55 protein-coding genes and 1 tRNA gene (1 of these 56 running past the window's edge) are annotated in these 55,968 nt (G+C 70.2%); 33 read left to right on the forward strand and 23 right to left on the reverse strand.

The genetic code is table 11. From position 1 onward, the window contains the following. Positions 1-8, forward strand: the 3' end of a protein-coding gene (locus CJ226_RS14985) for an SDR family oxidoreductase (protein WP_102209688.1). Its footprint begins 757 nt before the window's first position; only the last 8 of its 765 coding nucleotides appear in the window; its start codon lies off the left edge, out of view; it ends in the stop codon at positions 6-8. 33 nt (positions 9-41) lie between these two features. On the opposite strand, the gene CJ226_RS14990 is transcribed toward CJ226_RS14985, so the two are convergent. From CJ226_RS14990 to CJ226_RS15000, 3 genes are all read right to left on the reverse strand, one after another. Continuing rightward, a complete protein-coding gene (locus tag CJ226_RS14990) occupies positions 42-995 on the reverse strand; it encodes an L-lactate dehydrogenase (protein WP_102209689.1) in 954 nt (317 codons plus the stop codon). A 64-nt stretch (positions 996-1,059) separates the two neighbouring features. Further along, the gene (locus CJ226_RS14995) at positions 1,060-1,947 is read right to left on the reverse strand and encodes a TIGR01777 family oxidoreductase (protein ID WP_102209690.1); all 888 of its coding nucleotides are present in this window, start codon (positions 1,945-1,947) and stop codon (positions 1,060-1,062) included. 28 nt (positions 1,948-1,975) lie between these two features. Then, positions 1,976-2,048, reverse strand: a tRNA-Val gene (locus CJ226_RS15000). Positions 2,049-2,201: 153 nt separating this feature from the next. Here CJ226_RS15000 and aceE point away from each other — a divergent pair. From aceE to CJ226_RS15030, 6 genes are all read left to right on the forward strand, one after another. After that, positions 2,202-4,928 (forward strand): pyruvate dehydrogenase (acetyl-transferring), homodimeric type, encoded by a 2,727-nt coding sequence (gene aceE, locus CJ226_RS15005; RefSeq protein WP_102209691.1) that lies wholly within the window; start codon positions 2,202-2,204, stop codon positions 4,926-4,928. Positions 4,929-4,959: 31 nt separating this feature from the next. Further along, the gene (locus CJ226_RS15010; RefSeq protein WP_025103615.1) at positions 4,960-6,156 is read left to right on the forward strand and encodes a CdaR family transcriptional regulator; all 1,197 of its coding nucleotides are present in this window, start codon (positions 4,960-4,962) and stop codon (positions 6,154-6,156) included. Positions 6,157-6,253: 97 nt separating this feature from the next. Further along, complete coding sequence (locus tag CJ226_RS15015) at positions 6,254-7,174, forward strand: ACP S-malonyltransferase (protein ID WP_102209692.1); 921 nt, start codon at positions 6,254-6,256, stop codon at positions 7,172-7,174. Beyond that, positions 7,171-8,172 carry a beta-ketoacyl-ACP synthase III gene (locus CJ226_RS15020; RefSeq protein WP_102209693.1) on the forward strand — a complete coding sequence of 334 codons (1,002 nt, stop codon included), beginning with the start codon at positions 7,171-7,173 and terminating at the stop codon, positions 8,170-8,172. Before CJ226_RS15015 ends, CJ226_RS15020 begins: the two co-directional genes overlap by 4 nt. Positions 8,173-8,241: 69 nt before the next feature. Next, the gene (locus CJ226_RS15025; protein ID WP_017202249.1) at positions 8,242-8,490 is read left to right on the forward strand and encodes an acyl carrier protein; all 249 of its coding nucleotides are present in this window, start codon (positions 8,242-8,244) and stop codon (positions 8,488-8,490) included. Positions 8,491-8,587: 97 nt separating this feature from the next. Next, complete coding sequence (locus CJ226_RS15030) at positions 8,588-9,826, forward strand: beta-ketoacyl synthase (RefSeq protein ID WP_025103618.1); 1,239 nt, start codon at positions 8,588-8,590, stop codon at positions 9,824-9,826. Positions 9,827-9,914: 88 nt separating this feature from the next. Here CJ226_RS15030 and CJ226_RS15035 read toward each other — a convergent pair whose 3' ends face one another. Then, positions 9,915-10,592 carry a YitT family protein gene (locus CJ226_RS15035; protein ID WP_102209694.1) on the reverse strand — a complete coding sequence of 226 codons (678 nt, stop codon included), beginning with the start codon at positions 10,590-10,592 and terminating at the stop codon, positions 9,915-9,917. Between the two features lie 95 nt (positions 10,593-10,687). On the opposite strand from CJ226_RS15035, the gene CJ226_RS15040 reads away from it, so the two are divergent. After that, a complete protein-coding gene (locus CJ226_RS15040) occupies positions 10,688-12,091 on the forward strand; it encodes a PLP-dependent aminotransferase family protein (protein ID WP_102209695.1) in 1,404 nt (467 codons plus the stop codon). A 139-nt stretch (positions 12,092-12,230) separates the two neighbouring features. On the opposite strand, the gene CJ226_RS15045 is transcribed toward CJ226_RS15040, so the two are convergent. Beyond that, complete coding sequence (locus CJ226_RS15045; RefSeq protein WP_025103621.1) at positions 12,231-12,734, reverse strand: DUF3145 domain-containing protein; 504 nt, start codon at positions 12,732-12,734, stop codon at positions 12,231-12,233. A 215-nt stretch (positions 12,735-12,949) separates the two neighbouring features. After that, positions 12,950-13,723, reverse strand: a complete 774-nt coding sequence (locus CJ226_RS15050; RefSeq protein ID WP_025103622.1) for a hypothetical protein — start codon at positions 13,721-13,723, stop codon at positions 12,950-12,952. Between the two features lie 176 nt (positions 13,724-13,899). Between CJ226_RS15050 and CJ226_RS15055 the strand changes: the two genes are divergently transcribed. Beyond that, complete coding sequence (locus CJ226_RS15055) at positions 13,900-15,903, forward strand: DUF262 domain-containing protein (RefSeq protein WP_102209696.1); 2,004 nt, start codon at positions 13,900-13,902, stop codon at positions 15,901-15,903. Beyond that, on the forward strand, positions 15,900-17,156 hold the full coding sequence (locus CJ226_RS15060; protein ID WP_219719968.1) for an alpha/beta fold hydrolase: 1,257 nt from the start codon (positions 15,900-15,902) through the stop codon (positions 17,154-17,156). The genes CJ226_RS15055 and CJ226_RS15060 overlap by 4 nt, the downstream gene beginning before the upstream one ends. Before the next feature lie 192 nt (positions 17,157-17,348). Here the strand turns inward: CJ226_RS15060 and CJ226_RS15065 are convergent, their stop codons facing one another. The 3 genes from CJ226_RS15065 to glgA form a co-directional block, all read right to left on the reverse strand. Then, positions 17,349-17,606 (reverse strand): type B 50S ribosomal protein L31, encoded by a 258-nt coding sequence (locus CJ226_RS15065; RefSeq protein WP_025103626.1) that lies wholly within the window; start codon positions 17,604-17,606, stop codon positions 17,349-17,351. 191 nt (positions 17,607-17,797) lie between these two features. Continuing rightward, positions 17,798-18,583, reverse strand: a complete 786-nt coding sequence (locus CJ226_RS15070; protein ID WP_025103627.1) for an ABC transporter ATP-binding protein — start codon at positions 18,581-18,583, stop codon at positions 17,798-17,800. A 17-nt stretch (positions 18,584-18,600) separates the two neighbouring features. Further along, positions 18,601-19,785: a glycogen synthase gene (glgA, locus tag CJ226_RS15075; protein ID WP_102209698.1), complete on the reverse strand. Its 1,185-nt coding sequence runs from the start codon at positions 19,783-19,785 to the stop codon at positions 18,601-18,603. A 69-nt stretch (positions 19,786-19,854) separates the two neighbouring features. Here glgA and CJ226_RS15080 point away from each other — a divergent pair, with 69 nt between their 5' ends. From CJ226_RS15080 to CJ226_RS15090, 3 genes are read left to right on the forward strand one after another with little or no spacing between them, the layout of a single operon-like run. Then, entirely contained in the window at positions 19,855-21,096 is a 1,242-nt protein-coding gene (locus CJ226_RS15080; protein ID WP_062634342.1) for a glucose-1-phosphate adenylyltransferase, read from the forward strand. Positions 21,097-21,144: 48 nt separating this feature from the next. Then, positions 21,145-21,780, forward strand: a complete 636-nt coding sequence (gene serB / locus CJ226_RS15085; RefSeq protein WP_102209699.1) for a phosphoserine phosphatase SerB — start codon at positions 21,145-21,147, stop codon at positions 21,778-21,780. A 38-nt stretch (positions 21,781-21,818) separates the two neighbouring features. Next, on the forward strand, positions 21,819-22,514 hold the full coding sequence (locus CJ226_RS15090; RefSeq protein ID WP_102209700.1) for an alpha/beta fold hydrolase: 696 nt from the start codon (positions 21,819-21,821) through the stop codon (positions 22,512-22,514). Between the two features lie 15 nt (positions 22,515-22,529). On the opposite strand, the gene CJ226_RS15095 is transcribed toward CJ226_RS15090, so the two are convergent. Next, the gene (locus CJ226_RS15095; RefSeq protein ID WP_025103632.1) at positions 22,530-23,240 is read right to left on the reverse strand and encodes a beta-ketoacyl-ACP reductase; all 711 of its coding nucleotides are present in this window, start codon (positions 23,238-23,240) and stop codon (positions 22,530-22,532) included. A 140-nt stretch (positions 23,241-23,380) separates the two neighbouring features. On the opposite strand from CJ226_RS15095, the gene CJ226_RS15100 reads away from it, so the two are divergent. From CJ226_RS15100 to CJ226_RS15115, 4 genes are read left to right on the forward strand one after another with little or no spacing between them, the layout of a single operon-like run. Then, on the forward strand, positions 23,381-23,884 hold the full coding sequence (locus tag CJ226_RS15100; protein WP_180964616.1) for a DUF4190 domain-containing protein: 504 nt from the start codon (positions 23,381-23,383) through the stop codon (positions 23,882-23,884). Between the two features lie 52 nt (positions 23,885-23,936). Next, positions 23,937-24,281, forward strand: coding sequence for a DUF3099 domain-containing protein (locus tag CJ226_RS15105; RefSeq protein ID WP_025103634.1), 345 nt, complete (start codon positions 23,937-23,939; stop codon positions 24,279-24,281). Next, positions 24,278-24,475 carry a hypothetical protein gene (locus CJ226_RS15110; protein ID WP_062634334.1) on the forward strand — a complete coding sequence of 66 codons (198 nt, stop codon included), beginning with the start codon at positions 24,278-24,280 and terminating at the stop codon, positions 24,473-24,475. Before CJ226_RS15105 ends, CJ226_RS15110 begins: the two co-directional genes overlap by 4 nt. After that, the gene (locus tag CJ226_RS15115; protein ID WP_062634332.1) at positions 24,472-25,281 is read left to right on the forward strand and encodes an SURF1 family protein; all 810 of its coding nucleotides are present in this window, start codon (positions 24,472-24,474) and stop codon (positions 25,279-25,281) included. Before CJ226_RS15110 ends, CJ226_RS15115 begins: the two co-directional genes overlap by 4 nt. A gap of 303 nt (positions 25,282-25,584) precedes the next feature. Here CJ226_RS15115 and CJ226_RS15120 read toward each other — a convergent pair whose 3' ends face one another. Further along, positions 25,585-27,183 (reverse strand): ABC-F family ATP-binding cassette domain-containing protein, encoded by a 1,599-nt coding sequence (locus CJ226_RS15120; RefSeq protein WP_025103638.1) that lies wholly within the window; start codon positions 27,181-27,183, stop codon positions 25,585-25,587. 166 nt (positions 27,184-27,349) lie between these two features. Between CJ226_RS15120 and CJ226_RS15125 the strand changes: the two genes are divergently transcribed. The 4 genes from CJ226_RS15125 to CJ226_RS15140 all read left to right on the forward strand — a co-directional run bounded on the left by CJ226_RS15125 (position 27,350) and on the right by CJ226_RS15140 (position 31,301). After that, complete coding sequence (locus tag CJ226_RS15125; RefSeq protein ID WP_102209702.1) at positions 27,350-27,967, forward strand: DedA family protein; 618 nt, start codon at positions 27,350-27,352, stop codon at positions 27,965-27,967. Positions 27,968-27,972: 5 nt separating this feature from the next. Next, positions 27,973-29,241, forward strand: a complete 1,269-nt coding sequence (locus CJ226_RS15130; RefSeq protein ID WP_102209703.1) for a sensor histidine kinase — start codon at positions 27,973-27,975, stop codon at positions 29,239-29,241. Beyond that, positions 29,238-29,909 carry a response regulator transcription factor gene (locus CJ226_RS15135; RefSeq protein ID WP_062634324.1) on the forward strand — a complete coding sequence of 224 codons (672 nt, stop codon included), beginning with the start codon at positions 29,238-29,240 and terminating at the stop codon, positions 29,907-29,909. Before CJ226_RS15130 ends, CJ226_RS15135 begins: the two co-directional genes overlap by 4 nt. A 96-nt stretch (positions 29,910-30,005) precedes the next feature. After that, positions 30,006-31,301, forward strand: a complete 1,296-nt coding sequence (locus CJ226_RS15140) for an acyltransferase (protein ID WP_102209704.1) — start codon at positions 30,006-30,008, stop codon at positions 31,299-31,301. 3 nt (positions 31,302-31,304) lie between these two features. On the opposite strand, the gene CJ226_RS15145 is transcribed toward CJ226_RS15140, so the two are convergent. Beyond that, positions 31,305-31,898: an energy-coupling factor transporter transmembrane component T gene (locus tag CJ226_RS15145; protein WP_102209751.1), complete on the reverse strand. Its 594-nt coding sequence runs from the start codon at positions 31,896-31,898 to the stop codon at positions 31,305-31,307. After that, entirely contained in the window at positions 31,895-32,608 is a 714-nt protein-coding gene (locus tag CJ226_RS15150; protein WP_102209705.1) for an energy-coupling factor ABC transporter ATP-binding protein, read from the reverse strand. Before CJ226_RS15150 ends, CJ226_RS15145 begins: the two co-directional genes overlap by 4 nt. A 50-nt stretch (positions 32,609-32,658) precedes the next feature. Here CJ226_RS15150 and CJ226_RS15155 point away from each other — a divergent pair, with 50 nt between their 5' ends. Continuing rightward, complete coding sequence (locus tag CJ226_RS15155) at positions 32,659-33,243, forward strand: TetR family transcriptional regulator (protein WP_102209706.1); 585 nt, start codon at positions 32,659-32,661, stop codon at positions 33,241-33,243. Here the strand turns inward: CJ226_RS15155 and CJ226_RS15160 are convergent. The 7 genes from CJ226_RS15160 to sufB all read right to left on the reverse strand — a co-directional run bounded on the left by CJ226_RS15160 (position 33,206) and on the right by sufB (position 39,881). Then, complete coding sequence (locus CJ226_RS15160) at positions 33,206-34,576, reverse strand: MFS transporter (protein WP_102209707.1); 1,371 nt, start codon at positions 34,574-34,576, stop codon at positions 33,206-33,208. The genes CJ226_RS15155 and CJ226_RS15160 overlap by 38 nt on opposite strands. Then, positions 34,573-35,727: a MalY/PatB family protein gene (locus CJ226_RS15165; protein WP_102209708.1), complete on the reverse strand. Its 1,155-nt coding sequence runs from the start codon at positions 35,725-35,727 to the stop codon at positions 34,573-34,575. The genes CJ226_RS15160 and CJ226_RS15165 overlap by 4 nt, the downstream gene beginning before the upstream one ends. Positions 35,728-35,820: 93 nt before the next feature. Continuing rightward, the gene (locus CJ226_RS15170; RefSeq protein WP_017202280.1) at positions 35,821-36,150 is read right to left on the reverse strand and encodes a metal-sulfur cluster assembly factor; all 330 of its coding nucleotides are present in this window, start codon (positions 36,148-36,150) and stop codon (positions 35,821-35,823) included. A gap of 9 nt (positions 36,151-36,159) precedes the next feature. Next, positions 36,160-36,930, reverse strand: a complete 771-nt coding sequence (gene sufC / locus CJ226_RS15175) for a Fe-S cluster assembly ATPase SufC (protein ID WP_025103648.1) — start codon at positions 36,928-36,930, stop codon at positions 36,160-36,162. A 3-nt stretch (positions 36,931-36,933) separates the two neighbouring features. Then, positions 36,934-37,260, reverse strand: coding sequence for a non-heme iron oxygenase ferredoxin subunit (locus tag CJ226_RS15180; protein ID WP_025103649.1), 327 nt, complete (start codon positions 37,258-37,260; stop codon positions 36,934-36,936). Further along, on the reverse strand, positions 37,257-38,462 hold the full coding sequence (gene sufD / locus CJ226_RS15185; RefSeq protein ID WP_062634313.1) for a Fe-S cluster assembly protein SufD: 1,206 nt from the start codon (positions 38,460-38,462) through the stop codon (positions 37,257-37,259). Before sufD ends, CJ226_RS15180 begins: the two co-directional genes overlap by 4 nt. Further along, positions 38,463-39,881 carry a Fe-S cluster assembly protein SufB gene (gene sufB, locus CJ226_RS15190; protein WP_025103651.1) on the reverse strand — a complete coding sequence of 473 codons (1,419 nt, stop codon included), beginning with the start codon at positions 39,879-39,881 and terminating at the stop codon, positions 38,463-38,465. A gap of 232 nt (positions 39,882-40,113) precedes the next feature. Between sufB and CJ226_RS15195 the strand changes: the two genes are divergently transcribed. Next, positions 40,114-41,235 (forward strand): heme A synthase, encoded by a 1,122-nt coding sequence (locus tag CJ226_RS15195; RefSeq protein ID WP_102209709.1) that lies wholly within the window; start codon positions 40,114-40,116, stop codon positions 41,233-41,235. 68 nt (positions 41,236-41,303) lie between these two features. Next, positions 41,304-41,780 (forward strand): hypothetical protein, encoded by a 477-nt coding sequence (locus CJ226_RS18495; protein ID WP_231868199.1) that lies wholly within the window; start codon positions 41,304-41,306, stop codon positions 41,778-41,780. Here the strand turns inward: CJ226_RS18495 and CJ226_RS15205 are convergent. Continuing rightward, entirely contained in the window at positions 41,726-42,631 is a 906-nt protein-coding gene (locus CJ226_RS15205; protein ID WP_102209710.1) for a heme o synthase, read from the reverse strand. The genes CJ226_RS18495 and CJ226_RS15205 overlap by 55 nt on opposite strands. Before the next feature lie 249 nt (positions 42,632-42,880). Here CJ226_RS15205 and tkt point away from each other — a divergent pair, with 249 nt between their 5' ends. From tkt to pgl, 6 genes are read left to right on the forward strand one after another with little or no spacing between them, the layout of a single operon-like run. Then, positions 42,881-44,977: a transketolase gene (tkt, locus tag CJ226_RS15210; protein WP_102209752.1), complete on the forward strand. Its 2,097-nt coding sequence runs from the start codon at positions 42,881-42,883 to the stop codon at positions 44,975-44,977. Beyond that, positions 44,974-46,086: a transaldolase gene (gene tal, locus CJ226_RS15215; protein ID WP_062634304.1), complete on the forward strand. Its 1,113-nt coding sequence runs from the start codon at positions 44,974-44,976 to the stop codon at positions 46,084-46,086. The genes tkt and tal overlap by 4 nt, the downstream gene beginning before the upstream one ends. Then, positions 46,083-47,690, forward strand: a complete 1,608-nt coding sequence (locus CJ226_RS15220) for a hypothetical protein (protein WP_025103657.1) — start codon at positions 46,083-46,085, stop codon at positions 47,688-47,690. The genes tal and CJ226_RS15220 overlap by 4 nt, the downstream gene beginning before the upstream one ends. Positions 47,691-47,710: 20 nt before the next feature. Then, positions 47,711-49,261 carry a glucose-6-phosphate dehydrogenase gene (zwf, locus tag CJ226_RS15225; protein WP_062634302.1) on the forward strand — a complete coding sequence of 517 codons (1,551 nt, stop codon included), beginning with the start codon at positions 47,711-47,713 and terminating at the stop codon, positions 49,259-49,261. After that, a complete protein-coding gene (locus CJ226_RS15230; protein WP_062634299.1) occupies positions 49,258-50,193 on the forward strand; it encodes a glucose-6-phosphate dehydrogenase assembly protein OpcA in 936 nt (311 codons plus the stop codon). Before zwf ends, CJ226_RS15230 begins: the two co-directional genes overlap by 4 nt. Before the next feature lie 5 nt (positions 50,194-50,198). Then, positions 50,199-50,978 carry a 6-phosphogluconolactonase gene (pgl, locus tag CJ226_RS15235; RefSeq protein ID WP_025103660.1) on the forward strand — a complete coding sequence of 260 codons (780 nt, stop codon included), beginning with the start codon at positions 50,199-50,201 and terminating at the stop codon, positions 50,976-50,978. Here the strand turns inward: pgl and CJ226_RS15240 are convergent. Then, a complete protein-coding gene (locus CJ226_RS15240) occupies positions 50,972-52,012 on the reverse strand; it encodes a DMT family transporter (protein ID WP_062634297.1) in 1,041 nt (346 codons plus the stop codon). The genes pgl and CJ226_RS15240 overlap by 7 nt on opposite strands. A gap of 61 nt (positions 52,013-52,073) precedes the next feature. Here CJ226_RS15240 and def point away from each other — a divergent pair, with 61 nt between their 5' ends. Further along, positions 52,074-52,640, forward strand: a complete 567-nt coding sequence (gene def / locus CJ226_RS15245; protein WP_082802854.1) for a peptide deformylase — start codon at positions 52,074-52,076, stop codon at positions 52,638-52,640. A 117-nt stretch (positions 52,641-52,757) separates the two neighbouring features. Then, on the forward strand, positions 52,758-53,273 hold the full coding sequence (locus tag CJ226_RS15250; RefSeq protein ID WP_062634293.1) for a septum formation family protein: 516 nt from the start codon (positions 52,758-52,760) through the stop codon (positions 53,271-53,273). A 64-nt stretch (positions 53,274-53,337) separates the two neighbouring features. Here the strand turns inward: CJ226_RS15250 and CJ226_RS15255 are convergent, their stop codons facing one another. Then, entirely contained in the window at positions 53,338-54,750 is a 1,413-nt protein-coding gene (locus CJ226_RS15255; RefSeq protein WP_102209712.1) for a CdaR family transcriptional regulator, read from the reverse strand. A 114-nt stretch (positions 54,751-54,864) separates the two neighbouring features. Here CJ226_RS15255 and CJ226_RS15260 point away from each other — a divergent pair, with 114 nt between their 5' ends. After that, complete coding sequence (locus CJ226_RS15260; protein WP_025103665.1) at positions 54,865-55,962, forward strand: alcohol dehydrogenase catalytic domain-containing protein; 1,098 nt, start codon at positions 54,865-54,867, stop codon at positions 55,960-55,962. Positions 55,963-55,968: the final 6 nt, after the last annotated feature.

Raw genomic sequence — 55,968 nt, forward strand, 5'->3', positions numbered from 1 at the left:
GCCGGTGAACCCCGGTGGGTCGGACCGTCGCCCCACCGCGGTCACTCCCGAAGGGACTCCGCGACCGCGGTGAGCGCCTCGGCGGACTGCCGCAGCAGCTCGAGCTCGCGATCCGAGAACGCCGTCGTGCGGATCGGCCGGGCCCCGGCGGCACTGACGATCGACGGCACGGACAGGGCGACGCCGTCGATCCCGTGGAAGTCGCGGAGAACCGTGCTCACGGGCATCACCGCATGCTCGTCCCGGAGGATCGCCTCCACGATGCGCGCGCTGGAGAGCCCGATCGCGTAGTTCGTGGCGCCCTTGCCCTGGATCACCTTGTAGGCGGCGTCGCGGACGTCGACGGCGATCTCGTCCAGCTCCTCCAGAGTGAAGCGGGGGTGCCCCGGGGTCTCCCAGTCGAGGATCGGGACCGTGCCGATCGTCGCCCGCGACCAGAGCGGGAACTCGGTGTCGCCGTGCTCCCCGATGATGTGGGCGTGCACGCTGGCCGTGGACACGCCCGCCCGCTCCCCCAGCTTCCAGCGCAGCCGAGACGTGTCGAGCACGGTGCCCGACGCGAAGATGCGCTCCGGCGGCAGTCCTGTCTCCTGCTGCGCGATGACGGTGAGCACATCGCACGGGTTCGTGACGATGACGTAGACCGCGTTCGGCGCGACGGAGAGCAGCTCCGGCATCATGCGCCGGATGATGCCGGCGTTCACCCCGGCGAGCTCGGTGCGCGTCTGCCCCGGGTTCTGCTTCGCCCCCGCCGTGATGACCACGACGTGGGAACCGGCCGCCACCGAGATGTCGCTGCCGCCGATGATGTCGCTGCTGCCGGTGAACTGCGTCCCGTGCGCGAGGTCCAGCACCTCCGCCTCGACTTTCTCGGTCGCGATGTCGTACAGCGCGACGTGGCGGGCCGAGCCGCGGATCAGAGCCGCATAGGCCACGCTCGATCCGACGCTTCCCGCGCCGACGACGGTGAGCTTCGAGTTCTCGATGATCTCCATGCGCCCATCCTGACAGCGCGGGCGCCGCGACGGCAGGGGTCTCGCCGGGAGAATCGCGTCGTCGTCAGACCGCCGCGGCCACCGCCTCCGCAGCGGTGCGATGGGTGAAGCGGAAGCCGGACTGCTGCAGAGCCTCGGGCCGCACGTCGGCGTCCGGGAGCAGCAAGGATTCGGCCGCATCGCCGAGGGCGAGGCGCAGGGCCCACCGGGGTGCGGGCAGCCAGAACGGCCGGTGCATCCGCTCCGCGAGCGCGCGTCCGATGTCGTTCGCCGACGCCCGGGTGGGCCCGGTGAGGTTGACGGGCCCCGCGAGCTTCTCATCGAGGACATGGCGGATGCCGCGCACCTCGTCGTCCAGGGAGATCCACGGCCAGACCTGCGTACCCGGCCCCAGCGGGCCGGCGACGCCGAGCTTCGTCAGCGTGATCATCGGCCGGAGCACACCCCGGCGGTGGATCACCGGTGCCGTCCGCAGCAGGGCGACCCGCGTGTGGTCCTCCGCTCGTCGCGCGGCCGTCTCCCAGCGCACGGTGAGGTCGGCGAGGAAGGTGCTCCCGGGGCCCGAGTGCTCGGTGAGCACCTCACCCGGCGCAGAACCGTAGTAGCCCACGGCGGAGGCGGAGAGGAAGGCGGGCGCGTCCGTGCGCAGAGCGCGCAGAGCGGTGGTGAGCGTGTTCGTCGCGTCGAGCCGCGATTCGACGAGCTGGCGGCGATATCCGCGCGTCCACGGGAGCCGGCCGACGCTCGCGCCTCCGAGGGCGACGACGGCCTCCGCTCCCGCGAGCGCATCCGGGTCGAGCGCGGTGTCCCCCGGCGACCATTCGATCTCGCCCTCCGCCTGCGGAGGACGTCGCACGAGGGTGCTCACCTCGATGCCGTCCGCCCGCAGGGAGACGGCGAGGGCGGAACCGATGAGGCCTGAGGCCCCGCTGATGACGATGCGTCGCGCCATTGCCGCTCCCCGCTGCAATCGATACGGGTGGGCCCTGCCGGGATCGAACCGACGACATCCACGGTGTAAACGTGGCGCTCTACCAGCTGAGCTAAAGGCCCTGGTGCGCTCAGTCTATCCGGGCGCGGATGCGCACCCGTGTCGTGGAAGAGGGATAGGCTGAGGTCGGCGCGCGTTGTGCACGGCCGACAAGGCTGCCCGTGTCGCTTCCCGTTTCCTTGGCATGACCTGCCAGCTTGACGAAAGGTTCCCCCGTGACCGTCCACGATCAGGATCCGTACTCTCAGGGCCCCCTCGACAGCGATCCGGAAGAGACCGGTGAGTGGCAGCAGTCGCTCGACGAGCTGGTGGACGCCAAGGGCCACGGCCGCGGGCGCGAGATCATGCTCAGCCTGCTCAAGCGCTCCAAGGAACTGCACCTGAACGTGCCGATGGTTCCGACCACCGACTACATCAACACCATCGCCCCGGAGAACGAGCCCGAGTTCCCCGGCGACGAGGAGATCGAGCGGCGTTACCGCGCCTGGATCCGCTGGAACGCCGCCATCACGGTGCACCGCGCCCAGCGCCCCGGCATCGGCGTCGGCGGTCACATCTCCACCTACGCGTCCTCCGCGGCGCTGTACGAGGTGGGGTTCAACCACTTCTTCAAGGGCGCGGACCACCCCGGTGGCGCCGACCAGATCTTCATCCAGGGCCACGCCTCCCCCGGCACCTACGCCCGCTCCTTCCTCGAGGGTCGCCTCACGGAGGACCAGCTCGACGGCTTCCGCCAGGAGAAGTCGCACGCGCCGAACGGCATCCCGTCGTACCCGCACCCGCGCCTGATGCCGGAGTACTGGCAGTTCCCGACCGTGTCGATGGGTCTCGGCCCGATCAACGCGATCTACCAGGCGATGTCGAACAAGTACCTCGAGAACCGCGGGATCAAGGACACCTCGCAGTCGCACGTCTGGGCCTTCCTCGGCGACGGCGAGATGGACGAGGTCGAGAGCCGCGGCCAGCTCCAGGTGGCGGCGAACGAGGGCCTCGACAACCTCACCTTCGTCGTGAACTGCAACCTGCAGCGTCTCGACGGCCCGGTGCGCGGCAACGGCAAGATCGTCCAGGAGCTGGAGTCGTTCTTCCGCGGCGCCGGCTGGAACGTCATCAAGGTGATCTGGGGCCGCGAGTGGGACGACCTGCTCGCCCGCGACACCGAGGGCGCACTGCTCAACCTCATGAACGTCACCCCCGACGGCGACTACCAGACGTACAAGGCCGAGTCCGGCGCGTACATCCGGGAGCACTTCTTCGGTCGCGACGAGCGCGCCGCCGCGCTGGTCAAGGACTACTCCGACGACGACATCTGGAACCTCAAGCGCGGTGGCCACGACTACCGCAAGGTCTACGCCGCTTTCAAGGCCGCGACCGAGCACAAGGGCAAGCCGACGGTCATCCTCGCGAAGACCGTCAAGGGCTACGGGCTGGGCCCGCAGTTCGAGGGCCGCAACGCGACCCACCAGATGAAGAAGATGACGCTGGACAACCTCAAGACGTTCCGCGACGCGATGCACATCCCGATCACGGACGCGCAGCTCGAGGAGAACCCGTACCTGCCCCCGTACTACAACCCGGGACCGCAGGACGAGACGATCCAGTACATGCTCGAGCGCCGCAAGGCCCTCGGCGGCTTCCTCCCGGAGCGCCGCTCGACGCACGTCGGCCTGTCCCTTCCCGAGGAGAACGCCTACGCGCTCCCGAAGAAGGGCTCCGGCACGCAGGAGATCGCCACGACCATGGCGTTCGTCCGTCTGCTGAAGGACCTGCTGCGCTCGAAGGAGTTCGGCCACCGCATCGTGCCGATCATCCCCGACGAGGCGCGCACGTTCGGCATGGACGCGTACTTCCCGACCGCGAAGATCTACAACCCCAACGGCCAGCACTACACGTCGGTCGACCGGGAGCTGCTGCTCGCCTACAAGGAGAGCCCGCAGGGACAGATCGTCCACGTCGGCATCAACGAGGCCGGTGCTCTCGCGGCGTTCACCGCCGCGGGCACGTCGTACGCGACGCACGGCGAGCCGCTGATCCCGATCTACATCTTCTACTCGATGTTCGGCTTCCAGCGCACCGGTGACGCCCAGTGGGCCGCCGGCGACCAGATGGCCCGCGGCTTCATCATCGGCGCCACCGCCGGCCGCACCACCCTCACGGGTGAGGGCCTCCAGCACGCCGACGGGCACTCGCACCTGCTCTCCTCCACCAACCCGGCGACGGTCTCCTACGACCCCGCGTACGGCTACGAGATCGCGCACATCATGCGTTCCGGTCTCGAGCGGATGTACAGCGGGCAGCACGAAGACCCGAACGTCATGTACTACCTCACGGTGTACAACGAGCCGATGGTCCAGCCCGCGGAGCCGGCCGACGTGGATGTGGACGGCATCGTCCGCGGCATCCACCGCGTCTCCGTCGGCGAGGGCGACGGCCCCCGCGCCCAGCTCTTCGCCTCCGGCGTCGGCCTGCCGTGGGCGCTCGAGGCCCAGGAGCTGCTGAAGAAGGACTGGGGTGTCGTCGCCGACGTGTGGTCGGTCACCTCGTGGACCGAGCTGCGCCGCGACGGCCTCGCCGCCGACGAGCACAACTTCCTCCACCCGGACCAGGAGCCGCGCACCGCGTACCTCACGCAGAAGCTCCAGGGCGCCGAGGGTCCCGTCGTCGCGGTCAGCGACTTCATGCACGCGGTGCAGGACCAGATCCGCCCGTGGGTCCCGAACCGCTTCGCCACGCTCGGCGCCGACGGCTTCGGCTTCTCGGACACCCGTGCCGCGGCCCGCCGCTTCTTCAAGATCGACGGACCGTCGATCGTCGTGCGCACGCTGCAGGCGCTGGCCGAGGAGGGCAAGGTCGACCGCGGCCTCTCCGCCCAGGCCATCGAGAAGTACCGCCTGCACGACGTGAACGCCGGCACGAGCGGCAACGCAGGCGGCGAAAGCTGAGCCCTCGGTGACAGCTGCCTCCGCCGCCGGCATGGACAAGGCCGCCACGCTCACCTGGCTGCGCCGGATCTCCGGCGACATCGCCACGGTGACGATCAAGCGGCTGGAGGACACCCTCCCCTGGTACGCCGACATGCCACCGGCCCGCCGCTCCGCGGTCGGGCTGGTGGCGCAGGCGGGCATCACCTCGTTCATCCAGTGGTACGACGACCCGACGTCCACCCCGTGGATCGCCGCGGACATCTTCGCCGCCGCTCCCCGTGAGCTGCTGCGGAGCGTGAGTCTGCAGCAGACCCTCCAGCTCATCCGCGTCACGGTCGAGGTGACCGAGGAACGGGTGGCGGGCAAGGGCGAGCACCTTCGCGAGGCCATCCTGCTCTACTCGCGGGACGTGGCGTTCGCCGCCGCCGACGTCTACGCGCGCGCCGCCGAGGCCCGCGGCCTCTGGGACGCGCGGCTCGAGGCGCTCGTCGTCGACTCGATCCTCACGGGCGAGGCCGACGAGGAGCTGCCCAGCCGGATCGCCGCGCTCGGGTGGCACGGCCACGGAGAGGTCGCGGTCCTCGTAGGCACCACGCCTCCGCAGTTCGACGTCGACCTCGTGCGTCGCACGGCGCGGAAGCTCGCGGTCGACGTCCTCATCGGCGTGCAGGGCTCGCGCCTCGTGCTCGTGCTCGGACGCGCGCGCGTCGAGGGCCAGGAGGGCGAGGACGAGGAGCTCGGGTTCCAGGAGATCGCGGCCCGTCTGGAGCCGTCGTTCGGCCCGGGGTTCGTCGTGCTGGGGCCGGCTGTCGCTGCCCTCGTCGACGCCAGCCAGAGCGCGCGTGCGGCGCTGGCCGGATTCGCGGTGGCTCGCGCCTGGCGGAGCGCACCGCGGCCCGTCGAAGCCGACGACCTGCTTCCGGAGCGCGCCCTCGCCGGCGACCCTCTCGCGAAGCAGACCCTGATCGAGCGCATCTACCGCCCGCTGCAGGCGCACTCGACCGACCTCGTCACGACGCTCTGGAGCTATCTCGACAACGGCCGTTCCCTCGAGGCGACGGCCCGCGAGCTCTTCGTGCATCCGAACACCGTCCGCTACCGCCTGAAGCGGGTGAGCGAGGTCATCGGGTGGGACGCGACCGGGCCGCGCGAGGCGCTCATCCTGCAGACGGCGCTCATCCTCGGCTCCATCGGGGCCGCGGAGCAGGTACGCCGCCGTCCGCCGCTGCGCCGCCCTCCGCGCTGACCCACCCGGCGCATTCTGTGCGCCACACACAAGGGTTCCGCGCAATCTTGTGATGGATCATCCACCGTTCTGCCGCGATCGTTGGCAGACTGGGTGGGTGATTGTCGTCGTCTGCCCTGGACAGGGCTCGCAGACCCCCGGATTCCTCGCCCCCTGGCTCGAGCTCGACGGAGTGGAGGAGCGTCTCGCCGCCTACTCCGAGGCCGCGCAGGTCGATCTCCGCACGCACGGCACCGAGTCGGACGCGGACACCATCCGCGACACCCGGGTCGCCCAGCCGCTGATCGTGGCCGCCTCCCTCGTCGCCGGTGACGCCCTCGTGGCCGCCGCCGGTCGCCGCGCGGACGGCATCGCCGGGCACTCCGTCGGGGAGATCGCGGCGCTCGTCGGCAGCGGCGTGCTGGATGCCGCGACGGGCATGCGCCTCGTCGGCATCCGCGGGCGGGCGATGGCCGATGCCGCCGCCCAGACCCCGACGGGGATGAGCGCGGTCCTCGGCGGCGATGAGGAGACGCTCCTCGCCCGCCTCGCCGAGCTCGGCCTCGCGCCGGCGAACTTCAACGGCGGCGGGCAGATCGTCGTCGCCGGCCCTCTCCCGGCCCTGGCAGCTCTCGCCGAGGAGCCGGTCAAGGGCACGCGCGTGGTGCCGCTCCAGGTCGCCGGAGCGTTCCACACCGACTACATGGCCTCCGCCGTCTCGGCGCTCCGCGACGCGGTCGCCGACGTGCAGCCGTCCGACCCCGAGATCACGCTCTGGACCAACCGCGACGGCTCGGTCGTGACCGACGGAGCGACGGCGCTCGACTACCTCGTCGATCAGGTCTCCTCCCCCGTCCGGTGGGACCTCTGCATGACCTCCTTCGCCGACGCCGGGGTGACCGGCGTCATCGAGCTCGCCCCCGCGGGCGCCCTCGTCGGTCTCGCCAAGCGCGGCCTGCGCGGCGTGCCGACGGTCGCCGTGAAGACCCCCGAAGACCTCGAAGCCGCCGTCGCGCTGCTGAACGGAGAAGCCGCATGACCGCCTCCCTCGCCCAGATCGCCGGGCCCGCCTACACCCGCATCTACGCGTTCGGCGCGGCTCGCGGCGAGAACGCGGTGCCCAACGAAGACCTCATCGGCCCGATCGACTCCAGCGACGAGTGGATCCGTCAGCGCACCGGCATCGTCACGCGCGCCCGGGCGGACAAGGGGACGGACGCGATCGACCTCGCGACCGCGGCGGCAGCCGAGGCCATCGAGAAGTCGGGTGTCCCCGCCGACCAGGTCGACCTCGTCATCGTCGCGACCATCAGCAACCCGAAGCAGACGCCGTCGGTCTCGGCCATCGTCGCCGACCGCGTCGGGGCCAACCCGGCCGCGGCCTACGACATCAACGCGGCCTGCGCCGGCTATGCGTATGCGGTCGCGCAGGCGGACGCGCTCATCAAGGCCGGAGCCGCCCGCCACGCCCTCGTGATCGGCACGGAGAAGCTCTCCGACGTCGTGGACCCGACCGACCGCAGCATCTCGTTCCTCCTCGGCGACGGCGCCGGCGCCGCCCTCATCGGCCCGAGCGACACGCCGGGCATCGCCCCCGCCGTGTGGGGCAGCGACGGGTCCAAGGCCGACGCCGTCGGCATGAACGGCACCCTCACCGACTTCCGCGACGGCGTGGTGCCGTGGCCGACGCTCCGCCAGGAGGGCCCGACGGTCTTCCGCTGGGCGGTCTGGGAGATGGCGAAGGTCGCCCGCGAGGCACTGGACAGGGCCGGGATCGAGGCCACCGATCTCGCCGCCTTCATCCCGCACCAGGCGAACATGCGCATCATCGATGAGTTCGCCAAGCAGCTCGGTCTGCCGGAGACGACCGTCATCGCCCGCGACATCGAGACCACCGGCAACACGTCGGCCGCCTCGATCCCCCTCGCCAGCCACCGCCTCATGGCCGAGCACCCGGAACTCTCCGGCGGCCTCGCCCTGCAGATCGGCTTCGGGGCCGGGCTCGTGTTCGCGGCCCAGGTCGTCGTCCTCCCCTGAAGACGCGCCGACCTTCCCTAGACTGTTCCACGGTTCCGAATACAACCCGTAAGAAAGAGGAAGACCACCATGGCTTTCACCAACGATGAGGTCCTCGCCGGCCTCGCAGAGCTGATCACCGACGAGACCGGCATCAACGCCAGCGAGGTCGCCCTGGAGAAGTCGTTCACGGACGACCTCGACATCGACTCGATCTCGATGATGACGATCGTCGTCAACGCCGAGGAGAAGTTCGGCGTCACCATCCCCGACGACGAGGTCAAGAACCTGAAGACCGTCGGCGACGCCGTCAACTTCATCGTCGCGGGCCAGGAGTAATCACGGCAGGATGCCACCCTCGCCCCGCGCGAGGCGTGGCATCCTCCGGCCCTGCCCATCCCCCGCACGAACTCGTTTCGACAAGGAACCACACCTCATGACCAAGCGCATCGTCGTCACCGGCATCGGCGCCACCTCCGCCATCGGCGGGACGGCCCCGGAGAACTGGGACAACCTTCTCGCCGGTGCCTCCGGCGCCCGCACGATCGAGCACGACTGGGTGCAGGAGTACGACCTGCCCGTCACGTTCGCCGCCTCCGCGAGCGTCCGCCCGGAAGAGGTGCTGCCCCGCCACGAGGCGAAGCGTCTCGACCCCTCTTCGCAATTCGCGCTCATCGCGGCGCGCGAGGCCTGGGAGGACGCGGGCTCGCCCGAGGTCGCTCCCGAGCGCCTCGGCGTCGACTTCGCGACCGGGATCGGCGGCCTCTGGACGCTGCTCGACGCCTGGGACACGCTGCGCGAGAAGGGCCCCCGCCGGGTCATGCCGTTGACCGTGCCGATGCTGATGCCGAACGCGGCCGCCGGCAACCTGTCGCTGCAGTTCGAGGCCCGCGCCTATGCGCAGACCGTCGTCAGCGCGTGCGCCTCCAGCACCGAGTCGATCATCCACGCCTTCCACCACCTGCAGGAGGGGCTGGCCGACGTCGTCATCGCCGGCGGCACCGAGTCGGCGATCCACCCGATCACGATGGCCGCGTTCGCGTCCGCGCAGGCGCTGTCGCGCCGCAACGACGACCCGGCCCACGCCTCTCGACCCGGCGCGATCGACCGCGACGGCTTCGTGATGGGCGAGGGCGCCGCGGCCCTCATCCTCGAGACCGAGGAGCACGCCAAGGCCCGCGGCGCGAAGATCTACGGTTACGTCCTCGGCGGCGGCGTGACGGCCGACGCGTACCACATCACCGGCAACGACCCGGAGGGCAAGGGGGCGGCGCGTGCCGTGATCCAGGCACTCGAGGAGGCCGGCATCACGCCCGACCAGGTGACGCACATCAACGCCCACGCGACCTCGACCCCGGTCGGCGACCCCAACGAGTACGTCGCGCTGAAGAACGTCTTCGGCGACCGGATCGACGAGATCCCGGTGTCGGCCACCAAGGCATCGACCGGACACCTCCTGGGCGGGACCGGCGCGCTGGAGGCGATCTTCTCCCTCCTCGCGCTGCGGGACCGCGTGGCCCCGCCGACGATCAACATGACCGAGCCGGACCCGGAGGTGCCGTTCCGTCTGTCCGGAGAGGCGGCTCCGCTCGGCGACGGCCCGCAGATCGCCATCAGCAACTCGTTCGGCTTCGGCGGACACAACGCCGTGCTCGTGCTGGGCGGCGTCGACTGACCGTTTCCGCGTTCACGATGAAGGCCCCCGGGATGTGATCCCGGGGGCCTTCGTCATGCGCGCGGGCTGCTCCAGCCCTTCGACAGGCTCAGGGACCCACGGGGGCGCTCGCCCGGACGGCGAGGCGCTGCGAACGCTCGCGGCGGCGGCGCTCGATCCGCGGGAGGAACCAGCCGATCAACGGGCCGACACCGAACGCGAACAGCACGGTGCCGACGCCCACGGGACCGCCGAGGAGGAAGCCGACGAGGAGCACGGAGCCTTCGAGGACCGTCCGCGCCAGCCAGATCGGCCACCGGGTCACCCGGACGAGCCCCGTCATGAGTCCGTCGCGCGGTCCGGGGCCGAAGTCGGCCGCGATGTAGAGTCCGGTGGCGAACGCCAGCAGCACGAGTCCGAAGACGAACATGGGCGCCCCCACCCACACGGACGGCGGAGCCGGCAGCACGAGGAGCGTGAGGTCGGCGAACGGGCCGATGAGCAGCGCGTTGAGCAGGGTGCCGAGACCCACCCGTTGACGGAGCGGGATCCACAGCAGCAGGACGACGATCGAGATGAGCACCGTCACGACCCCGTACCCGAGTCCCGTCCAGCGCGCGACACCCAGCGAGAGCACGTCCCAGGGTGCGACGCCGATGCCGCCTCGCACCATGAAGCCGAGGGCGACGCCGTAGAGGAAGAGCCCGCCCACGAGCTGCACCAGTCGCTCGACCAGGTCTCGACGGCTGGTCGCGGTGAACGGCAGGAAGACGGCACGGAAGAGCATCTCTCCATCGTGGCCCGTGCGAAGACGCGACGAGGCCGACCACTGAGCGAAAAGTGGTCTGCACATGGAAGGCCACTTTGCGGCAGGCTGGACGCATGGCCTCCCGTCTCGTCACCCAGCTCGGTACGCAAGACATCGACGACGCCTCGGCGTCGGGCCTGGCCGACCGCATCAGGGCCCTCATCCTCGATGGAAGGCTCACGGTCGGAGAGCGACTGCCGAGCGAGCGCGCCCTCGCGCTCGAGCTGCGGCGGTCACGCTCGACCATCACCCGCGCCTACGGCGTTCTCGAGGCCGGCGGCTACGTGTCCCGGCATCATGGCGGAAGCACCAGAGTGACCCTCCCGCACGGCCCGGCGGCCGCCGCCCCCGACGCGGACGACGAGGCGATCGACCTGTCGATCGCCTCGATGGACTCGACCCCCGGCCTGTACGACGCGACCGTGCGGTCCCTCCCCCGGCTGGCGGCGCTGCGGGGCACGAGCGGCTACTCGCTGCAGGGCCTTCCCGAGCTCCGAGAAGCCGTTGCCCGCCGATTCACCGAACGCGGCGCGGCGACCTCGGCCGACGAGATCATGATCACCTCGGGCGCCCTGAACGCCGTCAACCTCATCCTCACGGCGATCGGCCGCCGCGGCGAACGGGCCCTCGTGGAGCAGCCGACGTTCCCGCATGCGCTCGAGGCTCTGCACCGTCACGGCTACCGTCTGGTGCCGACGCCGGTCGACACCGACGGCTGGGACACGCGGCACCTCACCGACACCCTGCGGACAGCGCGCCCGCACGTCGCGTACCTCATCCCGGACTTCCACAACCCCACCGGAGCGACGCTGCCGCAGGAGGAGCGGTCCCGGATCGCGACGACGGCCCGCAACACCGGCACGCACCTGATCGTCGACGAGACGACGGCTGAGCTGGACATCGACCGGGGATGGGTTCCGACGCCGATGGCAGCCGAGGGCCCGAACGTGATCACCGTGGGATCGATGTCGAAGATCGCGTGGGGAGGCATGCGCATCGGCTGGATCCGCGCCGAGCGCTCGGTCATCGCCCGGCTGCTGGCCGTCCGCCCCTCGTTCGAGCTCGGCACGGCCCTCCTCGAGCAGTGCATCGCCGTGGAGCTGCTCGACGACGTCCCGGCACTGACCCAGCACGTCCGGCGACGTCTCCAGGCCGGGCGGGATGCCGTGACCGCGGGAATCGCCGGGATCCCGGGGATGCGGATGCCGGAGACGCCCGGCGGCCTCTCCGCCTGGATCGATCTCGGCGCTCCCCTGTCGACGACCCTCTCCCTCGCTGCCCGCGAACGGGGACTCATCCTGCCGCCCGGACCGCGCTTCACGACCGGCGGCGTGCTGGAGCGGCGACTCCGGATCCCGATCACGCTCCCGCCCGAGCGTGCGGCGGAGGCGATGACGCGCCTGGCGCAAGCCTGGGCGGACGTGCGCGGCGGTGGAGTGAACACCGTCGACGATCTCGCGCATGCGGCCGTGATCTGACCGGCGCAGACGAAGACCCCGCCCGGTCGCCCGGGGCGGGGTCTTCGTCGAGCGGAGCGGGGATTCGTCTTCTCAGCGTCCGGGATCACTCACCGGAATCCGATACTCACGCCTCCGCGCACCCGGTATCGACGGTCGGTCAGCCGACCTTGTGGAGCCAGACGACGCGCGCGTCGTCGCTGGCGTGACGGAAGGGCTCCAGCTCCTCGTCCCAGGCGGAGCCCAGGGCGATGTCGAGCTCGCGCTGCAGCTCGACGGCGTTGCCCGCGGCGATCTCCATCGCGTAGCGGATGCGGTCCTCGCCGATGACGATGTTGCCGGCGGCATCGGTCTGGGCGTAGTGGATGCCGAGGTCCGGCGTGTGCAGCCACCGACCGCCGTCACTGCGCGGCGTCGGGTCTTCGGTCACCTCGAATCGGAGGTGCTCCCAGCCCCGGATCGCAGTCGCGAGGGCAGCACCGGTACCGACGGGACCGTCCCAGTAGAACTCGGCGCGGCGTGCGCCGGTCAGCACGGGCTGCTCGGTCCAGTCGAAGTTCACCGCACGCCCGATAGCGCGACCCACCGCCCATTCCAGGTGCGGGCAGAGCGCGCGAGGCGCCGAGTGGATGAACACCACTCCGCGTGCGTAAGCCGTCGCCATGATCTCTCCGTTTCATCAGGTGCGTCTTCCCCTACGACCTGAACCACGAAGTGGCGAGAGTATGCGGTTGTGCGCCCATTCTCGCCGAGTTCCCGCGAAATCACAAGCGTGTGATTCGACGACGAAGGCCCCGGTCCGTGGACCGGGGCCTTCGGGCGCTTCGACGAGCTCAGCGACCCAGCGTGGGGACGCTCAGCGACCCAGTATGGGGACGCTCAGGCCTCGCTCATGGCCTGCTTGACCTGCTGGCCCTTCGCGGCATAGTAGGCCGCGCGAGCGGCGTCCTTGCGGGCCTGCTCGGCGTAGCCGAACTCGAGCACGTCCTGCGGGACCTCGACGTTCGGGACGTCGTCGGTGCCGTGGTACTTCTCGATGTAGGCGTCGAGCTCAGGACCGGAGGTCCACGAGGTGATGAGGCAGTAGCGTGGGTCGGTGCCGTTGTGCGTAGCCGCGTGCCACAGACGCTGGGTGTCGACGATGAGCTGCGCACCGGCCGGCAGGGCGATGCGGTACTCGATGCTGGGGTCCGTGCGGTTCTCCCGCAGGACGAAGTAGCTGTCCTTGTCGTCCGTCAGGTTGAAGAACCCGCGGACGACCCAGCCGGTGCCGTCCGGGTTCAGGCGGTTGTTGTCGTCCTGGTGGAGGTTGTAGAGGCAGTCGCCGTACGGGGTCGGCTGCAGCTCGATGACGCGGCAGCGGCCGACGTTCGCACCGGGCTCCTGCGCACGACGGGTGAGGTTCGGGGCCTTGGCGGTCTGCTCGTCGATCCAGACGCCGTCCTTGTCGGTGCGCGGCGGCTTGTGGTTCCAGAAGCCGTTGCACTCGATGTCGCCGAAGGCGCTGGCGAGGGGCGCGAACCGGGTGTCGCCCGAGGACTTCCAGTCGACGTACTCGATGTCGAGCCACTCCTTGGGGTCGGCCTCCTGGTCGTAGCTGTCGAGGACGACGAAGCCCTTCTCCTCCAGCGCTGCGGACTTGATGTATCCCATGATCGAGTCATGTTCCTTTCATCGGGGGCCAGCACGTTTTAACAGGCCCTGATAAGGCAAGGCTAACAGCGGGACCTGGCGCTCCCCCGGAGGGTCGCCGTGGATAAGCGAATAGACTGGGCGGGGCACCCGGCGCGTCCGTGGCGCCTGTCGCTACGGGAGGACGAGACACCAGCATGAGCACCGCGACCAACGTCGAGGCGACGGCAGTCAACACGATCGAATGGCTCGCGGCGGGACGCACGACCATCGTCGTCCCGGTCTACCAGCGGCAGTACCGCTGGGACATCGGCGGCTGCGAGCGGCTCCTCTCCGATGTCAGGGCGGTGGCCGCGGAAGACGACGCGCATCGCCATTTCATCGGTTCGATCCTCTCCGCCGAGGACGGCTCCGGTCCGGACGCCGACCTCATCCTCATCGACGGGCAGCAGCGTCTCACCACGCTCATGCTCCTCGTCGCCGCGCTGCATCACTCGGTGCGTGACCGCGATCCGGAGCTCGCCGCCGACCTCGCCCGCGTGCTGGTCCGCCCCGACGATCCCGAGCGCACGAAGCTCCGTCCGCACGACGCCTGGGCCGATCTCTACGAGTCGGTCGTGCTCGACCGCCGGGACGACGTCGACCGCGAATCGCGCTTCGACGACAACTACGCGTTCTTCCGCAGCCAGATCCATGCCGACGAGGTGCCGTTCATCTGGCAGGGGCTGCAGCGCCTGGAGCACGTCTCGATCACGCTCGGCGCCCAGGCCAACGCGCAGCAGATCTTCGAGAGCCTGAACTCCACCGGCGAGCCGCTGCGGGATCACGAGCTGATCCACAACTACATCCTCATGGGGCTGAACCACGCCGAGCAGATGGATGTGGAAGCGCGGTTCTGGCTGCCGATCGAGCAGCACACGGGCGAGGCGATCGGCGCGTTCTGGCGCCACTACCTTGTGCTCGTGACGGGGCGTGAGGTGGCGGCGAACGGCGAGCACGGCGTGTACAGCGCCTTCCGCCAGTCGTTCCCGCGCGTCGACGTCGCCCACCTCCAGGCCGACGCCGAGACGTGGCGGCATTATGCGGAGATCTACGGCATCCTCCTCGACCCGACGAAGGAGCAGGACCCGGAGATCGCGCGGCAGCTGCGGTACGTGAACACGTTCGGACGCTCCTCCTCCCCGCTGGTCATGAGCGCCTACAGCGATCACGCGCGTGGCCTCATCGACCGGAGTCAGCTCCTCGAGACGCTCGAGTGGCTGCAGGCGATGTTCCTTCGTCGCGCGCTCGTGAACCTTCCCGCCGAACGCCTGATCGCCCGTCTCTGCCGTGCCCGTCGCGACGGACACGACGCCCTCGCCCGCGCCATCGCGCGCATCACCCCGTCGGACGAGCGGGTCAGCGCCGTGCTCAAATACAGCGAGCTGCCGTATCCGGCCTACGTGCTCGGCCGGCTCGAGGGCGTCGACGACCTGGACGGCTTCGACGTCGAGCACGTCGTGCCCGTCGTGCCCGGCGACGCTTGGTCCGGCGACGGCGTGCGTCCCTGGAGCGAGTACTCCGAGGACGAGCAGAACAGCCACCGCGCCCTCGCACCCACCCTCGGCAACCTCACGCTCCTGGAACAGGGGCTGACGGAGCGGGTGTTCGGCGCTTCCTTCCCCGCCAAACGCGATGAGGCCTACGCCCGCAGCGCGGTGCCGGCCACCCGCGCCCTCGCCGCGGAGGAATCCTGGGGCACGGCGGCCATCACCGCACGAACGGTGGCGCTGACGGCCGACCTCGTCCGCGTGTGGGCACGGCCCGCGCTGCCCGAGATCGACGACGACGGCCTCACGCCGATCCTCGACGCCGTGCGCCGCCGCGGCTGGCCCGCGGGGTGGGAGCGCGAGTTCGACTACGTGGAGTACCGGGGCGAGCGGTGGGAGGTCTACGACGTCAAGCACCTCTTCAACCGCGTGTTCCGTCGCGCCTGGACCGACACGACCGAGGCCGCTCTGGCGTACTGCGCGACCCACGGCGGCCCGATCTACCGCGACAAGGCGTGGAAGGGGCAGTGGGACGACCTCGATGACGCGCACTTTCTCTACATGGGCTGGGACTCGAACTACATGATGACAGCCGTCCAGGGTGTCCTCGACGAGTCCGGCATCGCCGCCGAGGTCTTCGTGAAGTACTCCTACATCGGGAATGTGATGTGACCATGACCACTGTCATCCGCCGCCGCCTGCTCGACCTCGCCGTCGAGGAGCACACGCTCACGGTCCCCCTCGCCTGGGACGACCCGGCAGACACCCGCACGATCGACGTGTTCGCCCGCGTCGTCGCACGGGAGGGAGGCGAGGCGCTCCCCTACCTGGTCTTCCTGCAGGGCGGGCCGGGCCACGAGGCGCCGCGCCCCTTCCACTCCTCCGCGGCACCGGCGTGGCTGGATCAGGCCCTCGCGCACTATCGGCTCGTGCTCCTGGACCAGCGCGGCACCGGCCTCTCCTCCCCCGTCGGCGACGGCGACCTCGCGCAGGGCGCCGAAGCCGTCGCCGAGCATCTGACGCACCTGCGTGCCGATGCCATCGTGCGCGACTGCGAGGCACTGCGGGAGCATCTGGGGGCATCGACCTGGAGCGTCCTCGGGCAGTCCTTCGGCGGGTTCACGACGCTGGCCTACTTGTCCACCCACGCGGATTCCCTCGATGATGTCTTCATCACCGGCGGTCTCAGCACGGTCGAGCGCGATCCGGACGAGGTGTACGCGCTCTGCTACGACAAGATGCGCACGGCCTCCGAGCGGTATTACCGGCGCTTCCCGGAGCACCGCGACGTCATGCGACGCCTGATCGATCTCGCGGACGCCGGTGAGCTCGTCCTTCCCAACGGCGAGGTCGTGTCGCGTTCCCGCCTGCGCTCCGTCGGCTCCGCTCTCGGCACCGACGACGGCTGGCAGACGGTCTGGTCCTTGCTGGAGCGGGATCCCGCGTCCAACGCCTTCCGGCACGACCTCCAGCACGCCATGCCCTTCGGCGGCCGCAACCCGCTGTACTACGCCTTCCACGAGTCGAGCTATGCCAACGGACACACCACGCGGTGGTCCGCCGAGCGCGTCGAGCCGACCGATTTCCGCGACGATCCGACGCTCTTCACGGGCGAGCACATCCGCCGCGAGTGGGCCGACACCGTCCCGGCGCTGCAGCCCTGGCGGGAGGTGACGTCGATCCTGGCGGAGCACCCCTGGCCGCGGATCTACGACACGGCCGCCCTCGCCGCCTCCGGGGCGACGGGCGCGGCCGCCGTGTACGTGAACGACGTGTACGTGCCCCTGGAGTTCTCACTGGAGACCGCCCGTCTCCTCCCCGGTGTGACACCCTGGGTGACGAGCGAGCACGAGCACAACGGCCTGCGGACGGGGCCCGTGCTGGAGCGGCTGATCGACCTCGCCCACGGACGCCGCCTCCGCTGACCTCCGCCCCGCGACGGGTGCCACCGCCGCGCTCCGCGATCTATCCGGCGCACGGCCCCGGCGCCGACCCCCGGAGATCCGCCGGGCCGTATCGAGCGCGGACGCATCGTCATCGACGTCTGAGCGACTCGTCCACCCCGGACATGACGAAGGCCCCGCACTCGGAGGAGTACGGGGCCTTCGTGGGCGGTCTTACTTGGAGGAGCCGCCGAAGCCCTTGAAGCGCTGGTTGAACTTCTCGACGCGGCCGGCCGAGTCCATGATGCGCTGCTTGCCCGTGTAGAAGGGGTGCGAGGCCGAGGAGATCTCGACGTCGATCACCGGGTACTCCACGCCGTCCAGCTCGATCGTCTTGTCGCTCGTGACGGTGGAGCGGGTGAGGAAGGTCTCGCCCGAACCCAGGTCGCGGAACACGACAGCCTTGTACTCGGGGTGAATGTCAGTCTTCATGGGATTCCTTTGTTGCTGCCCTGGATTGTGCCAGGGACGAGGGAAGTCTGTGGTGCCGAACGCACCAAGGATCGATTCTACCAGTACTTCGACAAGCTCAGTAACCCATCGGAACCGAGGTCAGTAACCCATCGGAACCGAGGTCAGTAACCCATCGGAACCGAGCTCAGTAACCCACGAGAGGGCCGAGGTCAGGAGGCGGCGCGGGCGGAGTAGCGCCCGTCCTCGCTGCTGAGCGCGATCGGCATACCGAAGGTCTCGCCGAGGGCGTCCGCGGTGAGCGTCTCCGCGATCGGGCCCGCGGCGACCACGGCGCCGTCGCGGATCAGCAGCACGTGCGTGAACCCGACGGGGATCTCCTCGACGTGGTGGGTGACCATGAGCATCGCGGGCGTCGTCGGCGCCGACGCATAGCCGCCGAGCAGAGCCAGCAGCTCCTCGCGCGACCCGAGGTCGAGCGAGGCCGTCGGCTCGTCGAGCAGCAGGAGCTCCGGGTCCGTCATGACCGCCCGGGCGATCTGCACGCGCTTCTGCTCACCGTCGCTCAGCGTGCCGAAGGTGCGGTCGGCGAGGTGCGCGAGACGCCAGTCGCCCAGCACGCGCAGCGCACGCCGCTCATCGATGTCCTCGTAGCTCTCGTTCCAGCGCCCGAGCACGGAGTACGCCGCCGTGAGGACGGTGTTGAGCACCGTCTCGTCACGCGGGATGCGCTTGGCCATGGCCGACGACGCGAACCCGATCCGCGGACGGATCTCGAAGACGTCCGCGCGTCCGAGTGTCTCGCCGAGAACGGTGACCGTGCCCGAGGTGGGGTGCATCAGCGTGTCCGCGAGCTGCAGCAGGGTCGTCTTCCCCGCACCGTTCGGCCCGAGGATCACCCATCGCTGATCGTCAGAGACCTGCCAGGTCACGTGATCGATGATGTTGCGCCCCTCTCGGCGCACGACGACGTCGGTGAACTCCAGAGCGATCGGCATACCGAAAGCCTATCGGCTCAGGCGGACAGCTCTGCGTAGAGCGCGCGGGTCTCGTCGGCGATCGCGCCCCAGCTGAACTGCGTGCGGGCCCGCTCCCGACCGGCCTCCCCGTACTCCCGCGCCCGCGCCGGATCCGTGGCGACCTCGGTGAGGACTGCCGCGAGATCGGCGACGAAGCGGTCGGGGTCGGTCGGTGTGCCCGTGCCGTCCTGCACCTGCTCGATGGGGACCAGGCGGCCCGTCGCACCGTCGTCGACGACCTCGGGGATGCCGCCGGTCGCGGTTCCCACGACGGCCGCTCCGCAGGCCATGGCCTCGAGGTTCACGATCCCGAGCGGCTCGTAGACGGAGGGGCAGACGAAGGTGGTCGCCGCGGCCAGGATCGCCGACAGCTCGTCCCGGGGCAGCATCCGCTCGATCCACACCACGCCCTCTCGGGTCTGCTGCAGCAGCCGCACCCCCTCCTGGACCTCCGCCATGATCTCCGGCGTGTCCGGAGCACCGGCGCAGAGGATGAGCTGGACCTCGGGCGGCAGCAGCCGTGCCGCCTGCAGAAGGTAGGGCAGCCCCTTCTGCCGTGTGATGCGTCCGACGAAGACCACCGAGGGGCGGTCAGGATCCATACCGATCGAGGAGAGGAAGGCCGGATCCTGCACCGGACGCCAGCGCTCCACATCGATCCCGTTGTGGATCACCCGGACCCGCGCGGGGTCGACCTGCGGATAGCTGCGGAGGATGTCCGCGCGCATGCCGGCGCTCACGGCGATCACCGCGGCGGCGTTCTCGTAGGCGAGCTTCTCGATGCCGCTCGACACGGCGTAGCCGCCCCCGAGCTGCTCGGCCTTCCACGGCCGCAGCGGCTCGAGGCTGTGCGCCGTGAGCACGTGCGGGATCCCATGGAGCTGGGAGGCGAGGTGTCCGGCGAAGTTGGCGTACCAGGTATGGCTGTGCACGACGTCGGCGCCCGCGATGGCCGACACGATCTCCAGGTCCGTCCCGAGTGTCTGCAGCGCGGGGTTGGCAGCGGAGAGGCTCTCGGGAGCGCGGTAGGCGAAGGTGCCCTCCTCGTCGCGCGGCGCGCCGAACGCACGCACCGTCACATCGATGTCCCGACGCAGTGCGGAGACGAGTTCGGCGACGTGCACACCTGCGCCTCCGTAGATCTCCGGCGGATACTCCTTGGTGATCATCTCGACTCGCATGCCTAGACGCTATCGAGCGGGTTGTCCAGATGCTAGTTCCCCGCGCCGAACGGGATCTATGGTGGACCCATGTCCGCTCCAAAGAAGGTCTTCGGGATCATCCTCGCTGGCGGCGAGGGCAAGCGACTCATGCCGCTGACGGCCGACCGCGCAAAACCTGCCGTCCCGTTCGGCGGCCAGTACCGCCTGATCGACTTCGCCATCTCGAACCTCATCAACTCCGGGCTGAGACAGATCGTCGTCCTGACCCAGTACAAGTCGCACAGCCTCGACCGGCACATCTCGCAGACGTGGCGGATGTCGGCGCTGCTCGACTCGTACGTCGCCTCGGTCCCGGCCCAGCAGCGGCTCGGCAAGCGGTGGTTCTCCGGATCCGCCGACGCGATCCTGCAGAGCATGAATCTGATCAACGACGAGAAGCCCGACATCGTCGTCGTGATCGGCGCCGACCACGTCTATCGGATGGACTTCCGGCAGATGCTTGAGGCGCACATCGAGTCCGGCGCGAAGGCGACGGTTGCCGGCATCCGTCAGCCGCTCGCTCTGGCGTCTCAGTTCGGGGTCATCGACGCCGATCCGGAATCCGGACGGATCCGGCAGTTTCTGGAGAAGCCGACCGACGCCACGGGTCTCGCGGACTCCCCGCACGAGGTCCTGGCCTCGATGGGCAACTACATCTTCGACACCGACGCCCTCATCGCGGCCGTCGAGGCCGACGGGGAGCTGCCCACGTCGAGCCACGACATGGGCGGCGACATCGTCCCGTACTTCGTCGACCGCGGCGAAGCCGGCTACTACGACATGAAGCAGAACGAGGTCCCTGGATCGTCGCCGCGCGACCGCTCCTACTGGCGCGACGTGGGGACGATCGACTCGTTCTTCGACGCGCACCGGGACCTGATCTCGACGCTCCCAATCTTCAACCTCTACAACATGGAGTGGCCGATCCACTCGCAAGCGGTCAACTCCCCGCCGGCGAAGTTCGTCCGCGACTCGGTGGGGCGGATCGGCAACGCCATCGACTCGATCGTGTCGCTGGGCTCGGTGCTGTCCGGCACGCACCTCGAACGCAGCGTCGTGGGCCCGTGGACGCTCGCCGGCGGCGGCTCGACCATCACGGACTCCGTGGTGTTCGATCACGTCCACGTCGGTCAGGGTGCCCGCGTGCACCGCGCGATCCTCGACAAGAACGTCGTCCTCGCCGACGGCGCCACGGTCGGCGTCGACCGCGAACGGGATCTCGCCCGCGGGTTCACGGTCACGGAGTCGGGGATCACGGTCGTCGGCAAGGGTGTGTTCATCGAACGCTGACGCGTCATGCGGCACGGGCTCCGGTCCCCCGGTCGCTAGGCTCGGGGGGTGACCACCGCGCGATTCCTCGTCGTCCTCGATGCCGATTCCACGCTCATCCGGAACGAGGTGATCGAGCTCCTCGCCGAGGAGGCCGGCCGTCGCGCCGAGGTGCAGGCGGCCACGGAAGCCGCGATGCGCGGGGAGATCGACTTCGCGACCAGCCTCCGCTCCCGGGTGGCTGCCCTCGCGGGCGTTCCCGTCGAGGCGTTCGCCCGCGTTCGCGCCCGCGTCGAGCCGACTCCGGGCGTCCGCGACCTCACCGCCGCCGTGCACGCACGGGGCGGCGTCGTCGGCGTCGTCTCCGGCGGGTTCCACGAGATCCTCGACGACGTCGCGCCGGGACTCGGCGTGGACCAGTGGCGCGCGAACCGCCTCGAGGTCGCCGACGGCGCGCTCACGGGGCGGGTGGACGGTGACATCGTCGACGGCGCGGCCAAGGCCTTCTGGCTGCGCACCTGGGCCGAGGAACTCGGCGTGGCGCCGCACGCGACCATCGCGATCGGCGACGGCGCCAACGACCTCCCGATGATGGCGGTCGCCGGCCTGGGGCTCGCCTTCAACGCCAAGCCCGCCGTCCGCGAGTCCGCGAGCCTGGTCATCGGCCCGGTCGACCTCGGAACGGTCATCCCGCTCCTCCCCTGACCCTGGCCGATGTCCGGGGCCGGGTCTACGGTCGGGTCATGGACATCATCCTCATCCCCGGCCTCTGGCTCGACGCCTCCAGCTGGGACGACGTCGTGCCTGCCCTCGAGCGCGCCGGGCATCGCCCTCGTCCGCTGACCATGCCCGGGCTCGACGCGTCTGCGGAGACGGCGGCGGGTGTCGGGATCGACGACTGGGTCGCCGCCGCGGTCGCCGCCGTCGATGCGGCGGAGGGCCACGTGGTGGTCGTCGGGCACAGCGGCGGAGGCAACGTCGCCTGGGGCGTCGCCGACGCGCGACCGGACCGCGTGACCCGGGTCGTCTTCGTCGACACCGTGCCGCCGCCCCCTGGTTCGGGCATCAGCGAGTTCCCGGTGCAGGACGGCGTCGTCCCGTTCCCGGGCTGGGGATTCTTCCCCGACGAGGACGTGCACGATCTGGACGACGAGACTCGTGCGAGGACGGCCCCGCTCACGCACAGCGTCCCCGCGCGGGTGCCGACGGATGAGCTCGCTCTGCACGACCCGGCACGGTACCGCATCCCGGTCACCCTGCTGATGGGAGGGTTGGATCAAGACGCCTTCGACGCGGTGATCAGCCAGTGGGGTCCGTACGCCGAGGAGTATCGGGCGATCGGCGACGCCGAGGTCGTCCGGATCGGCTCCGGACACTGGCCGCAGTTCTCGACGCCCGAGCGTCTCGCGGAGCTCCTCGTGCGCGCGATCGATCGCTGACGAGGACTGCGGGGGTCAGTGCCCCATGCCGAGACCACCGTCGACCGGGATGACGGCGCCCGAGATGTAGCCGGCGTCGTCGCTCGCCAGCCAGGTCACGACGCCCGCGACCTCATCCGGCGTCGCGAAACGCCCGGCGGGGATGTTCGCCTTGTACTGCTTCTGCGTCTCCTCGGGGAGTTCCGCCGTCATGTCGGTCTCGATGAAGCCGGGGGCCACCACGTTGGCGGTGATGCCGCGTCCGCCGAGCTCGCGCGTGAGCGAGCGGGCGAAACCGACCAGCGCGCTCTTGGAGGCGGCGTAGTTCGTCTGCCCCGCGGAGCCGTAGAGGCCCACGACGCTGGAGATGAGGATGACACGTCCGAACCGCGCTCGCAGCATCGCCTTCGACGCACGCTTGACGACGCGGAAGGTACCGCCGAGGTTTGTGGCCACGACGCTGTCGAAGTCATCCTCGCTCATACGCATGAGCAGGGTGTCCTTGGTGATGCCCGCGTTGGCGACGACGATCTCCACCGGACCCAGCTGCTGCTCCACCTCGGTGAAGGCCGCGTCAAGAGCGGCGGCGTCCGTGACGTCGGCGCGCACCGTCAGGGTGCCCTCCGGACCCTCTCCGCTGCGAGCGGTCACCGCCACCCGGTAACCCTCCCGCACGAAGCGCTCGGCGATGGCGCGGCCGATGCCGCGGTTGCCTCCGGTGACGAGGACGACGCGCTCCGCGCTCATGGGACACTCCTGGGTCTGGGGTCGAGGGCCGGGGTTCCGGACCGTGATCGATCCTAGCGACGTTGCCGTGCCGCCTTCACGACGGTCGTTTGACAGACCGGGAGCCTCCTGGGACTCTGAGGGCGACGAAAGGCACCAGCGTGAGCGATCCCCGTATCTCCGGTTCGTCCGGCGAGCAGCCCCCGGCCTTCCCCCCGGCTCCCGGTTCCGCCCCGGCATACCCGGGGTTCCCCCCGGCACCGCCGGCGAACGCCGCCACGCAGCCGTCTTCGGCGCCTCCGCAGTACTCGGCGCCTCAGCAATACGCGGCCCCTCAGCAGTACGCGTCCCCGCAGCCGTATGGAGCCGCGCCTGCGCGGCCGTCCAGCGGACTCGCGATCACCTCCCTCGTCTGCGGCATCGCCGGTGTCGTGCTGTTCTGGGCGATCGTGCCGATGCTCGCCTCGATCGCGGCCGTGATCACCGGTCACATGGCGCTCGGACAGATCCGTCGCACTCCCGGTCTCGGCGGCCGCGGCATGGCGATCGCCGGGCTCATCCTCGGCTACGTCATGATCGGCGTGCTGATTTTCACCATCGTCTCGACGATCATCGGCCTCGTCGTCTTCGGCGCCTTCACCCTGCCGTTCGTCTTCGCGAGCTGACGTCTCGCCCGGGCACGCCGATGTCGCCACGGCGGCGTAGGCTGGAACCATCGTGAAGAACGCACGTCGAGTCCCGGCCGTCACCTCACTGCCGCAGTCCCCGCGGGATGAGGGAGACCATCGTGTGCGCCGGTATGCCCTGACGATGACGATCCGCATCGTCTGCTTCGGGCTGATGTTCTTCGTGCAGCCGTTCGGCTGGTGGACCTGGGTGTTCGCGCTGGCCGCCGCCGTGCTCCCGTACATCGCCGTCGTCTTCGCGAACGCCGGCAGCGACAGCACGGAGACCGCCGCCGAGTCGCCGATGCGCGAGATCGACGCGCCGCCCGCACCATCGCTCGCTCCGGAGACCGCCCCCGACGTCATCACCATCCGCGAAGGCCGCACCGACCGATGAGCGCGCTCATCTGCTCGCGCGCCGGCTGCCGGAGCGCGGCCACGAGGCAGGTCGTCTGGCGCAACCCGCGTATCCACGCCGCCGACCGCGAGAAGATCTGGTTGGCGTGCGATGAGCACGTCGGCTTCCTCCACGACTACCTGGCCGCGCGGGACTTCCCGGTGACGGTGCGAGACGGGGTGCCCTCCTCATGAGCAACCGCCTGACCCGCTGGGGCGTGTACGTCCTCATCGCCATCGGATTCGCGATCGCCTGCGTCTTCCTCTCCAACTGGCAGTTCGAGAGGAACGAATCCCGCGCCGAGCAGATCGCGCTGGTGGAGCAGAACTACGACGCCCCGGCCGTCCCCCTCGCCGACGTGGTCGCCGAGGACGAGCTCGACCCCGCGGACGAATGGCGCCCCGTCACGCTGCAGGGCGAGTACCTCGCCGACGAGCAGCTCCTGGTCCGCAACCGTCCCCACGGCGGAACGAGCGCGTTCGAGGTGCTGGTCCCCTTCCGCGACACGGACGGTCGTGTGCTCATCGTCGACCGCGGCTGGGTGGCACCGGGCGAGGGCGAGCTCCCGGACGCTGTCCCCTCTCCACCGTCTGGCGAGGTCACGGTGACCGTCCGCCTGCGCCCCGGCGAGCCGCTTCCCGGGTCCGGACGCGGGGCTCCGGAGGGCCAGGTGCCCACGATCCACCTCCCGTCCATCGCCGACCTCGTCGGCGACGAGGTGATCACCGGTACGTACGGACGCCTGGTCGAGGAGCAGCCCGCCGCCGAGACGGCGCTGGGCGGCTTCGAGTCCCCCACCGACGACCCGGGTCCGCACCTGTCCTATGCGATCCAGTGGATCCTGTTCGCCATCATGGGCTTCATCTTCATCGGGTACATCATCCGCACGGAGATCGTGAAGCACCGCGAAGAGGTCGAGGGGAAGCCGGCACCGGTGAAGGCACCGAAACGCCGCGACCGCGACGCGGACGCCGAGGACGAACTGCTCGACGCCCGGTGACGCACCCGCCGAGCGTCACGCGACCGCGAGAATGCGCCGGACGCTGCGCTGCCCGGCACCCTTTCGATCCCGGACGGCCCACCCTGCCGCTGCAGGATCGGAAACGGGCCCTTCGGACCGTCGGGAAGCACCATTTCGATCCCGCCTGCGGGACGCTTTCGGTCGTTCTGGATCTCTAGCGCTCTCGAGCAGAGCCCGTGACGATATGCCGCCATCCGCGGGCGACGACGTCGTACACGATCCGGGTGTGGTTCCGGTCGGACGCCCGGGTGCGCCGCCATCCTCCGACTATGCCACGACCCGCTACGCGAGCTCGATGAGGTCCTGGTACTCCTGGCTCCAGATGTCCTCGACGCCGTCGGGCAGGATGAGGACCCGCTCGGGGTTCAGCGACTGCACCGCGCCGGGGTCGTGCGACACGAGCACCACGGCACCCTCGTAGTGGGCCAGCGCCCCGAGGATCTCCTCGCGGGAGGCCGGATCGAGGTTGTTCGTGGGCTCATCGAGCAGGAGGAGGTTCGCGGACGACACGACGAGCGTCGCCAGCGACAGCCGGGTCTTCTCGCCACCGGACAGCACACCCGCCGGCTTGAGGACGTCGTCGCCGGTGAACAGGAAGGAGCCGAGCACCTTGCGAGCCTCCGTCTCCGTGATGTGCGGAGCGGCCGACACCATGTTCTCCAGGACCGAGCGGCTGACGTCGAGGTTCTCGTGCTCCTGCGCGTAGTACCCGACCTTGAGGCCGTGTCCGGGCTCGAGCTGCCCGGTGTCCGGCTTGTCGACACCTGCCAGCATGCGCAGCAGCGTCGTCTTTCCCGCACCGTTGAGACCGAGCACGACGACCTTGGAACCGCGGTCGATCGCGAGGTCGACGTCGGTGAAGATCTCCAGCGAGCCGTACGACTTCGACAGCCCGGAGGCCATGAGCGGGGTCTTGCCGCAGGGGGCGGGCTTCGGGAACCGCAGCTTCGCGACGCGGTCCTCCTGACGCACGTCCTCCAGCCCGGAGAGGAGCTTCTCGGCGCGCGCGAGCATCTGGTGTGCTGCCGCCGCCTTCGACGCCTTCGCTCCGAAGCGCGCCGCCTGCTGCTGCAGCGTCGTCGCCTTCTTCTCGGCGTTGGCCCGCTCCTTCTTGCGACGCTCCTCGTCCGCAGCGCGCTGCCGCAGATAGTTCTTCCAGTTCATGTTGTAGATGTCGATGACCTGGCGGTTGGCGTCGAGGTAGAACACCCGGTTGACGGTTTCGCCCACGAGCTCGACATCGTGGCTGATGACGATCAGCCCGCCCTTGTAGTTCTTGAGGAACTCGCGCAGCCACACCACGCTGTCGGCGTCGAGGTGGTTGGTCGGCTCATCGAGGATCATCGTCTGCGCGTCGGAGAAGAGGATGCGCGCGAGCTCGATGCGACGACGCTGGCCGCCGGAGAGGGTCGACAGCGGCTGGTCGAGGATGCGGTCCGGCAGCGAGAGGTTGTGCGCGATCGACGCGGCCTCGGCCTCGGCCGCGTACCCGCCCTGCGCCTCGAACTTCTCGGTGAGCGCGGCGTAGCGCTTCATCGCCTTGGCAGCGACCGCGGGGTCGTCGGAGCCCATGGCGAGCGAGGCCTCCGTCATGCCGAGGTTGAGCTGACCGAGGCCGCGGGCGTCGAGGATCCGGGTACGCGCGAGGTCTTCCGGGTTGCCCGAACGGGGGTCCTGCGGCAGGTAGCCGAGTTCGCCGGAACGGGTGACGGTGCCGCCGGAGGGCAGCACGTCGCCGGCGAGCACCTTGGTGAGCGTGGTCTTGCCCGCACCGTTGCGTCCGACGAGGCCGATCTTGTCGCCGTCGGACACACGGAACGAGACGTTCTCCATCAGCAGGCGCGCGCCAACGCGGATCTCGAGGTCGTGCACGGCAAGCACAGCGGACGTCCGTTCGTTCGGGAGGAGGTGGTGGCCGACCGGCCAGCCAACCAGTATATGCCGCCCTGCCTGTGGCGACGCCCGGCACGGATATCCCTCTCCAGGGTGACCGGGGCGATACCCCGGAGTGATGCCCCTCTCCCCACCCCCTGCTTACGGTGCCGGAGTGGACATCCTCAACGACCTCATCCTGCAGGCGATCGCCTCCCCCTGGCTCTACGCCGTGCTCTTCGCGGTGACTGTGATCGACGGGTTCTTCCCGCCGGTCCCGAGCGAGACGGTCCTCGTCGCCGCGGCGGCGGTGGCCGCGTCCACCGGCGACGGCAACATCGTGCTGCTCGGTGCCGTCGCCGCCCTGGGCGCCGCGATCGGCGACAACATCGCGTTCCTCATCGGGCGCCGACTGGGCACGACGAGGTTCGCCTGGATGCGGCGGCCCCGCGTCGCCGCCGCCTTCGCCTTCGCGCAGCGCGCCCTCGACCGCCGCAGTGCCACGCTGATCCTAGGCGCCCGCTACATCCCGATCGGACGCGTCGCGGTGAACATGTCCGCCGGAGCGCTCGGGTTCCCCTGGCGGCGGTTCCTCCCGCTGAGCCTCATCGCCGGTGTGAGCTGGAGCGTGTTCAGTCTCGCGATCGGGCTCCTCGCCGGCGCCTGGCTGCACGACCAGCCCGTGCTCAGCGCCGCGATCGGCATCGTCGTCGCGTTGCTCGTCGGTGTGATCATCGACCGGATCGCGGCGCTCCGCCGACGCCGTACGCCGGTCGTGCACCTGGCAGGATGAGACGCATGGCACGCCGCCGAGAGCGCACCCCGCGCCCGCCACGGATGAGCCGTCGCACCGGCGCCCTCGTGGCGCTGACTGCGGCGGTCGTCGTGCTGTACGCGCTCCTCGTCTCCCTTCAGACGGTGCTCTCCGGCACGCCGCTGCCCCTGTCCTTCCTGCTCGGCGCCGCCGTGTGCGGCGCTCCCCTCCTCGTCCCCTCCCGGCCGCGGACGGCGATCGTCGTCTTCGCCGCCGGCGCCTTCCTGCTGCCGCTCCTCGTCGAGCCGGCGCGCGCGATCCACTCCCCCTGGCCCTGGTCGGTACCGGCGCTCCTGGCCTTCGTCCTCCTCGTGGGCGTGATGTCCTTCGTGCAGGGAGCCCGCCTCGGAGGCCTCACTCTCGTGATCGGCGCACTGACCTCGCTGACGGCGCCGCTGCTGCGCCCGGACATGGTCGCGACGCCGGCGAGCTCCGGCAGCGCCACCGCCAATCTCATCGTGACGACCTCGGTCGCCGCCGCGATGCTGCTCATCGCCGTCCTCGTCGCCGGTCGCGTGCGTGTCGCGGCGGAGCTGACGAGGGAGAAGGAGCACAGCGCGCTGGAGGAATCCCGGCGTGCTCTCGTGGAGGAGCGCACCCGGATCGCCAGGGAGCTGCACGACGTCGTGGCGCACAGCATGTCGGTGATCCAGGTGCAGGCGTCGACCGCGCGCTACCGGATCGCGGACCTCGACGCCGAGGCCGCCGCCGAGTTCGACGACATCGCCGCCACCGCGCGTACGTCGCTCACCGAGATGCGGCGCATGCTGGGAGTGCTCCGCACCGAGGACCAGCACGCCGAGCTCGCACCGCAGCAGGGACTGGACGACGTCCCGGCCCTCGTCGACACGATCCGCAGGGCAGGGGTGGAGGTCGGCCTCGTGCTGGAGGGGATGGAAGTGGCCTCCGCGGCGGGACCCGGCGTGCAGATCGCCGCCTTCCGCATCGTGCAGGAGGCGCTGAGCAACGCCGTCCGCCACGCGCCCGGTGCCCGCGTCACCGTCCGGCTCCATGCCGACGCCGACGCCCTGCACATCCGTGTGCGCAACGCCGCACCGCCGCAGCCGACCGAGAGCCCCTCCGGCGGCTACGGCCTCCGGGGAATGCGCGAGCGCGCCGAGCTGCTCGGCGGAAGCCTCGCCGCCGGGCCGTCCGACGACGGCGGCTGGACCGTCGAGGCCACCCTGCCGCTGTCTGCGACGGCCGCACCGACCACCCCGACCGCCTCGGCGGAAGACAAGGAGAACCCGTGACGATCAGCGTGCTCATCGCCGACGACCAGGCGATGGTCCGCGCCGGTTTCGCCGCCCTGCTGGACGCGCACGAGGGGATCCGCGTGGTGGGCCAGGCGGCCGACGGCGCGGAGGCCGTGACGCTCGCCGCGCGGCTCGATCCCGACGTCATCCTCATGGACGTCCGCATGCCGGAGCTCGACGGCATCGAGGCCACCCGCCGCATCCTCGGTCCGTCGTATCCTGCCGCGCACGTGCCGCGGATCCTCATGCTCACCACCTTCGACATCGACGACTACGTCTACGACGCCCTCGCCGCCGGGGCCAGCGGGTTCCTGCTCAAAGACGCTCTTCCGGAGGAGCTCGTGCACGCCGTGCGCGTGGTGGCGGGCGGCGATGCCCTCCTCGCCCCCAGCGTGACCCGGCGCATGATCGAGCAGTTCGCCGGACGGCGGCCGGCCTCACGGCGGTCTGCGACCGCCCTGGCCGATCTCACCGACCGCGAGCGGGAGGTCCTCGTCCTCATCGGCAAGGGCCGGTCGAACACCGAGATCGCGGGCGACCTGTTCATCGCCGAGCAGACCGTGAAAACCCACGTCGGCAAGGTGCTCGCGAAGCTCGGTCTCCGCGACCGTGTGCACGCCGTCATCCTCGCGTACGACACCGGCCTGGTCGAGCCCTCCGCCTGAGTCACCCCTGCGTAGGGGGCAGAACGACACCACGGAGTGATGTCCCGCCCACCACCGCCTCCATAGCCTCCGAGGACACCGTTCCCAGGAGGACTCATGGTCATCGCCGCGGCTCCACGCCTCAGCACCCCCGCCCCCGCTTCATCCGGCCACGCGGGTCACCGCGACACCGGCATAGACGTCGTGCGCGCCCTCTGCGTGCTCGGCGTCGTCCTGCTGCACGCCGTCATGGTCGGGGTCACGGTGTCCGAGACCGGGCCGGTGTTCGAAAACGCGAGCGACGGCACGAGCTGGATCGCGCCGCTGAGCTGGCTGCTGCAGGTGATGCCGCTCTTCTTCGTGATCGGAGGGTTCTCGGGGCTCCTCGCGTACCGCCGCCTGCGCGCCCGCGGCGGCAGCGCCACCGCCTTCGTGGCCGGTCGGGTGCACCGGCTCCTGCGTCCGACCCTGTTCACGGTCGGCGCGGTCGGGGTCGCGCTCGCGGTGCTCACCGTCGTCGGCGTCGCGCCGGATCTCATCGCGGTCGCCGGCTTCCGATACGGACAGCCGCTGTGGTTCCTCGGGGTCTTCCTGCTGTGTCAGGCGCTGCTCCCCGCGCTCGTCGCCCTGCACGAGCGCGCGCCCCTGCGCACGATCACCGTCCTCGCCACCGCGGCCGTGGCGGTCGATGTCCTGCGGGCCGTCACCGGGACGGACGCCGTGGGCTTCCTCAACCTCGCTTTCGTGTGGTTGACGATGCAGCAGCTCGGATTCCTCCTCGCCGACGGCCGCGTGGACGCCCTTCGTCGCCGGACCCGCGTCACGATCGGCATCGGCGCCCTCGGGGTGCTCGTCGCCCTGTTCCTCATCGGCGCGTACTCCCCCGACCTCATCGCCAACATCAATCCGCCCACGTGCGCCCTGCTGCTGGTCGGGCTGATCCACACGATCCTGTTCTCCCTGTACCGGGCGCACATCGCGCGCCTCAGTCTTCGCCGTCCGGTGGCCGCGTTCACCGCCTTCGTCACGCGGCGGACGATGACGATCTACCTCTGGCACATGCCGGTGCTGCTGGCGATGGCCGGGGCGACGGCCGTGGCCGCCCTCCTCGGCGGATTCACTCTGCCCGCGCTCGACAGTGCGGAGTGGTGGGCCGCCCGCCCGCTGTGGCTCCTGACGGCTGTCGTCCTCACCGCGATGGTCGCGGTCCGTGTCGACCGGTTCGAGAATCACCCCTCGCCGCAGGCCACGTCCTCGCGGCGCCGCCTGGCCGTGGGAACCGTCCTCGGCCTCACCGGAGTGGTGCTGCTGCTCGTCCTCGGCACGACCGTCTCCACCGCCGCCCTCGCGGTGCTGCTGCTGGTCGCGGCGCTGCGGCTGGCCGGACGCCCCGGACGCCCCGTCCTGGTGTGACCGTCAGCCGACCCCGCGGGCCGCGAGCGCATCGCCGACCTGATCCGCGTGGCGCAGCGTCAGCACGAGCAACGGCACCACGCCGCGCACGCCCAGGCGGACTCCTCGTGCGCGCTCCGCGTCCCGCACCCGCTGCGCGAGTCCGGCCACGACGGGAACCAGGGTCAGCGTGAGCGACACCGCCATCGACACCGCCTCCGGATCGACCCCGACGCGCCGCAGCGGACGCAGGAGGCACTGCAGCACGGCCAGGAGATCGGACATCCGGGTCGTCAGGGTGAGGAGGGCGGCGAGCAGCAGCAGCACGGCGACCCGGCCGGTGCTCACCCAGGCGGCGACGGGAGACACGAAGACGGCCAGGGCGATCGCGAGCACGAGCAGGACCGCACGCAGCCGCCACAACTCCGTCACCGCGGCGGAGAGCGGCACCCCCGCGATCGGGTAGAGCGCGAGCACGGTCGCGAGGCAGGCCGCGATGCTGAGCGGCCCGTGCGGGAACAGCGTCAACGCGAGCGCCGCGATGGCGAGACCCGCCAGCTTCGGACCGGCCGGCACCCGATGCAGCAGTCCCGCACCGACCGGGGACGGCACGATCATGCGCACAACCGGCGGTAGCGTGCGATGACCCTCTCGGGCTCTCCCTGTCCGACGACGCGCCCGCCGTCGAACAGGACGGCGGTGTCGCAGCGGGCCGCGAGTTCGAGATCGTGGGTGACGATCAGCACCTGCGCCTCCTGTGACAGAAGGAGGTCTCCGATCCGCCGCGCGTTGCGCAGGTCGAGGAGTGTCGTCGGCTCGTCCGCCACGATCAGCGCCGGCTCGGCGAGGAGCACCGCGGCGAGGGCCAGCATCTGCTTCTGTCCTCCCGAGAGCGACGACGCCGGGATGTCGGCGTGGGCGCCGAGACCGTGGCGGTCCAGCGTCTCCTGCACGCGGGCGGCGATCTCGTCACGGGGCCGCCCTCGGAGGGACAGCGCCAGATCCTCGGCCGGAGTCGGCATCAGGATCTGGGCATCCGGATCGGTGAAGACGAAGCCCACCCGACGGCGCACGGCGGTCCGCTCCCGGAGCGCGTCGAGGCCGTGGACGGTGACCGTTCCCGTGGTCGGCGTCATGAGGCCGTTCAGCAGCCGGGCGAACGTCGACTTCCCCGAGCCGTTCGCTCCGATCACGGCGATGCGCCGTGCGGCCAGCTCCAGCGTCACGTCGTCGAGGAGCACGCGGCCGTCGACGGTCACTCCCACGCTGTCGAGACGCAGGACCCCCGGCTCCGCGATCGTCGTCGCGTCCCGCTCCCGCCAGCGCATGCATCCTCCTGAACACCGTTCACCTGAACGCCGTTCACTATAGTGGGGGCATGAGTCCCGAGACGAATCCCGCCCGTCACGATCGGGAGAGCGTCGCACGGACCGCCCTCGCGCTTCTCGACGAGGTGGGGTTGGCCGATCTCTCCATGCGCCGCATCGCGGCCCGGCTCGACGTGCAGCCGAGCGCGCTCTACTGGCACGTCGCGAACAAGCAGGAGCTCCTCGCCGACCTCGCCGATCGGATCACGGCGACCGTCCCGGACGGAGCAGAGGGCGTGCTCGCGACCGCCCGTGCGCTCCGCGACGCCCTCTTCGCCTACCGGGACGGCGCCGAGCTCGTCCTCAGCACGTACGCGCTCCAACTCGGCTCGGCACACGCCCGCGACGCCCTGGTCGCCGCCCTCCACGCCGAGGGCGCCACGAACGCCGAGGATCGCGGGGCGGCGATCCTGCACTTCGTGCTCGGCCATGCCACCCTCGTCCAGCAGCGGATGCACGCCGACAGCCATGGCGCACTCCCGGCCTCAGGCGAGATCGACGTCACCGCGGGCCTGGACCGGGTGTTCGACCTCGGCGTCCTCGCTCTGGCCGGCGAGCTCAGCGCACCGATGACTCCGCGGCGTGCCCGAGCCTGAGCCCGGGGATCACCGCGAGCAGCACCAGCCCGACACCGAGGACGAACACGACGGCGAACGCGTCCGCGCCGCCGCCGAGGGTGGCGACGGCGAGCCCCGCCAGCGCGATGGCGACCGCCGAACCCGCGGCATCCGAGATCGACAGCGCCGAGGAGTTGAATCCCTGGTTCGTCTCGTCCGAGTAGGCCAGCGTCAGCACGGTGAGCCGCGGATACAGCAGCCCCATGCCGCCCCCGGCGAACGCCCACCCGACGATCACGAAGACCGGGGAGGCATCGAACGCCGCTGCGGCCAGGACGCAGAGCATCGCCACGAGCAGTGCGCCGAGGCTGAGCGCCGTGATGCGGTGATTGCCCAGCCGCTCACCGTAGCGGCCCTGCGCAGCCGACGCCCCGGCCCAGGCGAAGGCCGCGAGCATCAGGGCGACTCCGGCCCAGGTCGCGGAGAAGTCGAACTTCCGCATCAGCAGGTACGGGATGTAAGCCTCCGCGGCGAAGAACGCCCCGGCCGCCACGCCACGCATGAGCACGACGCTGGGAAGCCCGGCGCCGGCTCGGAGGGTCCGTCGCGGCAGGAGCGGCAGCACGACGACACCGATCGCGAGCACGGCCCCCAGTGCCACCGGCCACCCGATCGCCGGATCGAGCTCGGCGGACAGTCCGATCACGACCGCGAGCACCGCCACGACGACGGCCAGCAGCAGACGGGTGAGCAGCGCCCGGCGGTCCTGCGGCTCCCCGCGGCCGAGATCGACGCCCCGCAGTCGGATCGCGATCATCGAGAACGCGATCGCGGTCAGGACCGCCACGCCGAGGAACGCCCAGCGCCAATCGAGGTACTCCGCCACGGCTCCCGCGAGGAAGGGCCCGATCATCGACGGGACCACCCAGGCGGCCGCGAACGCCGCGAACACCCGGCCGTGCAGATGCGGCGGATACAGTCGCGCGACCACGACGTACAGGGCCACCGTCTGCCCACCCGCGCCGAGCCCCTGCACCAGTCGTCCGATCAGGAACTGGGACATCGTCGTCGCGAACCCGGAGATCAGCAGCCCCAGGATGAAGAGGGCGACGGCGGCGTACAGCGCTCCGCGCGGACCACGCGCGTCCGACCAGGACCCCGCCGCGACCATCCCGATCACGCTGGTCGCGAGCGTGCCGGCGAAAGCGACCGCGTACAGCGACTGCCCGTCCAAGGCGTCGCTGACGATCGGCATGACCGTGGTCACCGCCAGGGCCTCGATCGCGGCGAGGAAGATCAGGGCGACGGCACCCAGGGTCACCCAGAACCGGCTGCGGTCCCAGATCGTGGCGGTGGGATCCGCTGCCGTCATCGCTCGACGAGCGCGGCGATGCGCTCGACCGCCTCGGTGAGGATCTCCGGGCTCGTGCCGAAGTTGAGTCGCACGTGCCCGGCCCCTTCCTCGCCGAAGGCCGGGCCGAAGTGCAGCGCCACCTTCGCCTCGCGGAGGATCTTCCGGGCGGGGTTGTCTCCCCAGCCGAGGGCGGAGAGGTCGATCCACGCGAGGTATCCCGCGTCCGGAAGACGGTAGCGGGCGGCGGGCAGGTGGCGGGCGAGCAGGTCCTCGAGCAGGACGCGGTTCTCGTCGAGTGTGTGCAGGAGACCGTCGAGCCACGCGTCGCTCTCCTCCGAGAACGCGGCGACGGCGGCGAGGAGACCGAACTGCCCCGTCCGCCACTCCACCTCGACGGGCAGATCGCGCACGACCGCGGACGTCTCCTCCGCGGCGGTGACCATGAGCGCGCACTTCAGCCCCGCGAGGTTGAACGCCTTGCTCGCGCTGAGAACCGCATAGCCGATGCGGGCCGCCGCGTCGCTCACGGCGAGGAACGGCGTGAATCCCGTGCCCGGCTGGGCGAGCGGCGCATGGATCTCGTCGGAGACGATCGTCGCGCCGTACTCCTCGGCAAGTTCCGCCAGCGCGGACAGCGTCTCACGATCGTGCACGGTGCCGGTCGGGTTGTGCGGGTTGCAGAGGAGCATGGCCGTCGCGCCGTCCTCGAAGGCGGCGCGGATCCCGTCGAGGTCGAGCTCCCAGCCGGTCCCGGTGTCGCGCAGCGGGACGCGCTGCACCTCGGCACCGGCCTCGGCCACGAGGTCGTAGAAGGGCGGGTAGACCGGCGGCGTGACGACGACGCGCTCCCCCGGCTGCGTGACGCGACGGAGGATCTCGACGATGCCGATGCTCACGTCCGCCGTGCTGCGCATCCGCGCGGGGTCGGGGCGCCAGCCGAAGCGGCGCTCCGAGAAACCCGCGTACGCCTCCGCCAGCGGTGTCCGCGAGGCGATGTACCCGGTGTCCCCGAGATCCAGCGCCCGCTGCAGTGCGGCGGTGATCGCCGGGGCGAGCGGGAAGTCCATCTCCGCGACGAAGAGCGGCAGCACGTCCTCGGGATACTCCCGCCACTTCTCGCTGGTGCGCTCACGCAGCTCCGACAGCGGCAGGGCCTTCACCGACAGCATTCGTCCTCCGATTCTCCCCGCATCGATGCGGAGACGTCGAAGCGGGCGTGCCCGGCACGCCCGCTTCGTCTGGTGGTCAGGTGACCGGAACGCTCAGATCGCGAAACCGAGCGCACGCATCATGTCGCGCCCGTCGTCCGTGATCCGCTCGGGTCCCCACGGCGGCATCCACACCCAGTTGATGCGGAAGCGGTCCACGACGTTGTCGAGGGCCTGCGCCGTCTGGTCTTCGAGGACATCCGTGAGCGGGCACCCCGCGCTGGTCAGCGTCATGTGGATGACGAGAGCGTCGTTCTCGTCGTCCCAGGCGAGGTCGTAGATGAGTCCGAGGTCGACGACGTTGATCCCGAGCTCAGGATCCATCACGTCCTTGAGAGCCTCGGTGACCGCGTCGTACTTCTCGTCCGTCAGGGTCGCTGTCATGCGATCAGCCTACGCCTCGATGGGAGCGGAGGGGTCGAGGAACCGGTCGTAGCCCTCGTTCTCCAGACGGTCGGCGAGCTCGGGGCCGCCCTCCTCGACGATCTTGCCCGCGACGACCACGTGCACGTAGTCGGGGCGGATGTAGCGGAGGATCCGGGTGTAGTGCGTGATGAGCAGCACACCGAGGCCGGTGGACTCCTTCGCGCGGTTGACACCCTCGGAGACGATCTTCAGCGCGTCCACGTCGAGGCCGGAGTCGGTCTCGTCGAGCACGGCGAACTTCGGCTTGAGCACCTCGAGCTGGAGGATCTCGTGGCGCTTCTTCTCGCCGCCCGAGAAGCCCTCGTTGACGTTGCGCTGCGCGAACTTCGGGTCCATGCGGAGGTTGGCCATGGACTCCTTGACGTCCTTGGTCCACTGCCGGATCGAGGGCGCCTCGCCGTCGAGCGCGGTCTTCGCGGTGCGCAGGAAGTTCGTCACGGTCACGCCGGGGATCTCGACCGGGTACTGCATGGCGAGGAACAGACCGGCGCGGGCGCGCTCGTCGACGCTCATCGCCAGGACGTCCTCACCGTCGAAGGTGATGGAGCCGGAGGTGACCGTGTACTTCGGGTGGCCGGCGATCGTGTAGGCCAGGGTGGACTTGCCGGAGCCGTTGGGGCCCATGATGGCGTGGGTCTCACCGGTGTTCATGGTGAGGGTGATTCCGTTGAGGATCGGGGTGGTCCCCGCCTCGGTCTCGACCGTCACATGCAGGTCGCGGATCTCGAGAACAGACATTCTTCAGACTTCCTTCGTCACAGCGGGATCGATGAGCACGTCGTCGCCGTCGATCTCGACGACGTAGACCGGGACGGGCTCATATGCGGGGAGATTCTGGGGCTTTCCGGTGATCAGGGAGAAGGCCGAGCCGTGGGCCCAGCACTCCACCGTGTCGCCTTCCACGAAGCCCTCGGACAGCGAGATGTCGCCGTGGGTGCAGGTGTCGCCGATGGCGTGGATGACGCCCTCGCCGTCCTTGATGACCGTGATCGGCACACCGTCCGGCTCGACGCGCAGCGGCGTGTCCTGCTCCAGCTCGGAGACGCCGCAGACGCGCTGCGCGGTCACGCGTCCACCTCGGCGAGCTCGGCCTCGATGGCGGCCAGCAGCTCCGACTCCAGGTCGGGGATGCCGAGGCGCAGCACGATGTCGGTGAGGAAGCCGAGCACCACCAGTCGGCGGGCCTCGTCCTCCGGGATGCCGCGGGCCTGGAGATAGAAGAGCTGCTCGTCGTCGAAGCGGCCGGTGGCACTCGCATGCCCGGCGCCGACGATGTCGCCCGTCTCGATCTCGAGGTTCGGGATGGAGTCGGCGCGTGCGCCCTCCGTGAGCACCAGGTTGCGGTTGGCCTCGTAGGAGTCGGTGCCGGTGGCCTCCGCCCCGATCAGCACGTCGCCGATCCACACGCTGTGGGCGCTCTCGCCCTGCAGCGCGCCCTTGTAGAGCACGTCGCCGGTCGTGTGCGGGCCCTTGTGGTGCAGGTACACCTGGCTCTCCAGGTGCTGACCGGAGTCGGCGTAGGACAGCCCGTAGAGGTAGCCCTCGGAGCCGGCACCGGCGAGCTCGACGCTCGGGTTCACGCGCACCACGCCGCCGCCGAAGCTCACGACGAAGTGCTTGAGGGTGGCGTCGGCCGCGACCCTCGCCTGGTGGGCGGCCGCGTGCACGGCGTCGTCGTCCCACTGCTGCACGGAGACGACGGTGAGCTTCGCGCCGTCGCGGACGATGATCTCGACGTTCTGGGCGTACTGCGCCGAGCCCTTGTGCTGCAGCACCACCGTGGCGGCGCTGTGCTCGAGGGCCTCGATCACGATGTGGGCGTCCGCCCGGCGGTCTGCACCGGCGCCCGTGAGCGACAGGAAGATCGGCGCGGCGACCTCCTCCTCGCGCGGGATGCGGATGTGCAGGGCCTCGGAGGCGCCCTGCCACGCGACGGCGGCGGTGATGTCCTCGGCGAGGAAGACCTCGCCGCGCGGAGCGGTGCCCGCCGTGAGCGGTGCGGCCACATACTGCTCGCCGGACGTGAAGGAGTACTGCACACCGTCCTCGCCCTCCGCGGTACGGAACAGCGGCGTGAGCGCGGCCACCGGCGTGTGCTTCCAGTTCACCTCGCGACCGGTCGGCGTGCCGAAGTCATCAGGGTCGAACGAGTGCGGACGCTCGGAGCGGGTCTGCACCGGGACGAATCCGGCGTCCGCCACCTGGGCGGCCGGGTCGATGTGCGCGTTCGTGTGCTGCGCCTCGCTGGGCGCTGTCGTCGAGGCCGCCATTTAGCCGACCGATCCTTCCATGCCCATCTCGATGAGCTTGTTCAGTTCCATCGCGTACTCCATCGGCAGCTCGCGCGCGATCGGCTCGATGAAGCCGCGCACGATCATCGCCATCGCCTCGTCCTCGGGCATACCGCGGGACTGCAGGTAGAAGAGCTGCTCCTCGCTGACCTTGGAGACCGTGGCCTCGTGGCCGAGCTGCACGTCGTCGACACGGATGTCGATCGCCGGGTAGGTGTCGGAGCGGGACTTCGTGTCGACGAGCAGCGCGTCGCAGCGGACGGTGTTCGCCGAGTGATGGGCGGCGGCGTCGACACGGACCTCGCCGCGGTACCCGGCACGGCCACCGCCGCGGGCGATCGACTTCGAGACGATCGACGACTGCGTGTACGGCGCCATGTGGATCATCTTCGCACCGGCGTCCTGGTGCTGGCCGGGTCCGGCGAAGGCGACCGAGAGCGTCTCGCCCTTCGCGTGCTCGCCCATCAGGTAGATCGACGGGTACTTCATCGTCACCTTGGAGCCGATGTTGCCGTCGACCCACTCCATGGTCGCGCCCTCGTGCGCCACGGCGCGCTTGGTGACCAGGTTGTAGACGTTGTTCGACCAGTTCTGGATCGTCGTGTAGCGCACGCGGGCGTTCTTCTTCACGATGATCTCGACGACGGCCGAGTGCAGGGAGTCCGACTTGTAGATCGGGGCCGTGCAGCCCTCGATGTAGTGGACGTAGCTGTCCTCGTCGGCGATGATCAGGGTCCGCTCGAACTGGCCCATGTTCTCGGTGTTGATCCGGAAGTAGGCCTGCAGCGGGATCTCGACGTGCACGCCCTTAGGGACGTAGACGAACGAGCCGCCCGACCAGACGGCCGTGTTCAGCGCCGCGAACTTGTTGTCGCCGGCGGGGATGACGGTGCCGAAGTACTCCTCGAAGAACTCGGGGTGCTCGCGCAGGGCCGTGTCGGTGTCCATGAAGATGACGCCCTGGGCCTCCAGGTCCTCGCGGATCTGGTGGTACACGACCTCGGACTCGTACTGCGCGGCCACGCCGGCGACCAGGCGCTGACGCTCGGCCTCGGGGATGCCCAGGCGCTCGTACGTCTCGCGGATCTCCTCGGGGAGGTCTTCCCAGCTCTGCGCCTGCTTCTCGGTGGAGCGGACGAAGTACTTGATGTTGTCGAAGTCGATGTCGCTGAGGTCGGCACCCCAGGTCGGCATCGGCTTGCGACCGAAGAGCTGATAGCCCTTGAGACGGGTCTTCAGCATCCACTCCGGCTCGTTCTTGAGGGCCGAGATCCCGCGGACGACCTCTTCCGAGATCCCGCGTTTCGCGACGGCACCCGCGGCATCCTCATCGTGCCAGCCGAATTCGTACACCCCCAGACCATCGAGCTCCGGGCGGTCGATCAGCACATCCGACATGCAACACTCTCCTCACAGGTCCCAAACGGTGTCATCCGCCCCGACACACCTGATCCCCGTCGAGTCTGCGGGAGCGGGTGCCGTTGGTGGGGCCCTCATCACGGGCGCTTCCATCGCGCCTAAACTGTTGACGATGCTTCAGCGCTGTCAGCGCTCATCGCAACAATCCGATTCTACAGGTTCCGCCTGACGGACGGGCCGTGCGCCACGTCTTCGACGGGCCGGAGGACTTATGCCCGAGACGACCATCCCCGCCCCTTCGACGACCAGGGCGACGGCCTCCCCCCGCTCCGCGGTATGGGGTCGTGCGCTCACCGTCTTCGCGTGGCTGTCGTTCCTCAGCGAGACGATCATCATCGGCACCGGCGGCGCCGTGCGGCTGACCGGCTCCGGCCTCGGCTGCACCGAGTGGCCGCTGTGCACCCCGGAGTCGCTCGTCCCGATCGTCGAGGTGCAGGGCATCCACGGGATGATCGAGTTCGGCAACCGGCTGATGACCGGCGTGGTCGGGATCATCGCGATCGCCGTCGTCCTGCTCGTCCTGCACACCATCAGTGGCCGCCGGGCGCTCATCAACGCCCTGTGGTTCGCGGTCGGCGGTCTCGCCGGCGCAGCGATCGCCTTCGCCCTGATCTCGCTCACCGACTTCCCGGCGTTCCCCGTCGCGTCCGCCGTGCTCCTGGTCGCGGTGATCGCGGCGGCGGTCCACTCGGTGCGCACGACGCCCGCGCGGCGGGATCTCGTCCTCCTCGCCTGGCTCGTGCTGATCGGCGTGGTCGCGCAGGCCCTGGTCGGCGGCATCACCGTGCTCACCGGCCTGAACCCCTTCATCGTCGGGTTCCACTACACGTCTTCGCTCCTGCTCGTCTGCATCACCGCCGCGTTCCTCGTGCGGCTGGCGACGCCGGAGGGACCGCGTGAGCGGGCCGTCCCCACCTGGTTCGCGATCGTGACGCACGTCACCGGGCTCGCCCTGGCCGTGACGATCGTGTTCGGCGTGCTGACGACAGGATCGGGCCCGCACTCGGGCGACGCCGACGTGCTCCGCCGCGGCTTCGACGCCACGGTCCTCGCCCACGTCCACTCCTGGCCGGGCTACATCCTCGCCGCGCTCGTGCTCTTCCTGACGGTGTCCGCCTGGGTCCTGCGCCTCGAGCCCCGCCGGTGGCTGCTCGTGCTCGTCATCGCGATCCTCGTGCAGGTGGCCGTCGGCGTCTGGCAGGCGCGGGAGGGGCTGCCGCCCGTGCTCGTGGGCATCCACATGGTCCTGGCATCGCTGTCGGCCGCGACCTACACGGTCGTCGTACTGCACCTCAAGCGCACCGCGGCCGTCGTACCCGCCCCCGTCGACTGACCTGCCGCGCAGACAATCCATAGCGCGCTCATCGGGGCCTCATCACCGCATCGACCATCGTGGTCGACATGAACAAGACACTCACCCGCAGCGCCGGGTTCTGGCTCCTCATCGTCGTCTCGCTCGCCGCGGTCGGGGTCGGTGGTTGGATGATCGCTGGACAGGTCGGCACGATGACCACGACCCTGATGGACGGCACCGCCACCGGTGTCGAGGTGTACGTCGGTCAGTCGCTCGTCGTCGTCGGCGCGGTCGTCCTCGGTGCGGGCCTGGTGGGCCTGCTCCTGTCGCTCGGCCTCGTCGCCGCGCGCACGCTGGTCGCCACCCCCGTCACCGCCGCGCCGGTCGTCGAGCAGGAGGTGCGGATCATCCAGGACGAGACGATCGAGACGGTCTCAATCCCGCGCGAGGAGCCCGCTCTCCGGACCGCCGATGCAGAGCCGCATGTCGAGGCGGAGCCTGCGTCCGCGGAGCCCCTGGCCGACGAGGATCAGAAGGGCAGCAGCGGGTCGATCGCCACGGCGACGAACAGCAGCGTCAGGTAAGTGATCGAGGCGTGGAAGACTCGCATCGGCCGCGCCTCGGTCCCCCGCACTGCCTGGTTGTACAGGCGGTGCGACTCGTAGATGAACCAGCCGCCGAACACCAGGGCGGAGACGGTGTAGACGAGGCCCATGTCGGCGATCGGCACCAGCAACAGGGAGCAGGCGACTGTGGCCCACGCGTACAGGATGACCTGCAGGCCGACCTGGGACGCGTTGCGGGTGACGCCCAGCATGGGCACGTCGACGTCGTCGTAGTCGTCCTTGTACTTCATGGACAGCGGCCAGTAGTGCGGCGGCGTCCAGAGGAAGACGAGCAGGAAGAGTATGAAGGCCGGCCAGTCGAGCGAACCGGTGACGGCGGACCAGCCGATGAGGACCGGGAAGCACCCTGCGATGCCACCCCAGATGATGTTCTGCTCGGTGCGGCGCTTGAGGATCATCGTGTAGATCACGACGTAGAAGAAGATCGCGGAGGCCGACAGGATCGCCGTGAGCGGGTTCGTGGTGAACCAGAGCCACACGGTCGACACGATCGCGAGCGTCCACGAGAAGATCAGGGCGCCACGCGGGCTGACCTCGCCGGTCACGAGCGGCCGGTTCTCCGTGCGGTGCATGTGCGCGTCGATGTCGCGGTCGAGGTACATGTTGAACGCGCCGGCCGAACCGGCACTCATCGATCCGCCGATGACCGTCGCGAGGACCAGCCAGAGATCCGGCAGTCCGCCCTGCGCGAGGAACATGACCGGAACGGTCGAGACGAGGAGGAGTTCGAGGACCCGGGGCTTCGTCAGAGTGACGTAGGCGCTCACCGTGCGACCGATGGACGACTTCCGTACGGTCTGATCAGACATCGTCGAGATCTCGATCGCCTCCTCCGCGCGCGTTACCGGACAACCTCTCCAGTGTATGACACGCCGTGACGCGTTCCGCGCCTTCCACCCCTCAGTCGCCGGGACCGTCCCCGCTATGCTGAGAGCACTCGCGCGCCCGGTGCTGCGCACAACCCCGCCCGTCTCCCGGACGATGCGGGATGCGCCAGGGAAGTTGCGGATGCGCCAGGGAATACCGGCGCCCTCGAAACTGTCGGAAAGGGCATGAACGTGTCGGAATTGCAGTGGGACGAGATCGATCGACGCGCGGTGGACACCGCCCGGATCCTGGCGGCCGATGCGGTCGAGAAGGTCGGTAACGGTCATCCCGGCACGGCGATGAGTCTGGCTCCCGCCGCCTATCTGCTCTACCAGCGGGTGCTGCGGCATGACCCGACCGACACCGACTGGCTCGGCCGCGACCGCTTCATCCTGTCGGTCGGCCACTCGTCGCTGACGCAGTACGTGCAGCTCTACCTGGGCGGGTTCGGGCTCGAGCTCGACGACCTCAAGGCACTCCGCACCTGGGGCTCGAAGACCCCCGGGCACCCCGAGTACGGCCACACCAAGGGCGTCGAGATCACCACGGGCCCGCTGGGCCAGGGCCTCGCGTCGGCGGTCGGCTTCGCATACGCCGCCCGCTACGAGCGCGGCCTCTTCGACCCCGAGGCCGCAGCGGGCACGAGCCCGTTCGACCACTTCGTCTACGTGATCGCGGGCGACGGCGACCTGCAGGAGGGCGTCACCAGCGAGGCCTCCTCGCTCGCCGGCCACCAGCAGCTCGGCAACCTCATCGCGATCTACGACTCCAACCAGATCTCCATCGAAGACGACACGAACGTCGCCTTCACCGAGGATGTCGCCGCTCGCTACGAGGCCTACGGGTGGCACGTGCAGACCGTGGACTGGAAGAAGACCGGCGAGTACGTGGAGGACGTCGCCGAGCTCCACGCCGCGATCGAGGCGGCCAAGGGCGAGACCGACAAGCCGTCGCTCATCATCCTCAAGACCATCATCGGCTGGCCGGCTCCCGGCAAGCAGAACACCGGGAAGATCCACGGATCGGCGCTCGGAGCCGACGAGCTCGCCGCCACCAAGAAGGTCCTCGGGTTCGACCCGGAGCAGACCTTCGTCGTCGCCGACGAGGTGCTGGAGCGCACGCGCGGCCTCGCGGAGCGCGCCGCCGAGGCCCGCGCCGCCTGGCAGGAGTCGTTCGATGCCTGGGCGGCCGCCAACCCCGAGCGCAAGGCCCTGCTCGACCGCGTCGAGGCCCACGAGCTCCCCGCCGACATCGCCGACGCGCTCCCCGCCTTCGAGGCCGGCAAGGACGTCTCCACCCGCGCCGCGTCCGGCCAGGTCATCAACGCGCTGGCCGCGCAGCTCCCCGAGCTCTGGGGCGGCTCCGCCGACCTCGCCGAGTCGAACCTCACGACGATCAAGGACGCGCCGTCCTTCATCCCCGCCGAGTGGTCGACCCACGAGTGGTCGGGCACCCCGTACGGCCGGGTGCTCCACTTCGGCATCCGCGAGCACGCCATGGGTGCGATCGTCAACGGCATCGTGCTGCACGGGCCCACGCGCGCCTTCGGGGGCACGTTCCTCATCTTCAGCGACTACATGCGTCCGGCCGTGCGCCTGGCCGCGCTGATGAACGTGCCGAGCGTCTTCGTCTGGACGCACGACTCCGTCGCCCTCGGCGAGGACGGTCCGACGCACCAGCCGATCGAGCAGCTCGCGACGCTGCGCGCGATCCCGAACCTGGCCGTCGTCCGTCCCGCGGACGCCAACGAGACCGCCGCCGTGTGGCTCGAGATCCTCCGGCGCCACGAGGGCCCGGCCGGCATCGCGCTGACCCGCCAGAACATCCCGGTGTTCCCCCGCGGCGAGGGCGAGGCTTCGGGCGATACCTTCGCCTCGGCCGCCCAGGCCGCCAAGGGCGCCTACGTCCTGGCCGAGGCGCCGAACGGCACGCCGGACGTCATCATCGTGGCCACCGGCTCCGAGGTGCAGCTCGCGGTGAACGCCCGCGAGGTGCTCGCCGGCGAGGGCGTGAACGTCCGCGTCGTCTCCGCCCCCTCGCTGGAGTGGTTCGCGGAGCAGGACGAGGCCTACCGCGAGAGCGTGCTGCCGTCGTCCGTCACCGCCCGCGTCTCGGTCGAGGCCGGTTCCGTGCTCACGTGGCGCGGCATCGTCGGCGACCGCGGCCGGTCGGTCGGCATCGACCACTTCGGCGCCTCCGCCGACTACAAGACCCTCTTCGCGAAGTTCGGCATCACCACCGAGGCCGTCGTCGCGGCCGCCCGCGAGACCATCAAGGAGAACGCATGAGCACCCCCACCGCCCAGCTCGCCGCCGCCGGCGTCAGTATCTGGCTCGACGACCTCTCGCGCACCCGGATCTCCTCCGGCAACCTCGCGGAGCTGATCGCGTCGCGCAACGTCGTGGGCGTCACCACGAACCCCACCATCTTCGCGAACGCGATCACGGACAAGAACGACACGTCCTACGACGCGCAGGTCACCGAGCTCGCCGCGTCCGGAGCCTCGGCCGAGGACGCCGTGTTCGCCGCGACGACCCAGGACGTCCGTGCCGCGCTCGACGTCTTCCGCCCGGTGTGGGAGGAGTCCGGCCACGTCGACGGACGCGTGTCGATCGAGGTCTCCCCCGACCTCGCCCACGACACCGACGGCACCGTGGCGCAGGCCAAGGAGCTCTGGGATCGGATCGACCGCCCCAACCTCCTCGTGAAGATCCCGGCGACCAAGGCCGGCCTCCCGGCCATCACCGAGGCGATCGCGAACGGCATCAGCGTCAACGTGACCCTCATCTTCAGCCTGGAGCGCTACGCCGAGGTCATCGAGGCGTACCTCACGGGACTCGAGCGCGCCAAGGAGGCGGGCATCGATCTGTCCACCATCCACTCCGTGGCCTCGTTCTTCGTCTCCCGGGTCGACACGGAGACGGACAAGCGCCTGAGCGCGATCGGCACGGACGCGGCCGCCGCACTGAAGAGCAAGGCGGGCCTCGCGAACGCCCGACTCGCCTACGAGCTCTTCGAGAAGACGTTCGCCGAGAAGCGCGCGCAGGATCTCCTCGCCGCCGGCGCCAACGTCCAGCGCCCGCTGTGGGCGTCCACCGGCGTCAAGGACCCGAACCTCCCCGACACGCTGTACGTGACCGAACTGGTCGCGGACGGCGTCGTGAACACGATGCCGGAGAAGACCCTCGAGGCGACGTTCGACCACGCCGTCGTCACGGGAGACACCATCACCGGCGGCTACGAGGAGGCCCGCGAGGTCTTCGCCGGGCTCGCCGAGGTGGGCGTCGACTTCGACGCCGTCACCGAGGTGCTCGAGGAGGAGGGGGTCGCGAAGTTCATCGACTCCTGGCACGACCTGCTCGCGCAGGTCACCGAGGCTCTGGAGGCCCAGCGATGACCTTCGCCATCCACGCATCGGGCGCGGCGCGCGTCGCCATCGAGGAGACCGTGCCGGCCCTGGTCCACGACCTCGTCGCCTCCCGCATCACCGGTGGCGACGCCACGCTCTGGGGTCCGGCCGCCGAGGCCGAGGCGTCGGTCCGGCTCGGCTGGGTCCAGGCCGTCTCGGTCTCCCGCCCGCTGGTCGCGGAGATCGTCGCACTGCGCGAGGAGCTCGCCGCGAAGGGCGTCACCCGCGTGGTCCTCGCCGGGATGGGCGGCTCCTCGCTCGCTCCCGAGGTCATCGCGCAGACGTCCGGCGTCCCGCTCACGATCCTCGACTCCACCGCCCCGGGACAGGTGCTCGCCGCGCTCGACGAGGGTCTCGCCGAGACGGTCCTCGTCGTGTCCTCGAAGTCGGGCTCCACGGTCGAGACCGACTCGCAGCGCCGGACCTTCGAGGCCGCCTTCCGCGACCTCGGCATCGACCCCACCGAGCGGATCGTCGTGGTCACGGACCCGGGTTCGCCGCTCGACGCCTCGGCGCGCGAGGCCGGCTACCGCGTCTTCAACGCCGACCCGAACGTGGGCGGCCGCTACTCGGCGCTGACCGCCTTCGGCCTCGTGCCGTCGGGACTCGCCGGCGTCGACATCGACGAGCTCCTGGACGAGGCCGAGGCCTCCCTGCTCGAGGTGGCCGTGGACTCCGCCGACAACCCCGCGCTCCGACTCGGGGCCGCGATCGCCGCCACGAGCCCCCGTCGCGACAAGCTGGGTCTGATCACCGACGGCACGCACATCAAGGGGCTTCCGGACTGGATCGAGCAGCTGATCGCCGAGTCCACGGGCAAGGAGGGCACCGGCATCCTCCCGGTCGTCCTGCTCCCGGTCTCGCCGGAGCTCGACCCGGTCCCCGCCGACCTCCAGATCGTGCGTCTCGTCGACGACGCCAACGAGTTCCACCTGCACGAGCGGCACGAAGGCGAGATCCTCGTCAGCGGCACACTCGGCGCGCAGTTCATCGTCTGGGAGTACGCGACGGCCATCGCCGGGCATCTCCTCGGCATCAACCCGTTCGACCAGCCCGACGTCGAGTCGGCCAAGGTCGCCGCCCGCGGCCTGCTCGACGCCCGCCCGGAGCCGACGGCGCCCGCGTTCGTCGAGAACGGCGTCGAGGTCCGGGTCTCCGATCCCGCCCTCGCCGTGTCGGGCACGGTCGAAGGCGTGCTGGACGCCCTCTGGGCCCAGCTCCCCGCCGACGGCTACGTGTCGATCCAGGCCTACGTCAACCGCCTCGAGGTGCCGCAGCTCCAGGGCCTGCGCGAGCTGGTCGCCGCCGACTCGGGGCGTCCGACCACGTTCGGATGGGGACCGCGCTTCCTGCACTCCACGGGCCAGTACCACAAGGGCGGCCCCGCCCAGGGCGTGTTCCTGCAGATCCTGGAGCGCACGGACGTGGACCTCGAGATCCCTGACCGCCCGTTCACGTTCGGGCAGCTCATCCAGGCGCAGGCGGCCGGCGACGCGGGCGTGCTCGCGGAGCACGGACGACCCGTCGTCTCGCTGACGATCACCGAGTCCTCGGACGACGTGCTCGCCCTCTTCGAAGCCGCACAGAAGTAACCGCAGGAGAGCCCCCACCGATGTCTGTTCCCATCTCGCGCGGGCACAACCCGCTGCGCGACCCCGACGATCGTCGTCTCAACCGGATCGCGGGACCCAGCGCCCTCGTGATCTTCGGTGTGACGGGTGATCTGTCCCGCAAGAAGCTCATGCCGGCGGTCTACGACCTCGCGAACCGGGGGCTCCTGCCCCCGGGCTTCGCGCTCGTCGGGTTCGCCCGCCGCGACTGGGAGGACCAGGACTTCGCCCAGGTCGTCTACGACGCCGTGAAGCAGCATGCGCGCACGCCCTTCCGCGAGGAGACCTGGACGCAGCTGCTCCAGGGCATCCGCTTCGTCTCCGGTGAGTTCGACAACCCGGACTCCTTCCGCAAGCTGCGGGAGACCGTGGAGAAGCTCGACGTGGAACGCGGCACCATGGGCAACCACGCCTACTACCTCTCGATCCCGCCGAAGGACTTCCCGCTCGTCGCGAAGCAGCTCAAGGACTCGGGGCTCGTGGGCGAGGACGCGGATGACGACGAGCGCTGGCGGCGCGTCGTCATCGAGAAGCCGTTCGGGCACGACCTCGAGTCGGCTCGCGCTCTCAACGCGGCTCTCGAGGTGGCGTTCCCCGCCGACTCGATCTTCCGCATCGACCACTACCTCGGCAAGGAGACGGTGCAGAATATCCTCGCGCTGCGCTTCGCGAACGAGCTGTACGAGCCGATCTGGAACCGCAACTACGTCGACCACGTGCAGATCACGATGGCCGAGGACATCGGCGTCGGCGGTCGTGCCGGGTACTACGACGGGATCGGCGCCGCACGCGACGTCATCCAGAACCACCTGCTCCAGCTCCTCGCGCTCACGGCGATGGAGGAGCCCATCAGCCTCTCCGCCGAGCATCTGCGGGCCGAGAAGGAGAAGGTCCTCGCCGCGGTGCACGTGCCGGAGGATCTCTCCCTCGCCACCGCGCGCGGACAGTACGCCGGTGGCTGGCAGGGCGGCGAGAAGGTCACCGGCTTCCTCGACGAGGAGGGGATGAACCCCGAATCGACGACGGAGACGTACGCGGCCATCAAGCTGGAGATCGACACCCGGCGCTGGGCGGGCGTGCCGTTCTACCTGCGGACGGGCAAGCGCCTCGGCCGTCGCGTGACGGAGATCGCCGTGGTGTTCAACCGTGCGCCGCAGCACCTGTTCGGCCGCGGCAACGCCTCCGAGCTCGGTCAGAACGCCCTCGTGATCCGCGTCCAGCCCGATGAGGGCGTGACCATCCGCTTCGGCTCCAAGGTGCCGGGCAACGGCACGAACGTCCGCGACGTGACGATGGACTTCGGCTACGGCCACGCGTTCACCGAGGCGAGCCCGGAGGCTTACGAGCGCCTGATCCTCGACGTCCTGCTGGGCGATCCGCCGCTGTTCCCGCGGCATGAGGAGGTCGAGCTCTCCTGGAAGATCCTCGACCCGGTGGAGAAGTTCTGGGCCGCGCAGAGTGGTCCGGTGGAGCAGTATGCGCCCGGCTCGTGGGGACCGGCTTCGGCCGACGACCTGCTGGCCCGCGATGGACGAGTCTGGAGACGCCCGTGATCATCGACCTTCCCGACACGACCGTCAGCCAGGTCGCGAAGCAGCTCGTCAAGGTGCGCGAGGAGGGCGGTGCCGTCGCCCTCGGTCGCGTCCTCACGCTCGTGATCTCCGCCCGCAAGGGCGTCGCGGAAGCCGCGATCGACGCCGCCAACGATGCCTCTCGCGAGCATCCGATGCGCGTGATCGTGCTGACCACCGGCGACGGCGAGTCCCGCCTTGATGCGCAGATCCGTGTGGGCGGCGACGCCGGTGCGAGCGAGGTCGTCGTGCTGCATGCGCACGGCGATGCCGCGAGCAACGAGGAGAGCCTGCTCACCGGCCTCCTCCTGCCCGATGCTCCGGTGGTCGCGTGGTGGCCCGATGAGGCCCCGACGTCCCCGGCGACGTCTCCCCTCGGCCGCATCGCCCAGCGGCGCATCACGGACGCCGCCACCTCGCCCGACGTCCGCGACCGCCTCGCCCTCCTCGGGCGTACGCACGCCCCTGGTGACACCGATCTGGCCTGGACGCGCCTGACACACTGGCGTGAGCAGCTCGCCGCGGTGCTGGACCAGCCGCCGTACGAGACCATCACCGCCGTCGAGGTCCGCGGAGCGAGCGCCTCGCCGTCCACCGCCCTGCTCGCCGCGTGGCTGCAGATGGCCCTGGACGTCCCGGTGCACTGGTCGTACGAAGACCCGGAGCACTGGCAGGAGGGCATCAAGTCGGTGCGCCTCACCAGGGAGTCCGGCGACATCCTCCTCGAGCGCCCGTCGCCCGGCCTCGCCGTGCTCACCCAGCCGAACCAGCCCGACCATGATCTCCACCTGCCGCGGCGGACGCTGCGCGAGTGCCTCGCGGAGGAGCTGCGCCGGCTCGACCCCGACGTCCTGTACGGTCGAGTGATCACGGAGGGCTGGGAGAAGCTCGGTCCGCCCGAGACAGGAGAGTGACCTCGATGCCGGGATCGTCCGCAGAGAAGCGGGTCGTGGTCGAAGCCACCCCGACCGCCCTCGCCCTCCGGGTCGCCGATCGCTTCCTCACCCGCGTCCGCGCGCGTACGCGCAACGGACGGCTGGCGCACATCGCGCTGACGGGCGGATCGATGGGCGGCGCCGTTCTGCGCGCCGTCCGGGACAACCCGCGGTCGGCCGAGATCGACTGGTCCCTCGTGCACTTCTGGTGGGGTGATGAGCGGTATGTGCCGCGGAACGACGCGGACCGCAACGCCCTCCAGTCCCGGGAGGCGCTGCTCGACCACATCGACGTCCCCGCGGAGAACGTGCACGAGGTCGCCGGCTCCGACAGCGGCCTCGAGCTCGATGAGGCCGCCGCGGCGTACGCCGCCGAGCTCGCCCGTTTCGGCACCGACGACCACCCGTGGCCGTCCTTCGCCGTGTGCTTCCTCGGCGTCGGACCGGACGGCCACATCGCCTCGCTCTTCCCGGACCGCGAAGAGGTCACCGTGACCGATGCCGCGGCGCTCCCGGTGCGGGACTCCCCAAAGCCCCCGCCCGAGCGGGTGACCCTCACCCGCCCGGTGCTGAACGCCTCCAAGCGGGTCTGGCTCGTACTCACGGGCGCCGACAAGGCGTCGGCGCTGGGCCTCGCCCTCGCCGGTGCGAGCTATACGAGCGTTCCCGCAGCCGGTGCCAAGGGGCGCAAGCGGACGGTCTTCTTCGTCGACGAGGCTGCGGCATCCGAGGTCTCCCCCGACCTCATCGACCAGGCCTACTGACCGTCGGGGTCGCGCCTCTCGGGCGTGTCCGGCCGCTCCGGCGCGCTCGGCGCTGGCGGGGTCGGAGGGGCCACCGGGTCGCTGCCTCGGGTGATGCCGAGGTCCTGGCTCTCGCTGAGGACCTGCGGATGGAACCGGGCGAGTCCGACCACACCCCAGACGGCGATGCCGCCGGCGACGCCGAAGATGATGAAGACCCACCAGGGCGCCGCGGCGGCCTCACCGAGCACGAGCATGCCGATGAGGACGGCCACCATGGGGTCGACGACCGTCAGGCCCGCGATGACGAGGTCGGGCGGACCGGAGCTGTAGGCGGTCTGCACGAAGTACGCGCCCACGGCACCCGCCGAGAGCAGCGCGAGCAGGCAGACCGCGGTGATCCACTCGAACTGGCCTGCCTCGATGCGCTTGATGATGACCTTCGCGAGGGTGGCGACGAAGCCGTAGAGGATGCCGGCGCCGATGATGTAGAACAGCGCGCGCATCCGATGCCGGAGGATGAGCCAACACGCCCCGAGCACGATGATCACGACGAGCAGGATCGCGAGGATGACGAACAGCTCGCGGTCCGTGACCTCCTTCTCCGTGGCGTAGATCGCGGCGAAGAACACGAAGAGGAAGATGCCGCCGACGCAGGCGATGATCGCGGTGAGGGACTGCCTCGTGGGGGCGTGACCGGAGATGCGGGCGTTGAGCAGGGTCGTGATGACCAGGGCGATGGCGCCGAGCGGCTGCACCACGATCAGCGGCGCCTTGACGAGCGCGGCGAGCTGGCAGACGATCGCGAGGCCCAGCATGAGCGTCCCGATCACCCAGGACGGTCGCGTGAACAGGCGCTTGAGCTGATCGAGGCTGAGACCGGCGGCGCCGTCGGAGCCGCTGAGCCGCTCGACCTTCTCCACGCCCCGGTGCTGGTACTGCGCGCCGAGCGACATGAACACCGCACCGGCAAGGGCCAGCGGGATCCCCAGGAGGAGGCCGGGGTTCTGGAACGCTCCGACCAGCTGGTCGCCGACGTCCTCGACCGTCCCCATCCACACCCCTGCGCTCACAGTACGACCCTACCCGGAGAGTGCCGCCGACTAGGGTTGTGACGTGGCTGTCCTTCCGATTCGCATCATGGGCGATCCCGTCCTACACTCCCCCGCCTCCCCCGTCGAGGCGATCACCGACGAGATCCGCACCCTCGTCGCCGACATGTTCGAGACCATGGACGCCGCGCCCGGCGTCGGCCTCGCCGCCCCTCAGGTCGGCGTGCCGCTGCGGATCTACACGTACTCCTACGTCGACGACGACGACCAGCCCTGGCGCGGTGTGCTCATCAACCCGGAGCTGTGGATGACGCCCCCGGAGCCGGGCGCGCCCGACCCCGAGCTGGAGTCGGAGGGCTGCCTGTCCTTCCCGGGCGAACGGTTCCCGCTGCGTCGCTCCGATCGCGTCCGCGTGACGGCGACGGACCTGGACGGCGCTCCGGTCACGCTGGAGGTGGACGGCTGGCGCGCTCGCATCATGCAGCACGAGTTCGACCACCTCGACGGCGTGCTCTACATCGATCGCCTCTCGGACTCCGACTGGAAGACCACGCAGAAGATCGCGCGCAAGCGGGGCTGGGGGCGCCCGGGGGCCAGCTGGCTCCCCGGCGTCGACGACCTCGAAGGCTGATCGCATTCAGCCGGCGCACAGCATCCTTCAAGTTGCGTCATAGACTCCGGGCACTATAGCGTGTTCGCGGCGGGGATATTCAGCATGCCCCGCGTCACGCTCTGAAGGGGATATTCCATGATGAAGTCGCGCACCCGTCGCGCACTCGTGCTCACCGGTTCGGCTGTCGCCGTCTCGCTCGCCCTCACCGGCTGCAGCGCGATCAACAGCATTCTCGGCGGCGGTCGCGCCGACGCCGACCGCGACGAGGAGACCGGCCAGGTCACCGAGAGCGCGAACATCGACGTCTTCTCCGTGAAGCTCGGCGACTGCATGCTCGAGACCGGCTCCGGGATGCTCACCGACGCGAACGTCGTGCCGTGCTCCGAGCCGCACGACGAAGAGGTCTTCTACGAGATCAAGATGGACGACGGCGAGTACTCGGAGGACGCCATCAGCGCCGCGTCCGAGGAGTGCATCGGCGACGCGTACACGTCCTTCGTCGGCGTCTCGTACCAGGACTCCGCTCTGGACGTGACCACGCTCACCCCCAGCCAGGACTCGTGGGAGCAGGCCAACGACCGCGTGATCCAGTGCATCATCATCGACCCGGCCGGCCAGGTCGAGGGGTCGCTCAAGGGCGCCGCGCGCTGATCCGACCGCGTCTCCACGAAGGGCTCCGCCACGAGGCGGGGCCCTTCGTCGTCCCGGTGGCTCGTCAGCCGTCGGAGGCGCGGAGGGCGAGCCACGCGGCGACGCGGTCGTCCGGATCGGAGAGGGAGAGCCCGGTGAGATCCTCGATCCGTCGGACGCGGGTCGTCAGGGTCTGCCGGTGGATGCGCAGTCGCGCCGCGCTCTCGCTCCACGCCCCGTTGCACGCGAGGAACACCCGGAGGGTGTCGAGGAGCTCGGCCGGCCGCTCGGCCGCGCGCAGGGGGTCGAGCAGACGCGCGAGGCGAGTGGTCTGATCCGGATCCAGCGCCCCGAGCACGAACGACACCGTCGGGATGGCCTCGTAGCGGACCACGCGTTCGCCTCCGGTGCGCGCGGCCTCGCAGGCGTGTCGCGCCTCGTCGATGCTGCGGGCGAGGGCATCCGTGCCCGCCGGTCGGCCGAGACCGAGATAGAGCGTCGATGCGAACGCCCTGGCGCGGTGCGCGATCTGCTCGGCGTGGTCTTCGCGCACGACGCCCTGGACGATTCCCCGCTGCGACGTGAAGACATGTTCCGCGCCCAGCTCGTCGAGCCAGAGGCCGAGCAGATGCTCGACGTCGACACCGCTGGTGCGGGAGGCGAGGGCGAAGCCGACCAGCACGCGCTCGTGCACGCCCCAGCGGCGGAGCAGACGAGCGGCCTCCTCCCCTCCCTCGCGCACGGTCTCGAACATCATGGAGCGGCCGAGGCGCTCCAGCTGACTGCTGTCCCGGGTGCGCATCAGGAGATCGAGCAGCGCCGCGGCCTGCGAGCTCAGTTCCCGACCACGGCCGGAGCTGTCGTTGCGCGGAGCGGTCACGAGCTGCGCGGTGATGTCCTGGCCCGGACCGACCGGGTGCACCTGCAGAGCGCGATGCCGCACCCGCACCGGGCGGCCGACGGCGACGGCGATCGCGTCATCGATGTGCAGGCTCCCTGCTCCTGCGGTGGTGATGACCTCGCCATGCCGATCCAGCAGTACCGCCCACCCGTCGATGCGGTGCGCCAGCTCCGCGATGACACCGGTGATGCCGCTGCGCCGCGCCGCCAGGGTGAGCACCCGCATCGCCGAGGTGATCGCGCGGGCCTCCGCCGCCTGATCGACCGCGAGGAGCGAGGTCAGCGTCGGCACCACCAGCGGCGGCGACAGGGGGACCCCGACGATCGCCGTGATCCCCGCGTCCCGCAGAGCCTCGCGAAGGCGGGGGCTGTCGGCGCTCGTGACCACCACGGTCTCCCCCAGCGCGGCACGGCTGTCGCCGGCGACGCCGACGAGCGCGGCCTCCTCGGCCACGACGAGCGTCGCATGGAGCGGATCCACCGGCGGACCGAAGTCGTCGAGGGGCAGGACCGCATTGACCGGCCGCGCTCCGGGGACAGCGCCCGGCAGCAGCTCCGCACGGAGGTACCTGGCCACGGAGGCGACGTCACGAGCCACCTTCCGATCATACAAGTTGTCGAAGAGCGGCCGCCCTGTTCACGCTTCTGTCGGATGCCGAGGGCTTCCGCTCTCTCCTAGCATCGTGCGCATCCCCACTTCCCGAAGGATGTCATGAAAGCTGTTGTCTTCCGCGACCCCCAGTCGCCCATCGAGTTCGTCGACGTCGACCTCGCTCCTCCCCGCGCCGGTGAGGTGCGCGTGCGCATCGCCGCCGCCGGTGTCTGCCACTCCGACCTGCACGTCAAGCGCGGCGAGTGGGACGCCGCCGCTCCCCTGGTCATGGGCCACGAGGGCTCCGGCGTCGTCACTGAGCTGGGCGAGGGCGTCACCACGCTCGCCGTCGGCGACCACGTCGTGCTGAGCTGGGTGCCGCCGTGCGGCGAGTGCCGCTACTGCCGCGCCGGGCACGAGGCCCGGTGCCAGAAGGTCGCCACCGTGGTCGCTCCCCTCGGCGTGCTCTTCGACGGCACGTCCCGGCTGAGCCGCGACGGCGAGCAGCTGCACCACTACCTGGGCGTCTCGTCCTTCGCGGAGGAGGTCGTGGTCCCCGCATCCGGAGCCGTGAAGGTCCGCGACGACGCGCCCCTCGACGTCATCGCCGTGGTCGGCTGCGCGGTCGCGACCGGTGTCGGCGCCGTCCTGAACACCGCCGCCGTGGAACCCGGATCGACCGTCGCCGTGATCGGCTGCGGCGGCGTCGGGCTCAACGTCGTCCAGGGCGCCCGACTCGCCGGGGCCGAGCGCATCGTCGCGATCGACGTGCGGCCGGAGAAGACGCAGATGGCCCTGCAGTTCGGGGCCACGGACCGCATCGACGCCTCCCAGGGCGATGCCGTGGCCCAGCTGCGCGAACTCATCCCCGACGGCGTCGACTACGCCTTCGACGCGATCGGACGCACCTCCACGACCGAGCAGTCCATCCAGATGCTCGGACTCGGCGGCGCCGCCGTCATCGTCGGGCTGCCGCCCACGGGAGCACGCGCCTCGTTCGAGCCGCTCGTCCTCGCCGAGGCCGACCAGCGCATCCTCGGCTCGAACTACGGCTCGGTGCGGCCGTCGATCGACGTCCCCGCGCTCGTGGACCGCTACATGGACGGGCAGCTCAAGATCGATCCGCTGATCTCCGGTCGCCGTCCGCTCTCCGAGGCCGCCGCCGCCCTGGACGACCTCGACGGGGGCTCGGCGCTGCGCACCCTCCTCATCCCCTGACCGCCG

This window comes from Microbacterium sp. UMB0228, assembly GCF_002871415.1.
GTDB lineage: Bacteria > Actinomycetota > Actinomycetes > Actinomycetales > Microbacteriaceae > Microbacterium.

Bases quoted from the DNA above. Each gene is read 5' to 3' on its own strand.
- CJ226_RS14990 (WP_102209689.1), bottom strand. From the start codon at position 995: ATGGAGATCATCGAGAACTCGAAGCTCACCGTCGTCGGCGCGGGAAGC.
- CJ226_RS14995 (WP_102209690.1), bottom strand. From the start codon at position 1,947: ATGGCGCGACGCATCGTCATCAGCGGGGCCTCAGGCCTCATCGGTTCC.
- CJ226_RS15010 (WP_025103615.1), top strand. From the start codon at position 4,960: ATGGACAAGGCCGCCACGCTCACCTGGCTGCGCCGGATCTCCGGCGAC.
- CJ226_RS15020 (WP_102209693.1), top strand. From the start codon at position 7,171: ATGACCGCCTCCCTCGCCCAGATCGCCGGGCCCGCCTACACCCGCATC.
- CJ226_RS15025 (WP_017202249.1), top strand. From the start codon at position 8,242: ATGGCTTTCACCAACGATGAGGTCCTCGCCGGCCTCGCAGAGCTGATC.
- CJ226_RS15030 (WP_025103618.1), top strand. From the start codon at position 8,588: ATGACCAAGCGCATCGTCGTCACCGGCATCGGCGCCACCTCCGCCATC.
- CJ226_RS15035 (WP_102209694.1), bottom strand. From the start codon at position 10,592: ATGCTCTTCCGTGCCGTCTTCCTGCCGTTCACCGCGACCAGCCGTCGA.
- CJ226_RS15040 (WP_102209695.1), top strand. From the start codon at position 10,688: ATGGCCTCCCGTCTCGTCACCCAGCTCGGTACGCAAGACATCGACGAC.
- CJ226_RS15045 (WP_025103621.1), bottom strand. From the start codon at position 12,734: ATGGCGACGGCTTACGCACGCGGAGTGGTGTTCATCCACTCGGCGCCT.
- CJ226_RS15050 (WP_025103622.1), bottom strand. From the start codon at position 13,723: ATGGGATACATCAAGTCCGCAGCGCTGGAGGAGAAGGGCTTCGTCGTC.
- CJ226_RS15055 (WP_102209696.1), top strand. From the start codon at position 13,900: ATGAGCACCGCGACCAACGTCGAGGCGACGGCAGTCAACACGATCGAA.
- CJ226_RS15065 (WP_025103626.1), bottom strand. From the start codon at position 17,606: ATGAAGACTGACATTCACCCCGAGTACAAGGCTGTCGTGTTCCGCGAC.
- CJ226_RS15070 (WP_025103627.1), bottom strand. From the start codon at position 18,583: ATGCCGATCGCTCTGGAGTTCACCGACGTCGTCGTGCGCCGAGAGGGG.
- glgA (WP_102209698.1), bottom strand. From the start codon at position 19,785: ATGCGAGTCGAGATGATCACCAAGGAGTATCCGCCGGAGATCTACGGA.
- CJ226_RS15080 (WP_062634342.1), top strand. From the start codon at position 19,855: ATGTCCGCTCCAAAGAAGGTCTTCGGGATCATCCTCGCTGGCGGCGAG.
- CJ226_RS15090 (WP_102209700.1), top strand. From the start codon at position 21,819: ATGGACATCATCCTCATCCCCGGCCTCTGGCTCGACGCCTCCAGCTGG.
- CJ226_RS15095 (WP_025103632.1), bottom strand. From the start codon at position 23,240: ATGAGCGCGGAGCGCGTCGTCCTCGTCACCGGAGGCAACCGCGGCATC.
- CJ226_RS15110 (WP_062634334.1), top strand. From the start codon at position 24,278: ATGAGCGCGCTCATCTGCTCGCGCGCCGGCTGCCGGAGCGCGGCCACG.
- CJ226_RS15115 (WP_062634332.1), top strand. From the start codon at position 24,472: ATGAGCAACCGCCTGACCCGCTGGGGCGTGTACGTCCTCATCGCCATC.
- CJ226_RS15130 (WP_102209703.1), top strand. From the start codon at position 27,973: ATGGCACGCCGCCGAGAGCGCACCCCGCGCCCGCCACGGATGAGCCGT.
- CJ226_RS15140 (WP_102209704.1), top strand. From the start codon at position 30,006: ATGGTCATCGCCGCGGCTCCACGCCTCAGCACCCCCGCCCCCGCTTCA.
- CJ226_RS15145 (WP_102209751.1), bottom strand. From the start codon at position 31,898: ATGATCGTGCCGTCCCCGGTCGGTGCGGGACTGCTGCATCGGGTGCCG.
- CJ226_RS15150 (WP_102209705.1), bottom strand. From the start codon at position 32,608: ATGCGCTGGCGGGAGCGGGACGCGACGACGATCGCGGAGCCGGGGGTC.
- CJ226_RS15155 (WP_102209706.1), top strand. From the start codon at position 32,659: ATGAGTCCCGAGACGAATCCCGCCCGTCACGATCGGGAGAGCGTCGCA.
- CJ226_RS15160 (WP_102209707.1), bottom strand. From the start codon at position 34,576: ATGACGGCAGCGGATCCCACCGCCACGATCTGGGACCGCAGCCGGTTC.
- CJ226_RS15165 (WP_102209708.1), bottom strand. From the start codon at position 35,727: ATGCTGTCGGTGAAGGCCCTGCCGCTGTCGGAGCTGCGTGAGCGCACC.
- CJ226_RS15170 (WP_017202280.1), bottom strand. From the start codon at position 36,150: ATGACAGCGACCCTGACGGACGAGAAGTACGACGCGGTCACCGAGGCT.
- sufC (WP_025103648.1), bottom strand. From the start codon at position 36,930: ATGTCTGTTCTCGAGATCCGCGACCTGCATGTGACGGTCGAGACCGAG.
- sufD (WP_062634313.1), bottom strand. From the start codon at position 38,462: ATGGCGGCCTCGACGACAGCGCCCAGCGAGGCGCAGCACACGAACGCG.
- sufB (WP_025103651.1), bottom strand. From the start codon at position 39,881: ATGTCGGATGTGCTGATCGACCGCCCGGAGCTCGATGGTCTGGGGGTG.
- CJ226_RS15195 (WP_102209709.1), top strand. From the start codon at position 40,114: ATGCCCGAGACGACCATCCCCGCCCCTTCGACGACCAGGGCGACGGCC.
- CJ226_RS18495 (WP_231868199.1), top strand. From the start codon at position 41,304: ATGAACAAGACACTCACCCGCAGCGCCGGGTTCTGGCTCCTCATCGTC.
- CJ226_RS15205 (WP_102209710.1), bottom strand. From the start codon at position 42,631: ATGTCTGATCAGACCGTACGGAAGTCGTCCATCGGTCGCACGGTGAGC.
- tal (WP_062634304.1), top strand. From the start codon at position 44,974: ATGAGCACCCCCACCGCCCAGCTCGCCGCCGCCGGCGTCAGTATCTGG.
- CJ226_RS15220 (WP_025103657.1), top strand. From the start codon at position 46,083: ATGACCTTCGCCATCCACGCATCGGGCGCGGCGCGCGTCGCCATCGAG.
- zwf (WP_062634302.1), top strand. From the start codon at position 47,711: ATGTCTGTTCCCATCTCGCGCGGGCACAACCCGCTGCGCGACCCCGAC.
- pgl (WP_025103660.1), top strand. From the start codon at position 50,199: ATGCCGGGATCGTCCGCAGAGAAGCGGGTCGTGGTCGAAGCCACCCCG.
- CJ226_RS15240 (WP_062634297.1), bottom strand. From the start codon at position 52,012: ATGGGGACGGTCGAGGACGTCGGCGACCAGCTGGTCGGAGCGTTCCAG.
- CJ226_RS15250 (WP_062634293.1), top strand. From the start codon at position 52,758: ATGATGAAGTCGCGCACCCGTCGCGCACTCGTGCTCACCGGTTCGGCT.
- CJ226_RS15260 (WP_025103665.1), top strand. From the start codon at position 54,865: ATGAAAGCTGTTGTCTTCCGCGACCCCCAGTCGCCCATCGAGTTCGTC.